The following is a 41480-nucleotide window of genomic DNA, read 5'->3' on the forward strand; positions in this document are numbered from 1 at the left end:
GCGTGCTGAAGAACGTCGTCAACAGCATCAACATGTTCGGGATCATCGCCGTCGTCGGCGCTCTCGCCGTCTCGCTGGGTGTATGGGCCTGGGGGCACCACACCGGTGGTCACCAGGCCGAAGCCAACGGTAAAAAGGGCGCGGTCGTGGCCGCGGGCGCTGCCCTCGGTCTGGGTGCCGCGAACGGAATCGTGGCCTTCTTCTCTGACCTCGGGTCGCAGGTCCACTGATGCGGAAACGACCCCACTCCTTTTTGCTGTCCTCATACGGCGCGGGCTGGTCAGCCAACCGGCGCGTCGCGATCGTCACCTGCGTCGTCGCCGTCCTGCTCGCCATCGCCGGGATCGTCGCCCTGCTGGCCGACAGCGGGAACAGCCACCAAGCCCCGGACACCACCGCGCCCGCCCCAGGTGATAGCCCGTCCTCCACCGAGGCCGCCCCGAAGCCGTCCTCCGGACCCGGGTCAGTGCCCAATCCCCCGCAGATCGCCGAGCCGGTCGCCTACGCCAGGGCAGCGGCGCAGATGCTGTGGTCCTACGACACCCGCGACACCAGCCGCGACCAGCAGCTCGCCGGCATGCGCGCCTGGATGACCCCGGAGACCAAGTACGCCGACTGGACCTCGGTCTCGAGCCAGGTTCCCGATCCGGTGCTGTGGTCGCGGATGGCCGACCAGGACCAGCACGCCACCGCCAGCGTCACGGAGGGCCACTACCCCTCCGCGTTCAAGCAGGCGCTGGCCGAGGACCCGTCCGCGATCACCGAGGCGTACATCTATGTCGTCACCGTCAACGGCAAGCAGCAGATCGCCTGGAAGAAGGGCGGGGGCGGAGCCGAGGAGCGCGCCGTGACCCTCGCAGTCCAGTGTCGCCCGAGCCGCGACTGCGCCTTGGCCGCCATCGCCCCGAGCGTCACGCAGTGACCCGCGCCTGGGACACGAAAGGAGGAGTAACTCCTCGTGGGTTTCTGTGATTACCCCCTGGCAGACAAGCTGTGCGCCGTCGGCGACGCGGTGGATTTCGCCTCGGACCCCGGCAAGGCCATCGGCGACTGGATGGCGAAGTCCGCCGGTGAACTGGCAGCCGCCGCAGCCGATTTGGCCGCCGAGGCGGTCGACACCACCACGAAGGTGGACCTCAACGCATCGTGGTTCGTCGACAACTACGAGACGCTGCTGCCACTGGGCCTGGTCCTGCTGGTCGCCACGTTCTGCGCGCAGCTGGTGCGGGCCGCCGTCCGGCGCGACGGACAAGCGCTGACCCAGGCGTTCACCGGCACCATGAGCGGCGTCCTGTTCGCCTTCTGCGCCATCTCTCTGACCACGGTCGCCGTCGAAGTGGTCGACGCCGTCAGCGCCGGCCTGTTCAAGACCGCCCACCTGAACATCGAGTCGGCCGTTCGACGCATCGTGAAGGTCAACCAGATCCCGGGGCTGTCCGGGCTGGGCTGGCTCGTCGCGGTCGTCGTCGGCCTCGGCGCCGCCATCGGGGCCTTCCTCTACTGGTGCGTGATGATGGTCCGCAAGGTCGGCATCCTCGTCATGGTCACGCTGGCCGTCTTCGCGTCCGCAGGCGGCGGCTGGGAGGCCGCACGGCGCTGGCGCCGGGGCTGGATCGAGGCCACCGCCACTCTTGTCGCCTCGAAGTTGCTGATGACCGTGATCTTCGTACTCGGCATCGCTGCCATGGGCGAGACCGAGGCCAAGGACGGCATCGCTGCCCTCGCCGACGTCATGTCCGGCACCGTGATCATGGTCCTGGTGCTGTTGTGCCCGTACGCCGTCTTCAAGTTCGTCCACTGGGCGGCCGACGGGACCGACGGCGAGTCCATCCACCGTGCCGGCGGTGCCGGAGCGCAGATCGCCAAGGCTCATGCCGAGAAGGCCGCCCGTAAGGCTGCGGCAGCTGTGGCCACCGTCGGAACCGGTGGCGCTGCCGCCGGAGCGGGTGCCGCACCGCAGGGCCCCGACACCGCTGGTGGTTTCCCCGGCGACATCGCCGCCAACCCGACCGGCGGAGGCGGAGAGGGGAAGGAAGGTTCGCAGGGCGGCGGAACGGTCGGTTCGCCCGGTGGCGATGCCATCAAGTCCGGTCTGGAGAAGGCCGTTCAGTCGGCGCCGACGAGCGTGTCCGACGACACCGGCGGCCAGGTGGGTGGCAGCCCAGGATCTGGCGGATCCGGGGCGAACGCTACGTCCGGCCTGGGCGGCGGATGGCGGTCCGCACCGCCGACCACGACCCCGCCGCCGCAGGGCGCGCCACCGTCCTCCGGCTCGCAGAACGCCACGTCCAACGGGGTGAGCGGACCGCCGCCTCCGACCGGCCTCTGATCACCTGCCCGTCTGCCGGGGGCGGGACGTGCACCGCGCCTCCCGCCCCCGGGTTCCACTCGCGCCTCCAGGACCCGCCCTATGACTGATCTATCCGTCGCCCCGGTCACGGTGAAGTTTCCGCACCGGTCCCGCCGCGGCATCCTCCTCGGCCTCTCCCTGCCCCAACTCGTCCTCGTTTCTTGCACGTTGGCGCTGCTGCTGATGACGGTGATCTCCACCGGACTGCTCGGGGCCGTCGTCCTGGCCCCGCTGTGGGCGGCATCCGGGGCGCTCGTCGCGATCCGCCGGCACGGCCGCTCCCTGATCGACTGGGCGCCGACCGTCGCTCGCTACGCACACCGCCGCCGTACCGGACAGACCCTCTGGCTCGCCCGCCCCGTCACCCGGCCCCGGCAGGACGGCGCCCTTCACCTGCCCGGCACCGCCGCCTCGCTCAAGGTCGTCACCCCCGGAGACTCCGTCAACGGCGCCGCGGCCGTCCACGACCCGCACCACCAGACGCTGACCGCCATCGCCCGCGTCAGCAGCCGCGCCTTCGCCCTTCTCGACCCCGCGGCCCAGAACCACAACGTGAGCAGCTGGGGACGCGCGCTGGCGGGCATCGCCCGCGCCGGGCACATCGCCACCGTCCAGGTGCTGGAGCGCACCGTCCCCGACAGCGGCGACACCCTCACCCGCCACTGGGCCCAGAACGGGCAGCCCCAGACCCCCGTCGCCGGACAGATCTATTCCGAACTGGTCGCCTCGGCCGGACCCACCGCCGCCCCGCACGAGACCTACCTCGCCGTCTCCCTCGACCTCAAGGCCGCTCGGCGCCTGATCCGCCAAGCCGGCGGAGGTTTGCCCGGGGCGTTCACCGTCATGGAGCAGACCACGGCCGGCATCGCGCAGGCCGCCCGCAACGCCGGACTCCAGGTCACCGGGTGGCTGACCGCGCGGGAGATCGCCGCCGTCATCCGCACCGCCTACGACCCGAAGGCCCTCGCCGCACTCCAGCAGTGGTCCGAGACCGGTCGCACGGAGGCCGACCCCGCAGCCGCCGGGCCCGTCGTCCAGTTCGAGGAGTACGACCGCCTCGCCACCGACAGCGCACGGCACGCGACGTACTGGGTGGAGAACTGGCCGCGCACCGAGATGGGGGCCGGGTTCCTGCACGGGATCATGTTCACGGCCGGCGTGCGGCGTAGCCTCTCCCTCATCTACGTACCGCAGGGGCTCGAGTCCGCGCTGCGAGACGTCCAGCGGAAGAAGGCGGCGATCATCGCCGACGCCAACGAACGCGCCCGCCGCGGACAAGTCGACTCCGAAGAGGACTCTGTCGAGTACGCCGACGTCAAGCAGCGTGAACGCCAGCTCATCGCCGGACATGCGGACGTGGCCCTGACCGGCCTGGTCACCGTCACCGCCGAGACCGACGCCCTCCTGGACGCCGCCTGTGCGCAGATCGAGACCCACGCCGTCACTTCGGGTGTCGATCTCCGGCGGCTCAACTACCAGCAGCCGGAAGCCTTCACTCTCACCGCCCTCCCGCTCGCCCGGACCGCCCTGTGAGTCAGTCCCGTCGACCGACGCCCTGGCCCGCTGCTCTTCGCTCGTCCGCGACGGACCACTCGTCGCCGCTCCTGCCTCCCGGCAAGAAGGACCACCGCTTTTGACCTCCCGCACACCTCCAGGCGACGCGCACCCCTACCTCCGCGCCGCGAGCGCCGGAGTCCGCCACCACACCCGGGCCCTTGCCTCATCCGACGCGACCGCGCCCCGGCGGGCGGACCGTCCGCACCTTGACGTGCTCCACGCCCACCTGACCGCCCTGCTCCAGCTCCTGGACCGCCTCGCCGAAACCACCCGTCCGCCGCACCCCGCCGCCGGCCGTCACCTGGCCGGCGCGCACACCCGTCTCTGGCAGGCCACCAGCGAGGTCCACTCCGCCTTCCATCTGCTGCCCGCCAGCACCGCGGCAGAAGGCGAGACGAACATCTGCCATCCAGAGCGGCTGCCCGAGGGGCCGCCCGTTCTGACGATCTGCCAGCGCCACCTCGCCGCCGGGCACGTCCTCCGCCGTAAGGCCACCCCCACCGACCTCCGTCCGCACGTCACGGCCTGTGTGCGATGAGCCCCGCCCGCAGAATCGAGGGCCCTCGATGACGAACCGGCCCGCCCGGCGCTCCCGCCGCGCCTCCGTCAGTCCGCTCTTCACGCCCGACGGCACCGACCGTGCCGGCCGCAAGGCCGCGCGTCGCCAGCTCGCCGAGGCCACCGCCAGGGCCCGCGCGGAAGCTGGCGCCCGCCAGACCGAGAGCACGTCTGCCGAGCACGAGATACCCGCCGCGCTCTACCCTCCGAGCGGCCGTCCTGGGACCGCCTCCGCGCGGGGGAACCGGTTGAAGCTGCCCGACCACCGCATGACGACGGCCGTGGCCGCCGGGGCATACCCGTTCCTGGCCGAAGGCGGCCTCGGCGCCGAGGGCATCTACATCGGGCGCGACGTCCACGCGGAAGCGTCGTTCGTCTTCGATCCGTTCGCGCTGTACGGCCGCGTAGAGGGATTCACCAATCCGAACCTCCTGCTCGCCGGGGTCATCGGCCAGGGCAAGAGTGCCTTGGCCAAGTCGTTCGCGCTGCGTTCGGTGGCCTTCGGATACCGCGTCTACGTGCCGTGCGATCCGAAAGGTGAATGGACGCCGGTGGCGGAAGCCCTCGGCGGCCGGTCCGTCGCTCTCGGCCCTGGTCTGCCCGGACGGCTGAACCCCTTGGACGCGGCCCCGCGCCCCGAGAGCGTGGCGGAGGCCGCCTGGGTCGGCGAGATCCGCAAACGGCGCCTGCTCCTGCTCGGTTCCCTCGCCCGGACGGTCCTGGGCCGGGACCTGACGCCCATGGAGCACACCGCCCTGGACGTCGCCCTCGACGCCGCCGTCACCCGCGCCGCCGCCACCGGCCGCACCCCGCTCCTCGGCGACGTCGCCGCCGCCCTCAACACCCCCAGTGCGCTCGACGAGGCCGCCGGGATGATGTCGGGTCGGCTCGGCGACGCCGCCCGCGACCTGGCCCACGCGATGCGGCGCCTCGTCCACGGTGACCTGGCCGGCATGTTCGACGCCCCCTCCACCGTCGCCTTCGACCCGAACGCACCGATGCTCACCATCGACCTGTCCCGGCTCGGCGGCTCCGGCGACGACACCGCCCTCGTCCTGGCCATGACCTGCGCGAGTGCCTGGATGGAGTCCGCCCTCTCCGATCCGTCCGGCGGTCGGCGCTGGATCGTGTACGACGAGGCGTGGAGGTTGATGCGGCACGTCGGGCTGCTGCAGCGCATGCAGGCCCAGTGGAAGCTCAGCCGCGGCCTCGGCATCGCCAACCTCATGGTGATCCACCGGCTGTCCGACCTGCTCACCGCTGGCGACGCCGGATCACAGGGCCGCGCTCTCGCCGAAGGACTCCTCGCCGACTGCAGCACCCGCATCATCTACCGCCAAGAGACCGACCAACTCCATGCCGCAGCCTCCCTGCTGGGCCTGACCTCGGTGGAGACCGACGCGATCTCTCACCTCAACCGGGGCCGCGGCTTGTGGAAAGTCGCGGGCAGGAGCTTCATCGTGCAGCACCTCCTACACCCCCATGAGCTGGTGCTCTTCGACACCGACGCTCGCATGCACTGAGAAGCCCCGAGTTCACGGAGCTCATCCCCGATAACCAGCCCAGCCAGCACCGGAGCGGCCGATGCTACGGCTACTCGGTCGCCGTCGGCAGGTCGTGCCATGCATGTCCACAGTCGCCCTTGCAGTACATCTCGCGGCGGCGAGTGTCAGCAACGGCGAACACGGAGACAAGGACACGGAACGCCTTGACGTGTTCAGCGGAGGGCAGGCCCGCGAACCCGTAGCGGGGCGGGTCCATGCAGATCATCACCGAGGGGTTGGCCGTGGGCTTCACACCGGACCGCGCCACCCCCGCACAGCCGTCCGCAGCAGTAATGTGCGCCTGCATCGCATAGCCGGCGACCTCCTGCAGAACCTCCTGCTGGCGTGTCGGGGCGAGGCCGGAGAACCAGCCCGCACCAGCATCCAACGTACGGAGCCCTTGGGAGATTTCGTTGACAACCCGCTCGGTCTCGCGCCGGAAGGTGCTGCCGTCGTCGCTGCTCGGTTCGGTCATCGCTTGATGATTTCACGATGCCAATTCCGGACGAAGGCCCGTATCCGCACCCGAGGCAGCGCGGGCAAAACCGGGAACCGTCCGCTGATGAGAGGAGCTACTTCTGTCCGACCTCGACCAGCAGATGCTGCTGATCACCCTGGCCGGCCAACTGAACGACGCCGCCGACAGGCTTCCGCTACCCGACATGATCCAGCCCACTCCGGCCCTCGCGAAGATCCTGGAAGACGAAATCCGCACCGTCGAGGGGCTGCTGAACAACCTCTCCAGCGAGTCCGCCTTCCGCTTCCGGGCCGGCAGCCGCGAACCTCTCCCGCCCGCCGCCCACATCAGACAGACCACCACCGCACTCGTGAAGGCTGCTGAACCAGTCGGCGCCGCGCTGCGCGATCTCGGCGCGGCCGTGTCCTGCCTGGGCCACGCCGACGACTGCCGACATCGGTCCGCAGGTCCCGAACGGGAACGGGCACTCGCCTTCGCCCGCGAGGGCCTGCTGTGGACCATCGCCCATGCGCACCGGCGCCTGGTCCACGCCGCGGCCCTGCTGCGCACCGCCGCCGAGCACCGCACCCCCTTCCCACCGCGGCGGGGAGCAACCCTGCACGGCCCGCGGCGGGCGAAGGGGCCCGCTCGCTGATCCCTGGTCCCCTTCCCGCGCCACCCACCTCGGCGAATGCGAATGCGCACTCCGCCCTTCAGGAACTCGATGTTCACCCACTCCGCTGAGATCACCCTCACCACCAGCCGAGCCCTCGGTCTCGTCGCCATCGCGTCCGGCGAGAACTACCAACAGGCCGAACGTGCTTTGGACGACGCCGGATTCAGCCGCCTGTCTAACGGAGCGTTCGTCTTCCCCCTCACCAACCCACAGGCCACCCGGTCCACCGCCAGCGCCCTGGTGCATCATGCCCACGCGCACTGCGCCACCATCACCCCCAGCAGCAGGCCCTACCTCGGCGACCTGGGTGCCGAGATCGCCGCCCGGCTCCCCGGTTCGTGGACAGCCGAGCTGCAGATCTTCAGCCACCCGCTGTGGCAGGAGGACCTCTGGCCCATGCTGTGGGAGGCCGACGAGATCTACCGTGCCCTCGAAGACCACCGCGTCCCCTTCGCCTCTGTGCTGAAAAACAGCGCCGACACCGAGTTGCTGCTGATCGAGCGCCCCGGCCACCGCAATGGGTACCTGCTGGGCGCTCTCACGGACCGGGAGCAAGAGGACCCCCGCACGGACCCCACCACACCGCACAGCATCGTGCTGTCGGCCGATCCCGACCTCGCCGCACACGCGATCGCCCACACCTTCCTGCCCTCCTACCGTCGCGCTCTGCACAACCAGAACCTGAACAACGTCCTGCGCGGCCTGGAGCGCATCCGGGAGGAACATGAGACGCTCCAGGTGATCAAGAAATCCGGCCGCTACAGCGACGGGGTACCTCTCAGTACCTCCCACCTGATCGCAGGACTGGCACGGGACTTCGCCGACCGCGCATGGCTGTCCTTCCGCGCCGTACTCGACCACGCCCCGGGCCTGCTCGCCCGCTGCCGACCCGCCGCCACCGCCTGGCCCGATGACGCCGCGGCGCTGGCCCGGCTGCACGAAGCCGTCGCCGACAGCCAGGACGCCTGGACCGAGTGGAACGACCTGCGACGCGACTTGTACTCGGTCCCCCAGACACTGTCCTCCCACGAGTGGAGCCAGGTCCGTGAGCGGCTCGGTCTCGCCGTCCTGCCGGCCATCGAGACATGGCTCGCCGACAGCGCAGCGTTCGAGCGTCAGGCCCGGGCCGCCGTGCCCGGTGGACCTGCCGCGCTGTCCGCGCCCAGTCCACGGCTACTCACCGCCACCGTGCCCGTCGTCGGTCACGCGCACACGGCCCGAACGGAGCGAAGCCGATGAGCGCCGAAGCGATCCGCATCACCCGCGGCCAGGGCGGCGAAGTCGAAGTCCACGGCCCGATCGACACCTTCGCCGCCAGTGTCCTGGCCCGCGCCGGATTCGATACCTGTCCCACGCTGCGTGGCCGGTGGATTCGCCTCCCGTTCGGCCTCGGTCCCACCTGGGAGAACGAGCACGCCACCTGGGCCGCGGAAATGCTCACCGCCGCCCGCTACGACGTCGAACTCGGCCCTGACCTGTGCGCCACGTCGCCCGCCCGGTCGGCACCGCCGGTGGCGGGCCGCACGAAGGTCGCGATGACCACGCAGCCCACCCCTGCCGGCAGTCCACGACGGCAACGACTCTGACCCGGCCGCCGGTTCCGCGTCCGCGATCACCATCCGGCTTCCCGAGTGCCCGCATCTCGGTTCTGTTAGGCCATCCCCCGGTTCCGCCAACACCAGAACCGTGTGCCTCGGGCCGCCACGGGGCCGAGGCACACAGTCCTCAACACCTCCATTCTTGAATCGCTTTGAGGAGATCCATCCATGGCAGTTGTTGGTACACCCGGCTATCAGAACGTGCGGAAAGGCGATTCAGGTAGCTGCGGGGCGGTGAGGCCCGCCCTGGAGCATGTCGGCAGTCATTGCCCATCGTTCGTGGTCCAGCCACGCACCGTTGATGTGCTGGAAGCTCCGGGCCCGCCTCGCCTTCGTCCAACACCCCACCGCTTTCCCGCCACCGCCGACAGGAGATCCGCCTTGCCCGAAGCACCAGCAGAGCCGTTCGTGACGATCCGGCACACCATCACCGGCGAGATCACCACCACCGGCTACAACGCCGCCGCCCGGCGGATCCTGCTCCAGGCCGGTTTCGAAGAGACGCCAGGCTGCGCCTGCCGAGCATCGGAACCCGGTACGGAGCGGACGCACGGGCCTGCTCGGCAGCCAGCGAGCTGCTCGTCGCCGGCCATCCCGTGCACCTGGACCGAGCCCTCGGTCGGCCGGTGAGCGCCGACGGTACGCCCCGGTTGGCCCGGTCGCCGATGTCGGCACAGTCCGTGATCCGCTCCGAGAGCGGCCAGCCTCTCCAGCACATCGCCAACCCCGCCCGCACCCGCATCTGTTGAAGGGCCCTCGTGTTGACCACACCCGGAACGCCTACCAGTCCAGCGCGCACCAAGGGCGGCGAACTACGGGCCAAGGTGGCCCGGCTGCTGGCCGACCGGTCGGCGGACACGCTCACCATCGGGGATATGGCCAGGCAGCTGGGCCACTCCCACGGCGCCGTCCGCAACGCCGCCCTCACCCTGGTGCGACGCGGCGAGGCCGACCAAGGCGGAACCGGACAACCGGAGTTCCGCGCGAACGGGAAAACCGCCGCAGCCGCGCAGACCGCTGTGATCAGCCCACCGGGCACCCACTCTCCCCGCGCCCAGGCGGCCACGGCCCGCACGACCATTCCCGCAGCAGCCACGCCCAGGCAGACCGGCCCGATCCGCCGCGCGGGGGGCCAGGTCTACCACCCCCGGGAGCTGGCCGATCTGCCCGACGTCGAGGCGTTGAATCGCTTGCGCGACGCCGACGTGCCGGTGCTGCTCTACGGCCCTCCGGGCACCGGCAAGACGAGTCTGGTCGAGGCGGCGTTCCCGGACCTGCTCACCGTCGCCGGTGACGGCGACACCACGGTCGGCGACTTGATCGGCGAGTACACGCAGGACGACGCGGGAGCCTACGTCTTCCAGTACGGTCCGCTGGTCACCGCGATGACCGAGGGCCGCGCCCTGCTGATCGACGATGCCACCTTGATCTCACCGAAGGTCCTGGCGGCGCTGTATCCCGCGATGGACGGGCGCAGGCAGATCCAGGTCAAGGCCCACAAGGGCGAGACCATCAAGGCCGAGCCGGGCTTCTACGTGGTGGCGGGCCACAATCCCGGCGTCCACGGGGCGGTTTTGACGGAGGCGCTCGCGAGCCGGTTCAGCGTGCAGATCCAGATCGGCACGGACTATGACCTCGCTCTGGCCTTGAGGATCGATGCACGGGTTGTCCGGGTCGCCCGACACCTCGCCCACCAGGTCGAACTCGGCGAGCTGGGCTGGGCCCCCCAACTGCGGGAACTGCTCAGCTACCAGAGGACCGAGGCCGTCCTCGGCACCAAGGCTGCGCTCGCGAACCTGGTCGGCATCGCTCCTGTGGAGGATCGCGACGCCGTCGCCGCTGCCGTCATCAAGGCTGTCGGCGTCAAGGAGGTCGCGCCCCTCACCCTCGGCAAGCAGCTCTCCGCCTCGGCCGTCCGGCAGCCCCCGGGCAGCACCGGCTCCGCGCGCCGGGGCCGCGCGCGATGAGCGCCCACCACCACGTCCAGTCCCCCGCCACCGCGCCGGACGACGACGCCGACCTCGCGCGCTGGGACGACGACGGCGCCCCGCCCGCGCAGCCCCGTTCCTCCTCGGACGCGTGGCTGCGCGTGGGAGCCGAACTCGGCGACCGGCTGGTCGACCTCTCCGGCCGCCAGGACCTCCTCGTCACCTGCCGCCCCGGCACGCGCAGCGGCGCACCGGCCGCGTTCTTCCCCACTCTGGGCGAGGTCGAGTTCGACGCCCGCCTGTTCGCCCCGCTCCAGCCCCACGAGATCCATCCGCGGATCGTGGGCGACGAGGACCGGTATCCCGCCGCCTGGGGAGTGTTCGTCCACGAGGCCGCGCACGCGGCCCACTCCGTCTGGACACAGCCTGCCGGAGCGGACCCCCGTGTCGTCGAGGCCGCGCTCCTGCTGGAGGAGAGCCGTGTCGAAGGCGCACACCTGATCACGCGGCCCGCGGACCGCACGTACCTGCGCACCAGTGCCCGAACTCTGGTCATGCCCGACATCGCCCACCCCACCCTCCAGGGCATCGAGCACGCCGCCGGCGTGGCGGCCCTGGTCCTCGGCCGCCGTGACGTCGGCATCCTGGATGCCGGCGAGACCCGGGCTGTCGCCGATCTGTGCGAAACGGTGCTGGGCGCAAACCTGCTGGCCACCCTCACCCGCATCTGGACCGCAGCCCATCAGTGCGCCGACCACGACGCCACGACCATGCTCGCGCACGCTCAAAAATGGTGCGACGCTCTGGATACCGCTGCCCCCGCCCTGCCCGTGCCGGAGAACCTCACCGATCTGCTGTGCGGCGCCGTGGGGGTCGTCATGGACAGCACGGCAGCCACCGACGCCGCCGACCTCGCGGCACAGGCCGCAGCGACCAACGCCGTGGCCGCGCAGTCCAAGGCGCAGGCACAGGACCGCGCCCAGCGGGCCGGGCAGCGACGCAAAGCCGCCGCCACCGCCAAGTCGGTCTTCAACGCCCGTGGCACCACCGTCACCCCCGACGGCACACCAGCGCCCCACGGCAGCAACCCGGTCACTGGCACCCGCAGGCCCACCGCCGCCGAGCAGAGTGCCGCCGCGCGCCTGAGCCGCGCCCTGCGTGCCGCCGCCTACCGCGAGCGGACCGAGGAGCGGACCACCAGCCCCACCCCGCCCGGCCGCCTCAACATGCGCGCGGCCCTCGCCCGCGACGCTCAGCGCGCGGCCGGGTCGGTCCCCACCGCGGAACCGTTCACCCACACCCGCCGCCGGAACTCCCCCACCCCACCGCTGCGTGTGGGTATCGCCGTCGACGTCTCCGGCTCCATGCGTGCCGCCTGCGCGCCCGTCGCGTCCGCTGCCTGGATCGTGGCACGCGCAGCAGCCCTGACCGACCCCGACTCCCTTACCGCCACCATCGCCTACGACATGCACCTGACCGCATTGACCCGACCCACCCACCGAGCACCAGAGCGCGTGACGACGTTCGATGCCAAAGGCGGCCACCACAACCTCGGCGACGCCATCGACGTACTCGACCACGGCCTCGAACTCCGCCGCCCCGGCGCCGGCCGCCTCCTCGTGATCGTCACTGACGCCCGGTACGGCAGCGACGAAACCGCTCAAGCCGTCACCCGCGTCAAGCAGCTCACTACCGCCGGCTGCGCCGTACTCCAGCTCACCCTCACCGCGAAGTCCCACCACTTGCCGGGGACCACCTTGCTGCACCTGCCCCAGCCCTCCAGCGCTCCCGTCGCCATCGCCACGGCGGCCACAGACGCCATCCGCCGGACACGCTGAGACGACGCAGAAGACAGAAAGCAGGAACAACCACGTGGCAATCCGTACGCAGTGGACCGTGGAGCACACGTGCTCCCACCAGGTGGTTCATGACCTGTCCGACCGTCCTGCCGACAAGCGGGCGGGTTTTGCCCGTTGGCTCGCGGCCAAGGACTGCACCGACTGCTGGAAGGCGGTGCGTGACGCCGACACCGAGTCCAAGAAGGAGTGGCTCGCGGCCAAGCGCGCCGCTGAGAAGGAGGCTGCCGTCGCCTGGGCGACGCAGTTCGACATGCCGCAGCTGGAAGGCCCGCAGAAGGCCCTGGACTGGGGCGAGCGCTCGCGCCACCAGCTGATGACGGCCGCGCACACCGCGCTGGTCGTGGAGGGAAGCTGGGGCGAGGCGGACTGGGCGGAGCTGGAGGAGAAGGCCCGCTCCGTAACCCGTGCCGGATGGTGGATCGACCAGCGCGACGCCGAGGGCACTGACCTGCTCGAACTCCTCGACGCAGCCACCGAGTCGGACCGCGGGACGGAGGACCCGTTCCGCTGACGGCGGGGAAACATAGCCGGGAACCTCCGGTTAGCCAAACCGGCGTTCCTCCGGACCATTGTTCCTCCCACCCCGCCACCGATCGCGTGGAAGGAACCGCATGTCCCAGCCCCCACCCACTTCGGCCTTCGCCCCGACGCCTGACCCGCTCACCCCCGACCGGGACATCACCCACGCCCACTTCCAGCCCGGTGACACCGTCGTCGTCTTGAAGGGGATATCCGGTGGGGAGCTATGGGGAGACGCGATGCGCGTTGTCGCCCCGTCCTGGCACACCCCGACCGACGAGGACGGTTGGCGGCTGCGTGATTCGACCGGCGGCACCCAGTCCTACGTCACCGGCCACCCCCGCTACCTCGTGCACCTCTCGCGCCGCTGCCCGGACTGCCTGATCTACCTGCGGGCCATGGAGGACGCCCTCCTGCTGCGCTACGCCGACCGCAACGAGCTCATTGACTGCGGCTGGTACACCATCACCGCCCTCAACCAGCTCCTGCACATCGCCGACATCCAGGGCAGCCGGTGATCCCCCGCCTGCACGAGCGGATCCACATGCCGTACGTCCCGCCCACGGACATCCTGCGGCGCCTTGCGGACGGGGCGCGCCGCGTCGAGCAGGGCCTCCGCCTGATCCCCGTCCGCACCGGCCCCACAGCGCGGCCCGCCAGCCCGGCGCTGCCGGAGCCGACACGGCGCATCACCTGGGGTTGATCACCAGCCGTCTCCACACCATCCATCAGGACCTGGGCATCACCGCAGCCCATCTGGTCCAGTCACAGGTCGCCGCCGTACCGTCCGCCATCCGGCACACCTCCCACCGATCACCGATCGCCGTAGGAGAAACGTCTCCTTGCCCCGTACCGACCGCTTCCTGGACATCCGCCGCGACCCGCACTCCGGCGAGCTCCTCGCCCGTGGCGGTGACTCCGAGACGCACAGCATTCTCCAGCGCACGGGTTTCGTCACCGTCGTCCGCGTCCACGAGACCTACCACCGCGCCCCCACCAGGCTCACCGAGGACGACGAGTTCCGTCTCGCCACCAACGCCGTCGCCTGTCTTCGCTCCGCCGGGTACCACGTTGACTGCGACACGGACTTCGACACCGACGCCCGCCCTACCAGTTACCTGCCGCTGGGTGCTCCGGTCGCCCACCTCGCCAAGCGCCTTCGCAAGGCCGCTACCGCCCATGGGGCGGCCGACGCAGTGACCGAGCTGACCGCCCCCACGACGGCATCCTCGCCGCGCTGGAGGAAGTCCTCGTCGCCTCCGCCGATTTCCACGATGGACTTGGCGGTCCGTCCGACCAGTACATCGCCCGGCGGCTCCGCCACCTCGCTGACGAGCATCTCCGCGTCATCCGCGGCGACCTCTCCTACCTCCGTAACAAGCTCGCCAACCGGCACGCCCCTCACCCTGGCCGCAGTGCCTGCGCCAAAGAGGTCCCCGCCGCCGAACGCGAGCGCTCCGCCGTGTGCGCCTGCCCGACCCCGCCGCGCACGCTCCCGGTCCCACCGCCCCCGCTGGGCTCCGGACGCGCCACTGACTCCTACCTCGCCCAAGGACACCATGCACGACCATGACATCTCCGAGCGCCTCGCCTCGTACGCCGACGTCCTCGCCAGTGAACTCCCCGGCACCTGGACCAGCTCCCACCTCCCGCCGGACGCCAAGGACGACCTCACCGAACTCGCCGACCGGATCTGGGACCTGGACCTGGTCGCCGCCTCCCTCGCCGAGCACCCTCTGAAGCAGGCAGCCGTCCTGAGCCGCCCGGACGGTGCCCAGCTCGTCGTCCTGGACCGGCACGACGAGCGTGACGGCTTCCTCATCGCCGCCGTCGCGCCCCGCGCTCTGCCCGACGAGGCGTACCGCGCTGTTCCCGAGCCCAACGGCATTGCCCTGGGGGACGACCCGTTCCTGAGCGCCGAGCAGATAGCCGGCGATCTGCTGACCCGCTACGACAGCACGCTCGCCCAGGTCCGGTACAACGCCCCGGGAGGCATCCAGTTCTCCCAGCCGGACCGGGTCGTCCTGGCTTGGCAGTCAGACGGCAGCGTTGCCACCTCCACCGTCGACGACCGGATCGGCACGATCCTCGTCGCCCACGGCTTCGTCCAGGACCCGCAGATCGGCGTCTACCGCCTCAACGGCGACGACACCCAGGTACAGGCCCGTGCCCTGCGCGAGATCGGCCCGCAGCTGGACATGCTCGGCATCGGCACCGCCCTCCGGCACCCCGCAGGCCGGACCGCGCCCACCTACGCCCCGGCCTCCCTGCCGCCGGTCCCGGTCGGCCCCCGTACGCCGACCACCCGGACTCGATGACCTTCAAGGAGCCCGATTTGTGGGTGCCGGAGTACGTCATCGCTTGCTTCTCCGTGCAGAACCCGGCACCGCCCCCTTGCCCTTCGGGCCCCGCGCCAGCCCGACACGCTCCGTAAAACGCCTGGGCGGCCCTGGCACCGTACCGGGGGCCCCGCCCCGCTCGATTCCCGGAGGAACCAGTAGCACCCCGTACACCCCCACCGATCAGCCACCGGCTCAAGCCCCGACTCGCAACGGCCCTGTTCCGCCGTTACCTGCGCGCTTGTATCCCGACCGGCCCCGGCCGTGCTTCCCCGCTGGCCGACGCCCGCCCGGAGGACGTCCTCGCCGAGACGCAGCGCGTCGGCCCCCGTCACCGCCACTGACCGTCCACCGTCCACCGTCCCGGAGGAGCAGCATGTCCCACCCCGCCCCCTACCCGGTGAGACTGGCCGACGAGATCACCCGCCGGCTCGGCCAGCTCGCCGACCACCTCTCCCAGCTTCCCCCGCCCCAGGCCGCGCAGGTCATCGCCCGCGTTCTCGACCCGGACACCGGAGTCCTCGGCGGCATCACCCACCTCGTCGCCACCGGCAGCGTGTTCGCCAAGGACCAGGCCGAACAAGGCGCCCTCCCCGCGGAGGTGTGGCTCGCCCTGGGCCGCGCCTCGAACGAACTGCACGACATCACCCTCGACCTGGACGAACACCAGGACACCCTGCAGCACGTCGGCACCCAGCCCGCCACCACCGCGGCGAAGCCCCCGACACCCGCACCACTCGTGGTCCGGCGGCACCGGTGAAGAAGAAGCAGTGGCAGGGCTGGGGGCCAGGCGAGCAGGCCGAGCAGCATTACCTCGTCCAGCCTCGCGCCCTCGCCGGTGGCGGCGACATCCGCCACGTCTCGGAGTTCCTGCGCGCCTCGGGATGGCAGGACAGGTCCAAGAAGGACGGCCCTCTGCTCATGGAGAGTCCGGACCGCACCGTCCGTATCGCCTACGACCCCTACGTCCTTCCCGGCGGGTGGACCATCCACGGCCAAGCGGACGGCCTGAACGACAAGTGGTCGGCGTACCTGGGCCGACAGACGCCGGTTGAGATCGTCGCCGGTCTGACCGACGCTCTCAACCGCCCACGCTCCGCCCACGCCCCCAACGTCTGGGCACCGTTGGAGGAGCAGAAGTGGCACACGCGTTTCGAGGGTCAGGACTACACGGCGACGAGTCCCGACGGCACCACGTGGATGCAGTACCAGCAGGGCCCTGACGGCGGCGTGATGTGGTGGACCGGAGCGAAGGACCGGCAGGGCAACGGCTGGACGGCCAACTTCACGCCGAACACGCCGATCCACCTGGTGCAAGCCTTCTCGGCCGAGCTCGCCAGCCCCGACCCCGTGATGCGTCCGCGCGGACGCGTGCCCCTGAGTGCACAGATCCGTACATGGTCGGTCTCCGTCAAGCCCTCCCAGCTCACTGCGTGGCAGCAGGCCCGGATCACGACCGCCCGCGCCGCCGTCTGGGCCCGCAACAGCGCTCGAAGCACCCAGCCACGCGCCACCGCCCGTCCCTGCGCTCCCGCCAACGGCACCCGGACCCGCCGCTGACCCGACGCCCCGTTCCAAGGAGCCCGATGCCGGCACTAACCCCGGACAGCATCCGCACACTGCCCGAAACCCTGTCTGACTTCACCGACTCCCTGCGCGAGAGCCCCGACCTGTACGGCAGCACCGCCACGAGCGAGCCGGGGTGCGGCCAGTGCCCCTGAGCGAGCGGCAGCTCGCCGCGTTCGCCGACAAGCACGCCTGGCAGATCCCGTTCGACACCAGCCCCCGTCACCTCGCCGGCCCAGGGGATGCCCGCCACGTCACCCACAGCCTGGCCGCCGCCGGATGGAGCGCCGTCTCCGACCCGTTGAGCGCCGAGATCGTCCTGCACAGCCCCGATCTTCGCCATCGCCTCCAGTTCGATCCGCAGTCCACCACCTCCGCGTGGTGGCGGCTGCGGGCCGAGCCCACCGACACCGAGCCCGGCTGGTACGCCGAGTTCGGCGAACTCGTGCCCGCCGAGGTCCTCGCCGGTTTCACCGACGCTCTCATCGCCTCGCCGCCACAACAGCAGGACCCGTGGCAGCCGGTGGCCTCGGCAGGCTGGCACCGCGCCCCAGACGGCACGGCGCACTCGCCGGACTCCATGTGCCGCATCGAACTGCGCCCGCTGAGCGAATTCAGCGACCGGCCGTCCTGGCACGTCGAGACCCGTGGGCCCGGCCACGGACAGTTCCTCGGTCCGCGCATCTGGCACGCCTACTTCGACGTGCGCACCCCCGCCCACCTCGTCGGATCGTTCCTCACCGCGCTGACCGACCGTAGCCCGCTCCAACGCGGCATGTACGACCGCACCGGCCACTACAGCGCCGCGCAGAAGCCCAGCCCGCTGCGCCCGCAGCAGGTGGTCGACGCGCACACCGCGCGTATCGAGTCGCTCCGCGCCCGGGCATGCTCCGCCCGCCGACAGCAGACGAAACCCGCACCGCCCCCGGCGAAGGCCCACACCGCCCAGCCAGCCGCCCGCCGCTGAACCGACAGGACTCCTCCCCCATTTCCGCCGATCACCGCGCACACCGCGACTTCCTCCGTCACCTCGACCGCTACGTGAGCGACAGCAAGAAGACCCTCGACGCCTGGGACGCCTATGCCGACGAACACACCGACCTCGACGGATGGCCCTACGACGACCACGCCTACGGCCTGCGCGCGAGCCGGCGCGACGCCGACACCGCCGAGGCGTTCGAATCGCTCCGGTACGGCGCCCGCCACCTGCTGGTCACAGCGGAAACGCAACTGGGGCACCTGCCAGAAGGCACTGTGCAGAGCCGCTGGGTCTACCAGTTGGGCGTCCTGCACGCCGCCCTCGACCGGCTCGAGCAACTGCACGAGCAGTGGCTGGAAACCCGAGACGCCCTCCCCGCCACCGCCAAGGCCGGCACCACTACCTTCGACGACGCCCTCGCCGAGTACCACGCCGAATCGTGGAGCTACCTCGACGACTGGGCCACCCACGGCAAGACGCTCCGCGAGATCAACACCGCGGCCCGCAAAGCCCCCTCACCTCTGGCACCTACACCGGCACCGGCTCCCCCAGCCGATCAGCGACCTCTGGTACGGAAGTGACCACGCCCCGGCTCCCGAGACTGTCGAGGTCGAGTTCAGCACACCGCGCCACCTGGCTGGATGCGGTGCTCCCGCCTGGAAGCACGTAGCCCTTGCCCCCTTCCTCCTCCAACAGCAACACCGACGGATACGACCTGGTCCTGCGCCTCCTCCTCGGCGTGCTCGCCGTCGTCGTCCCCCTGTCCCACCTCGCCTGGCTGTCCGGCAACGTCACCGCCTACCTCACCGGATCCGGCTGGGCCCCCTACCAGCCGACTACCGCCCTGCTCCACCCTGAGCAGGTCTGGCCCGACGCAGGAGAAACATCCCTGCTGATCGGTGCACGCATCGTTCCCGTTCTCTTCCTCCTTGCCCTCGGGACGGCCGCGGGCATTCTGTGGGCCCGGCACAAGAACCGCAGCGGCGGCCGCAAGAAGATCACCGGCATGGCCAAGGCCCAGGACATCGAACCGCTGATGGCCAAGGCGATCACCGACAAGGCCCGCTCCCTGCGCCCGAGCCTGAAGGACGCCAAGCGCATCGAGGCCCGCGACACCGGCGTCCTGCTCGGCAATCTGCAGGGCACCAAGCACGAGGTGCGCATGGGCTACGAGGACGTGGCCGTCGCCATCATGGCGCCCCGCTCGGGCAAGACCACCTCGCTCGCCATCCCTTCCATCCTCTCCGCACCGGGCCCGGTCCTGCTGACCTCGAACAAAGCCGCCAGCGACGCCTTCACCACCACCTACGACGCCCGCGCCCGCGTCGGACAGGTGTGGTCGATGGACCCGCAGCAGATCGCGCACGCCGCACGCGAGATGTGGTGGAACCCCTTGGCGGACGCCAAAACCCTGGACGGCGCCGGGCGGTTGGCTGGCCACTTCCTCGCCGCGAGCGTGGATGCCTCTCAGCAGGGCGACTTCTGGTCCAAGGCCGGATCCAACATCCTCGCCCAACTCTTCCTCGCCGCGGCCCTCGATGACCGGCCGATCACCGACGTCATGCAGTGGCTGGCCTTCCCCACAGACCGCACCCCTCTCGACATCCTCCGCGATCACCAATTCGCCGCCGTCGCCGCCCAGCTCAAGGGCACCGTGGAGGGACCGCCGGAAACCCGGGACGGCATCTACGAGACCGCCCGCCAGTACGCCGCCGCGCTGCTGAACAGCGAGATCGCTGCCTGGGTCACCCCGCAGAAGGACACCGCCGAGTTCAAGCCGTCCGGGTTCGTGACCTCCACCGACACGCTGTTCCTGCTCAGCAAGGACGGCGGTGGCGGAGCCTCGGCGCTGATCGCCGCGTGCGCGGACTCGGTGATGCGTGCCGCGACCGCGCAGGCCGAACGCGCAGGCGGACGCCTCGACCCGCCCATGCTCGCGATCCTCGACGAGGCCGCCAACGTCTGCAAGATCTCGGATCTGCCGGACCTGTACTCGCACCTCGGGTCTCGCGGCATCATCCCGATCACCATCCTGCAGTCCTATCGCCAGGGCCAGAAGGTGTGGTCGGACGCCGGAATGGACGCCATGTGGTCCGCCTCGACCGTCAAGGTCATCGGCTCCGGGATCGACGACCCGGACTTCGCGGACAAGCTCAGCCGTCTGATCGGCGACCACGACGTCGAGACGACCTCCGTCTCGCACTCGGAGTCCGGCAAGTCGACCTCGGTCAGCATGCGACAGGAACGGATCCTGCCCGCCGACGCCATCCGCGCGCTCCCCAAGGGCACTGCGCTCTGCTTCGCCACCGGCATGCGAGCCGCCATGCTCGACCTGCGCCCGTGGTACCTGGAGCCCGGCGCCGACGAACTCTCCGCCGCCTCCGCTCTCGCGTCGAAGGCCATCACCGCCCGGGCCATCGCCAAGCACGCACTCCAGCACCACGACCCCGACACCACCGCCTAGCTCTCCCCTCACCTTCGCCATCGCCCCCCGGCAGCACGCTCATCACGCCGCACGAGGGCGTACCCGTTGACCCTCATCGCATCGGAGCCCCGTCATCGCCCTGCGTCAGATCAACCTGCTCGTTCAGGTCGACCATCTCCGTCGGCTCGGCACCGATTTCGGTGCCCTTCAGACCGCTGTCGCCGCACTCGATGCCCGTCCGGGCAGCGAACTGCTGCAGCAGCTCGGTCCGAAGATCCTCTCCATCCACGAGCTGGTCGGCCGCACGCTGGTCCGGCTGTCCGTTCTCGACGGCAGTCAGTACACGGCCATACCCGGCAGCCGCGCCTCCCTGGAAACGCTCAGCGAGGTCGTCGCCTCCGCCTCCGTCGCCGCTTCACAGCTGGCTCGGGCCGTGGCCGACAACCCCCTCGAAGCCGCCGCCTTCGGCGACGGGCCGACGCTCGATGACGCGGCCATGCGCCAGGCCCGTCACGCCGAAGCCGCGCCCCTCCTGGCCGACAGCCTGACCACCGCAGCCCACCACCTCGAACTCTGCACGACCTGCTGCCACTACACCGCCTCCGGCATCGTCCGTGACTTGAAGGATCACCCAGAACACCGCCCGCCGCTGCCGCAATTGACCGACGCTCAGTACGCGGCCCTCGGCAAGATCGCCCAGGGCGGCGCCCGCTCCTACACGCGTCGTGGGGGAGCCGACAGCGTCCGGGCCGGAGACGGCAAGGCCATCCACGCCAAGCCCTTCGGCGTGCTGGAGAAGTACCTCCTGATCCGCATCGACAACGGCACCTCTGCTTTCGCAGGCAAGGACATCCGGATCACGGCTGCCGGGAAGCTGGTGCTGGACCTCCAAAAGCCTGCCCGTTCCCAGGCCACGCCGCCGGGCAAGGTGCCCGCGCCCGGCAATACGGGCGGCAGGCGCCGGTGAACGGCGTCGACCCGGGCGACCCGTTTCAGCACCCGGCGTCCAACCGGAGCGCCGTCATCCATGCAAGCACCCCAATTCCACCGGTAGGAGGGCGTCTTTGACCTCCTGCGACAGCACCTCCACGAAAGACGCCCCCCAGGCCACGAGTCTTCCGCTCCGTACTCTCTTCGCCCAACCCGGTTGCAGGCTTGGCGTGTTCGTCCCGGCTGGTCTGAACGCGGCAGCCGCGGAACGTCGTCATCTCGATGGCCTGGCGCAGGCGGGGGCAGCCCTCTTCGAGGTCGGCCTCGCACACCACACGCCGTTCCTCGACGGACCTGTCATCCAGAACGCGTACCACCGCATCCTGCAGGGCGGGAGGGTGCTAGATCGCACCGTCAGCGCGGTCGAGCACGCCGCCGGCCTGCGGCCGACCGTCGTCATGACGTACTGGGAGCCGGTGAGCCGTCACAGCCCCGAGCGTTTGGCTCACCTGTTGGCCGACGCCGGCGCCGCCGGGGTGATGGTCGTCGACCTGCCCGACGGCCAAGCCGCCCGCTGGCACGACACCGCACGAAATGCGGGCCTTCACACCCCACACCTCATCCCGCGCACCATCCCCGACGCCAGCCTCCCGAACGCCGTCACCGGCGCGTCCGGATGGCTCTACGCACCCGCCAGCACGGCCACCACCGGCTATCAGGGCCCGCTCGACATCCAGCCTCTTGCCGCCTTGATTCAGCGTCTTCGGGCAGCGAGCCCGCTCCCCGTGGTTTCGGGAGTGGGGATCTCTACCCCGGCCCTCGCCGCACGCGTTGCACCGCTCGTGGACGCCGTCGTCATCGGCACCCCCATCGTCCGGGCTCTGGCCAGCGACCCCGGTCGAGCTCCCGCCCTGGCCGCCTCGTTCGCCCAGGCCCTGCGCGCGGCCCCCCTCACGAAGACCAGCGCCTGAGTTCCCCACGTCGGCCGAAATCCTCTCCCGCCTGGCCATCGACGCGACTCGTACCGCACCGGGCCAGGTCATCCTCATTGCCGCAGATTGTCGAGTCGCCCGCCGACCTCCTCGACCGCATCCCCGTCCTCGGCCACGCACTGCATCGCGTCCGCCTGGTGCCGCCCGGGCCCGCGCATATCAGCCGCATGGAGGGCGCGCCCTCTTTTTCCCTCACCCGCAGGACAGACCATTTCAGAACAGCCTCGATTCCGTATCCTTTCTCTAGGTGCGGGAGTTCAGTCCAGCACACTCCTCTCCCTGTCGGCCGAAGGAACTCTCCCGAAGGTTGACTACGCCATTTTCGCCGATACCGGGTGGGAGCCCGAAGCCGTTTACTCCCACCTGGATCGACTGGAAAGCGAGATAGCCAAGCCCGTCGGCATACCGGTGCTCCGTGTCTCATCCGGAAATATTCGCAGCGACGCCCTTAATCCGGATCACCGGTTCGCCTCCATGCCTCTCCACATCCTGAACACGGACGGCCGCCCCGGGATGACCCGCAGGCAGTGCACCGGCGAATACAAGATCAAACCGATCAAGCAGAAGGTCCGCCAGATCCTCGGACACCCCTATCCTTCACACGTCCCCAAGGGCGTATTCGTCGAGCAGTGGGTCGGCATCTCCACCGATGAATTCCATCGGGCCAAGGACGCCGACGTCAAATACATGCGCAACCGGCACCCCTTGCTGGATCTGGACTGGAGCCGGGCAGACTGCATCCGCTACCTGGCCTCGCGCGGGCTGGCCGATACTCCGAAATCAAGTTGTCTGGGGTGCCCGTTCCACGGAAATGCGCAGTGGAGGCATATCAGAGACACGTCGCCGTCCGAGTGGGCGGATGTGGTCGAATTCGATGCGGCAATCCGGCAGGGCAACGCCCGCGCCAACGCATCGGGGAAAAGGCTGCTCGGCGAGGCGTTCTTGCACCGCTCCCGGGTCCCCTTGGGCGAGGCTCCGATCGATCATGTGACCGCCGCTGAACGGGCCGAGCTCCAGATCGGGACGGGGGCTGCGGAGGTCCTGGAAAACGGGGTCGTGGACGGCTGCTCACCCTGGGCGTGCCGGGGGGACGCGGACGCGCCGGCACAGGACGATTTCGGGCTGGCCACTTGATCCTTGATCTCTTCGCGGGTCCGGGTGGCTGGAGCAAGGCCCTGGACGTGCTCGGTGAGCGGGATGTCGGCCTGGAGTGGGATGAGTGGGCCTGTAGAACCCGTGCCGCTGCCGGGCAGTTGACGGTGCGGACCGATGTCGCCGTGTATCCGACGTGGCCCTGGGTCGGCCGGACCCGCGGGCTGATCGCGTCTCCTCCGTGTCAGGCATGGTCGAAGGCCGGCAAGCGTCTCGGGCTGGTGGACCAGCCGCTCGTACACCAGGCGGTCGCGGACCTCGCCGCCGGACGCGACACCCGCGAACGCCTGCTCGCCTCCTGCCGCGACCAACGCAGCCTGCTCGCGGCGGAGCCGATGCGCTACCTGTACGCCCTGAACGCGGTCGGCGAGCCCGAGTGGGTCGCCATGGAGGAAGTGCCGGACGTGCTGCCCTTGTGGCGGCAGTACGCGGCCGTGCTGCGCCGTTGGGGGTTCTCCGTGTGGGTCGGGATCCTCAACGCTGCGGACTACGGCGTCCCCCAGACCCGGAGGCGGGCGATCCTCCTCGCCTCCCGCGTCCGGACCGCTGCTCCACCCGTGCCTACTCATTCCCAAGTCGCCGAGCCCGACTCGTTGTTCGGGCCGGGCCGCGACCGGTGGGTGAGCATGGCCGAGGCCCTCGGCTGGGGTGCCACCGACCGGCCCGTTCCCACCATCTGCGCCGGCGGCGGACCGGGCGGCGGGCCCGAGCCCTTCCCCTCCGGCTCACGCCAGGCCCTCGCCACCGCCCGGGAGCAGGGCCTGTGGCACCCCCAAGCGGCTTCCGCGGACGTCGTGCTCGAACCACAGACCCGTGGAGCGGGCTGGACAGCCCGGCACGGCAGCCGATCGGCCACTCCCGCGGGCAGTCCGGCGCCCACCTTCACCAGCAAGGCCACCCACTGGAAGTGGGCCTTGCGCAGCAACAACCAGGCCAACGCCACCGTGCGGCGGCTGGACGAGCCTGCGGGGACGCTGTTCTTCGGGCATCGCGCGAATGAGTGCACCTGGGTCGCGGAGCCCGTCGGCGCCCCGCCCACGGACGAGCGCCAGCCGCCACCGGAGCCGATCCGGATCACCGCCAGAGAGGCCGGCGTTCTGCAGACCTTCCCCGCCGACCATCCCTGGCAGGGCAACAAGGGCCAGCAGTTCTCCCAGATCGGCAACGCCGTGCCGCCCTTGTTCGCGGCTCACCTTCTCGCCCCGCACCTGCGTACTGCCCTCAACCCCGGCGACTTCGCCCTGACCGCCTGATGCCCCGCACCCCCGAAACCGGTGAGGACGACCTCGCCGGCATTCCGCCTCCTGACCCGGTGTTCCACGTCGAGCAGGCACTCCTTGGAGCTTTCCTCCTCGAACCGCACCGCCTCGGCGATGTCACCGGGATCACCGGTGCCTCGTTCGGCCACTACGCGCACACGGCCCTGTTCGCCGCTATCCGCTCTCTGCCCGTCCCGGACCCGGCCGAGCACGCGAAGAACACTCAATGGCTCGACGCCGTGCTCACCACAGCCCGCCAACAGGCTCGCGGACTGACGCCCTCCTACCTGCACGACCTCATCCAGCTCTGCCCCCAGCCACGGCACGCGCCCGCATACGCGCGGATAGTCGAGGCCGAGCACTCCCGGCGCCTCCTGCGCGCCGCTGCCCAGCACCTCACGCAGACCACTCGGGACACCTCGCTCCCGCACCCCGTGCCCACCGCGTTCGCCGAGGCGGACGCCCTCGCCGCCGTCGTGGACGATGTCGCCACCCGCTTCCCACCGCGCTCCAGCTCACTGCCACGCACCGTCACGCCGCCGGCCGCCATACACGGCGGCGAAGAAGCAGCCGGCGAGGAACGTCTGCTCCTCGCCGCGGCAACCGCGCGCCCCGCTGACGTCGGGAGGATGCGGTGGCTTACAGCCGACGACTTCACCCGCCCGTTCCACGCCGGGCTGTGGAGGTGCCTGAACACCCTGATCCGCCGCGGCACGCCCGTCGACCCCGTAACCGTCCTGTGGGAAGCCCAGCATCGCGGCCTCCTGGGCACAGAGGTCGAACCGGAGCACCTGCTCGGCCTGCTCACCGAACCGGCCGGCTCCCCGGAACACTGGGGCGAACTCGTCCTCCAGCGCTCCGTCCTCACCACCGCCCACCACATCGGCCAGCGCATCGAGGCATTCATCGACGACCCGGCCACCACGCCCTGTCAACTCGTCGTCGGCAGCCGCCGAGCACTCGCCGACCTGTCGGCCATCCGGACCCGGTGGCAGCAGGCCACCTCCTCCTCACCCGCGCCGGCCAACCGGCCCACGCGCCCCACGGCCGCCAGGACGACGAGCGCTCCCCGAGCCGGCCCGCCGCGAACCGCGGCGCCGGTCGCACACACCTCCCGCTGCCCCCCGCCCGCGGTTCGCTAGGCCCTGCGTCCCGGCAAACGGAAGAAGAGACCCCCCCTTCGTGACGAACCCCTTCATCGACGCGCACGTCCGCTTTGGCCTCCACCCCGCCCACTCCAGTGCCGTGACCGCCCGGGTGACCGGCCCCCAGGCCCTCGTCGCGCACGTGGCTCTGGAGTCCGACGGCTGGACCCCGGTAACCGGGAACACGCTGGTTCTGGCCCGCATCGACAGCGCGGAGCCCTACTGGGCGCAGAAGGCCGTCGATGCCCTCAAGGCCATGCGCATCACCACAGAGGTCACCCCTGGGCTGCGCGAGGCCATCGACAAAGAACAGTTCTGGGCTGATCACCCGATGTCCTGGCTCACCCGCAGTGAGATCCGTGACCTCTGCAACGCGGCTCAGAAGATCCATGACGACATCCGCCACGGCCGCCTCCTGATCCACGCCCACGCGCAGGACGGCCATACCACCGTCGCGGTCGGCACCTACCTCAGCGGCGGCAAGAGCGTCTGTCTCCGTGGCGAGAACCACCTGCGCCAGGTCGACAACACCTTCGACTCCCCCGTCCAGGCCCTGGTCGCCTTCGAGAAAGTCCACGGCACCACCATGCGTCCCGGACCGGCACCGATGACCGATGTCGAGCGCGCCGCCGCCATGGCGCGAGCCTCGCTCGACACACCTGCGGCCGAACCCACGTCACCGCGCCCGGAACCTGAGACGGTCCCCGCCTACGCGGCCGACCCCGGCGACCACGACGCCCTGCTGGACGCGTTCCTCGACGCCCACGCCGACTGGGAGAAATGGCGGACCTGGTCCAACGAGACCACCCACGCGATCACGAGGACCAGACCCTGCGCATCGCAGCGTATCCACGGGCCCCTCGTCAACGAAACCGTCTGGACCGTGGCGGCATACGAGTCTCCCGTCTCCGAGCGGATGTGGGTCCTCACCGCAACCGGCACCACCCCCGCACCCGTCCTGGAGCAACTGCTGGCCCACCTCGGCGACGGCAACAGCTGGGACACCGCCCTCGGCTCCCCCATCGAGGGGAAGACCGTCGCCACCGCCACACAGCCGCTCACCGAAGCCGGATGGCACCACACAGTGGACGGACGCTGGATCCGCTGGACCTCCCCGGCCGCCGACGCGGGCATGCAGTTCGACGCCTTCGCCGCCCAGCACCCGAACCAGAACCTCGCCACCTGGACCATCTGGGCCGGCCCCAGCCAGGACCACCCCACCTGGTCCTTCACCGCGTCCCCCTACACCCCCAGCGCGCTCCTGGCCGACCTGACCGACACCCTCGCCAACGCAACAGGCACCCGCCAACACCCCGCCGGCAGAAGACCGCACCAGCCGCCGCACACCGACACGGCTCCCGCAACCACCCCAGCACCGCCTCAGAACCCGTCGGCCCCACGTCGCTGATCCAATACCCCGCTTGCAAAACGCACGTGCCTACACCCCCACGCCGGTGGGGAGGACATCTGCGCGATCAGGTCGGATCTGACGCCCTTCGGAACACCCCCACGCAGGTGGGGAGGACGGTGGCCCGGTTGGCAGGGTGATGATGACGGCCGGAACACCCTCACGCCGGTGGAGAGGACCCGGATCCGGGTCGCACAGGGCCCGGCCAGCTCAGAACACCCCCACGCCGGTAGGGAGGACTGCTCGCGCGCGGTGCCGGTGGTCAGGGTGTGCGGAACACCCCCACGCCGGTGGGGAGGACGGGAGCAGCGAGGACTTCGCCGCGCTCGACGCCGGAACACCCCCACGCCGGTGGGGAAGACCGGGTGAGGATGTGGACCAGGACGAACTCCCTCGGAACACCCCCACGCCGATGGGGAAGACTTGCGCGGGTCTCCGCTGATACGGCGACCGGTCGGAACACCCCCACGCCGGTGAGGAAGACAGCGGGATCTGCTGAGTCGTCAGCGTTCCCGTCGGAACACCCCCACGCCGGTGGGGAAGACAGCAAGCTCACCAACCCGCGCGACGCCCTCGCCGGAACACCCCCACGCCGGTGGGGAAGACCTCGGCCGGACCCGGGCCCGTAGCCGGTTCGACGGAACACCCCCACGCCGGTGGGGAAGACTTCGCGCCAGCCTTGACCGCGCTCACGCCCATCGGAACACCCCCACGCCGGTGGGGAAGACGCCGAGCCGTTCGGCGGTCTGCTCGATGCCGACGGAACACCCCCACGCCGGTGGGGAAGATTCGTCATCGCGGCGCGGACCGGGGATGTCGTGCGGAACACCCCCACGCCGGTGGGGAAGACGGGGTCTCGTTGCCCGCGTACCGCCAGGCCTGCGGAACACCCCCACGCCGGTGGGGAAGACCCGAACGAGCTGCTCCAGGACAGCATCGTCTCCGGAACACCCCCACGCCGGTGGGGAAGACACGAACGGACGCGCCGCCACCACCTGCTGCTGCGGAACACCCCCACGCCGGTGGGGAAGACCTCATCTACGGCCGCCCGTACGACGTGCCCACCGGAACACCCCCACGCCGGTGGGGAAGACGCCTCGTCCAACACCTCAGGCCACGCCCGGTCCGGAACACCCCCACGCCGGTGGGGAAGACGTGCCCGCCGCGCCAGGCGCGCCCGTGTGCAGCGGAACACCCCCACGCCGGTGGGGAAGACAGCTGGGTGCCGTCGCGCGGCGCGGTCAGGGTCGGAACACCCCCACACCGGTGGGGAAGACCAGGTCCGACGCCGCTTGGGTGCGGTCTTGGGCGGAACACCCCCACGCCGGTGGGGAAGACTACTTCTGGTGCGGGATGTGCGGCAGGTTGTCCGGAACACCCCCACGCCGGTGGGGAAGACGCCGGGCCACCGGGGCGGCTCTCCGCCGGCGCCGGAACACCCCCACGCCGGTGGGGAAGACTCGGAGAACTCTTTCTCGTTCGACCACTCGATCGGAACACCCCCACGCTGGTGGGGAAGACGTCAGGCCGATGCGCGGGGCCAGGTGCTCGTACGGAACACCCCCACGCCGGTGGGGAAGACGCAAGGCTCTTGGACCACTGCTGGTACTGCTCCGGAACACCCCCACGCCGGTGGGGAAGACTCCTTAGAGAACCCGGCCGCAGACATCTGCTTCGGAACACCCCCACGCCGGTGGGGAAGACCTCGCCAGTGCGCTGCTGGCTCTGTTCCTCGGCGGAACACCCCCACGCCGGTGGGGAAGACAGGTACATCTGCTGGGTGACCCAGCCGGCCGACGGAACACCCCCACGCCGGTGGGGAAGACGACCGGTGGGCGCTGCAACTCCGGGACGCCTACGGAACACCCCCACGCCGGTGGGGAAGACTCCTGACTGCACCAGGAGTCGGCATGACCGATCGGAACACCCCCACGCCGGTGGGGAAGACCTACGCAGGCTGGGTGTACATCTGGACTCTGGCGGAACACCCCCACGCCGGTGGGGAAGACACCCCGCAGTGGAACAACATCGGGGTGGCCACCGGAACACCCCCACGCCGGTGGGGAAGACGTGGCCGGGCAGTTGAAGGGCCCGGGGGGTGTCGGAACACCCCCACGCCGGTGGGGAAGACACCATGAAGCTCAAGAGGCTCAGCGCCGGCGACGGAACACCCCCACGCCGGTGGGGAAGACTCCGCCGGCTCGACGACCCGCAACAGCTTCGTCGGAACACCCCCACGCCGGTGGGGAAGACCGAGACCGGAGGGGATGCGCGATCCACGCCCACGGAACACCCCCACGCCGGTGGGGAAGACAACAGCAAGCGGTCCGGCAAGGACCGAATCGCCGGAACACCCCCACGCCGGTGGGGAAGACATCGACGCCTACCTGTGGGCCGTCCTCATCGGCGGAACACCCCCACGCCGGTGGGGAAGACTAGGAGGAGTTGAGGGACTTGCCGACCAGGTCCGGAACACCCCCACGCCGGTGGGGAAGACGGCGTCGAGGGTGGTGTATGTCGGCTCTGTGTCGGAACACCCCCACGCCGGTGGGGAAGACCCGGAGGCGGCGCCGACGATGCCGCCGTTGGCCGGAACACCCCCACGCCGGTGGGGAAGACCGGCCCTTCGTCCAGATCCTCACCAGATCCGGCGGAACACCCCCACGCCGGTGGGGAAGACTCCTGGCCGCCGAATCCGGCCCACGTCGCGGACGGAACACCCCCACGCCGGTGGGGAAGACTCCTTCGGGTCGGTGTCGGTGGCCGGGGACAGCGGAACACCCCCACGCCGGTGGGGAAGACTCCTGCATTCCGAAACCGGCCCACGTCGCCGACGGAACACCCCCACGCCGGTGGGGAAGACAACCTGCTCGCCGCCGTCTGCCTGGTCGGCGACGGAACACCCCCACGTCGGTGGGGAAGACTCCAGCCAGTGCAGGACGAACACGCCGTCCGGCGGAACACCCCCACGCCGGTGGGGAAGACTCGTAGGCCTTGAGGCTGAACCCCTTGGGCGCCGGAACACCCCCACGCCGGTGGGGAAGACTTGTAAGACCGACCGAATTCCTTCTCTCTCTTCGGAACACCCCCACGCCGGTGGGGAAGACTGCACCGGCCACACCACATACCCCGACGGTTTCGGAACACCCCCACGCCGGTGGGGAAGACTCCGCCCGCCGCCTGCCCTCCGAGGAAGACGGCGGAACACCCCCACGCCGGTGGGGAAGACGCCGGCACCGCGTTCGTGGAGCGGCTGATCGATGGAACACCCCCACGCCGGTGGGGAAGACTTCACCCCCAGCAAGGAGCAATCGTGACCGGCCGGAACACCCCCACGCCGGTGGGGAAGACCCTTCGCGACCTGGGGTTCAGGAGGGGCTTTGCCCAGACTTTGCCTCATGAGGGGCTGTCATGCGGATGAGGGTAAGTCCGTCGAAGTCGATGGGGACACGGCGTCGGGTGCCTGCGGTGCGGATGGCGTAGCCCTGTTCCGTGGGGGCTGGGTGAACCAGGACGGCCGCTCCATCGCTGACGGTTTCGGTGATGGCTTGCCAGAGTTGGTCGCGCACGCGGGCTGAGACGGCACCCACGAAGATTCCGGGGACGACTTCGCTGGTCCACCTGCTCAGGGCGCCGCGCAGGTGGTTGGGGACGGCTGTTGTGGCGATGACGACCATGGATGGCATCAGGGGCCGCCTGTTGCGTAGTTGACTCCGGCCGGCAGGACGCCTGCTTTGGGGTCCCACAGGTGGACCATTTCGACGTCACGGCGTTCGGGAAGATCTCCTGGGTCAGCTGCGGTCCCGGAAGCCTCTGCGCTGCCTGGGGTCAGGAGCAGTTGAACGTCCTGGACGATACGGGGCAGGAGGCGCAGCAGTCGTAGGTCCTCGCGGAAGCGGCGTCGGGCTTCTTGTTCGGGGTTGGTGGACTGGTGGAGGGCGAAGGCCAAGGGAAGCGTGGTACGGGCCTTGTACAGGTCGGCAATGTCGTAGACGAACGCGTGCTGGGTGCCGGCGTGGACGAAGCCGAGGGCGGGTGACAGGCCAAGGGCGAGCAGGGCTGCGTGGACGATGCCGTACAGGCAGGTGTTCGCGGCGGACAGGGCGAGGTTGACCGGGTCCTGGGCGTGCCACTGGTCAGGGTGATAATTGCGACGGAAGCGACCGATCCCGTGCTGTTGCGCCAGAATTTTGTACAGGGCTTTCATGCGCTGGCCTTCCATGCCGCGCAGCTTTTCGAGGGTGACGGTGTCGGGCACCTCGGCGTCCTGGAATCGCATCCCGTACATGCGGACGGCGACGTCGAGGCGCCGGTCGGGGTCGCTCCAGACCGCGACTTGCTGCTCGAGCCAGTGAGTGGTGAGGGAGTCGGGCAGGATCCCGGCGTAGGCTCGTACGCCTCCTGCTCCCACGCACACCACGCTGGTGCCGTGGCGGGCAAGGGTAGTCAGGGCCGGTGTGGTGATGGATACGCCCGGACCGAGGAGCAGGCAGGACAGCGCGGCGGTGGGGATGTAGACGAGGTCGGTGCGGTTTTCCCCGACCTGGATCTGTGCGCAGACGCCGGTGTCGTCCTGTACGACGCGGACCATGTCGAGGTAGAGGAACGACAGGGAGTCGGCGACACGGGGCAGCATGGCGAGGGTGGGGGCGGCGAGACGTCTGCGCGCGTCGCCGCCCCTGCCTGGTGCGCTCATGCCGCGGTGGCCGGGGCGAGGGAGAGTAGACCCGCGCCGTAGGGTTTCGCTCGGCCGATGCCGGTCAGGACAGCTTCGGTGAGGGCGGTGGGATCGGTGACGGTGGCGGTGCCGTCGTAGCGCAGCAGGCTGTGCCGGATGGAGGGCGTCTGCGTGCCGCGAGGGCGCGCGGGCTCGAGGTTGGTGGGGGTCAGGACGTGGAGTTGGAGGCCGGCGTCGGCGGCACGGCGCAGCCACCACTGGTCCGCGTCCGCACCCGAGAGGGCAATGATCTTGCCGTGTTTGTTCTTCGTCTCCAGCGGGAGGCGTTCTCGTTTGGCGGGGTTGACGACGATGCGGTAGCGCACGGCGAGCCCTTTACGCAGTGCGGAGAACATGGGGGCGAGGCTTTTGACTTCGGCGGCGCCATAGCCGACAGGCAGCCGCGCCGGGTCGAGGCGGGCGGCCTGGACGAGGAGCGTGGTGGAGGTGTCGCTCTCCTCCAGCCGGTACAGCAGTCCGGCCTGTCGGCGCGGTGAGTCTCCCAGCCCGTCGGGCACGGTACGCATCACAGTGCGGTGCATCTGGGTGGCATCACGCAGGTCGCGTTGGACGTCGCGGCTGTGCGGGTTGAGGTGGATCCGTGCGATCACCGGGTGGTCGTTCATGCGCATTCCTCGGTCTGGGCGTAGTCGATCAATCGCCGCAGCAGCTGGGATTGGGGTCCGGTCAGGGTTGCGGGCAGCCATTCGACGCTCCGGTACAGACGGCGCACGCCGTAGCTTCGTCCGTGCGGGGCGAAGCTGACCGGTAGGTCGCTGACGTCGAAGGTGTCGGCGGACAGCGAGGCCGCATCGGCAGGCAGGCGCTCATGAAGGAACTCCACGGGCACGGTGTCATCCGTGCCGCCGTCCCGGTGTGCCGGGGCAGGGCGGCTGAGGGGGACAGCGGTGAGAAGTTCGTTCTCGGGGTCGTCGATGTGGCTGCGCAGGACGAACGGTTCGTCCGGCACGCAGGATCGTCGGCCCAGGTAGGGCGCCCAGTGCGGCCGGTGCAGTGCGTCGGCGAGGCGGGAGATGGTGTCGTCTTCTCCACTGACGGCGACGACGAAGACCGCATCGGAGAGATAGTGGCGGCGAGTGATCACGGCGGCGCCCTTGTTGCTGCCGCCGCTGGTCGCGGCGGTGCGGGCCTTGGGCTGGCCACCGCCGACGGTGTGATAGTCGATGAGCCGAACGCCCGGCCGGTCGACACGCACGGTGATACGCAGCCCGTCGTACCGGTCGATTCCGCCGTCCCTTCCGCTGTCGCTTCTGCCGATGCCTTCGGCTGCTGCGAACAGGCCGACGAGCGCAGAGCGCGTCGGGAACGGTGCAGTGTCGCGCACGGGTGTGAACGCCGAGCGTTCGCCCCACGACTGGAGGGGGCCGGCCAGACGCAGGAGAAGTCCGCTCACTGCTGGTCACCGGACTGCGGCAGGGCAGCGTCCACTGCGGCTTCGATCAGCTGGTCGTAGGAGTCGATTTCGGTGCCCAGCCCGTCCAGGAGCTCCTCGGGGGCGATGGTGGCGTGGCCGTGGAAACGCCTGCTGCGGCCTCCGGTGAGCCGGTTGATGCCCTGCGCATACATGGCGAGCGCGGTACGGGAGTTCTTGGAGAAGCCGCCCTGGGCGTCGGCGGCGACCGGGGTCTCGAAGGCGGCGGCCAGGGACAGCGGGCGGTGCTCACGCACGGCGGCGTAGGCCAGGTCGGGCAGGGTGTGCGGGGCGGTGCTGTTCCGCTTGGCCTGGGGCAGCGACAGCAGGAAGTGCTCGGCGAAGGAACTCAGCACCGTGCGGGCCGCCTTCATGTCGCCTTCCAGGTTCTTGACCAGGTCGGTGACGTTGACGGTGGCGTAGCGGTAGAAGACACCCGCGCTGAACTCGGCCGTGTCCAGGTGGCCGCTTCCGGTCTCGGCTTCGCCCAGCCAGTCGTCCACAGCCGTGAAGTAGTCGCGCTGCGGCTCGGCCGCGTGCGTGGTGAAGACGTGTGCCACCTGGGCGGCGCCGTCGACGTTGGCGTCGGGCAGTTCGGCCAGCATGCGCCCCAGCAGGCTGATGGAGGCCGTGCGCCTCTTGAGGATCTCCTCGATCCGGGCGGGTGGCAGCAACTGCCCGGGACTCTTCTTGTTCTGGCCGCCCTCCAGTGCCTCACGGTGCTCGGCGCACACGGCGGCCAGTTCGTCGATGGCCGCTTCGGGCAGGAACAGCAGGACGGAGGTGTGTCCCGCCTTCTCCGTACCGATGCCCTTCTTCCCGGCGCTGGCGGCGACCTGCGCCCCGGCGAACGCCGCCAGCTCGGCCGGCCATCCGGCCCGCTCGAGGGCCTGCTTGAGCCTGACGGGCACCATGCGGGTACGGGCGGCCTTCTCCCCGAGGTCCTGCTCCACGCCGTGCCGGATGACCCGCTTCCAGGACTGGCTGGAGACACGGATACGCGACGCGTTGCCGTAGCGCACCTGCTTGGGAGAACCGAGATCGTCCCGGTTGAGGTTCGCGGCCGGCACCGACTGCAGGGCGCTGAGGTCCAGGTAGAGGCTCATGAGTCGTTCTCCTCGGTCACGTCAGTCGATTGGGGGCTGGTGTCGTCAACGGGTGCCTGCTCGACGCTCGTGATACGGAAGTAGGCCTCGAGCCAGCGGGTGGCGATCCGGTCACGGTCTCGGTTCCACCAGGCCAGGTCCTCCAGGAGAACGGCCCAGTCGATGGCGATACCGCCGTTCAGGAGCTGCCGGGTCAGGGCGGGCAGAGCTGGGTGGATGGTCCCGGTGCTCTGCCGGCACATCAGATGCAGAGCGCTCTCCGCGGTCGTCGGCTTGAGGACCTTCTTGTTGACGGCCTGGCCGAGTGCCGCACCGAGGTTGGGGCGTGCGTACCAGTCGGCGGCCGCATTCTCATTCTCGGCGCTCACCGGTGTGGCATTACGGGCTGCACGGGGGCGGGCGGCGATGAGCGCGGCCACCGCGTAGTGGGCTCGCTTGGCGTCGGGGTGCAACCGTTCGGGCAGTCGCGGCACGAGATAACGGTGCAGATAGTTGCACCGCTCAACCGGCAGACCGAGCCCTCTGCGCAGCGCGGCCCGAGCCCCGTTCGACTCGCACAGCTCGTTCACATACGCCACGAACCGGTCGGAGGGGCGGGCGGGTTTCTTCGACGCCACGGGCGCCGAAGCAGGAAGAGTCATGGCACATCCCTGGATAGGGCGAAGGGTGAAAACGAAGAGACAGAACCGATCACGAGACAGCGGGCACTGGCCGGCCCGGATCAGGCGGTCTGAGAGCTGGGCAGAAGACTGGCAAGAATCGCCCGGGCGCGGCTGCGGGCCCTCGCCACCCGGATGTCGGTGCGGTTGACCGGGCCGATCGCCTCGTCCAGCGCCGCCAGAGCCGCCTCGACAAACGGCCGTTCGACTGCCGAAGCAGCCTGTCCGGGGGTGGCAAGCCGCCAGAACTCCCGCTCGGCGGACGGCCAGTAGCGCGCCAAGGCCACCGCGGCCCACGGTCCGGGCTTGCGCTGATCGATCCGGATCTTGGCCTTGGCAGACAAGTCCGCGTTCACGTCCGTCGCGATTCGCCAGGCGACTTTCGCAGCAAAATCAAGCCGGGATCCGGCATCCTCGGCAATGCGGTGACAGCGGTTCACGTGATGCGCCATCTGCGGATCGCTCTGCTCCTGCCACTGCAGAACAGGAGGAGTCGTCGCCTGGAACCAGACACTGTCTTTCTGCTGACCGTCCTGCTCGAACCCGTATGCCCGTACCCGCAGCACGGGCAGCAACCGCTTCGGCAAGTCCTCCAGACAGGGCGGACGCTGTACGTCCTGCTTGCTGTCCTTCAGCAACAGCGAATCGATGTCCCGCCACAGCGCCCGCGACCCGTCCGCCTCCCTCGGCTGGAACGCCCCGTCCTTGCGCCGGTCGAGAATCTGAAACGGATCACGGACCGCAGGCGCGGCCTCATGCGTCGACCACGTGATGTAGGCGTCGGTCACCGACCGCCGGTCGGCAGAGGGCACCAGCAGGACCGCGTGCCGGAACCGTCCGGTCAGCAGACGGCCCGGCCATGTCATGGCAGGAAGCGGATCCAGCGGAGCGTTCAACTCCTCCTCCCACGGGCAGGCGTCCTCGGCCTCCCAGTCCGCTTCGGCCTGCGGGCCGGGAACTGCCAGCACCAGGCTCGTGAACAGATCCGGCGCCCAGGCGAAGTACGACAGAGATTTCCGCAGCGGTGCCGCGTCCCCGCTGCCCGCCCGCTGTGAGGTGATCCGCCGCGGTGTGCACTGGCCCGACGGCCCGAAGTACAACTGCGCCAGCAGATGCCACACCGCCTCCGCGGCCGGCACCGCGACCGGCGCCGTATCGGTGAAATGCCCGAACAGCACTGCCCCGTTGACGCCCGTCGGCCGCCCCATGACCAGCTTGTTCACCCCGGACGGATTCGGTGCACCCTTCGAATCCGTGCACTCCACGGCCAGCCTCGGATCCTGCAGAAACGGCCGCTGGACATCGAACAGGTCGAAACGGCCTTCTGGGACTTCCTTGTCCAGGTAGGCGTCCACCGCGTCCGGATCGAACCGGTGCTGCTGCAGCACCCGCCGCCGCAGCGCGTGCCAGTCATCGATGTCCTCCGCGATGCCGCGGTTGTCGAGACGGGCTCTCCCGGCCTGAGCGATCCTCGCGGTGATCGCGGCCAGGACACGCAGCAGACCTGCCGCCGCCGGCGGCACCACCAGCTCCAGATCCGCGATCTCATGCGCTTGTTTGAACAGCCCCCGTAAACCCAGCCGCACCGACTCGCCCGTCAGCAACCGCACCGGAATCCACGGCTCGTCCCGCAGGTCGAACCCTCCACTCACCAGCAGTCCCCCTTACCGACACACGGCTCAACACACCAGCCAGCGCAGCCCACAGCCCTTGGCCGACCCGCTCCTGGCGTCGTGGCCGACATTGAAGCACCGCCCACTGACAACGGCCCCGCCCAATGCCGGAGCGGGACCAGCACAGCAGGGCAAGAAGCCGGCCGCAGGGATTTGATGAAGGTGAAAGGGCAGGGTGAGTCGGTGGTGTATATGAGGAAAGAAGTGAAAGGGCTTGTGTGAGCGGGAGAGTCCAGCCAACTCTGTTCCGTTCACTGCGGCGTTGACGAAAGATCGCTGATCCCCACCTTCGTGGGGGTGTTTCAGTGAACGGGCACGGCCCACTCTGCCCGGAAGATCCTTCCCCGCCGACGTGGGGGTGCCGGCAGAGCCCGCCTGCGTCAACGCCGTACGAGGCCCAGGTCTGCGTCCAGGTACAACATCCTGCCGCCCATCGCCACTGGGCCAGCCGCTCCCCCTTGTACCGGCTGACACACGACGCGAACATCGCTCAGCATCGGATGCTCCGCCCACGACTCCGGCGGGCTGAACAGCTCTCTTTCCTCAGCTGGAAGCCAGCTCCCGTTGACCGGGATCGTGCGTCGCATCACCGCCCGCACGGCAGTGGCCGTAACCCGCTCCCCCGCTGACGGGTCGGGGATCGGTTCGTCACCCTCCAGATCGAGAGTCCTGCGCCCGTCCTCTTGGATGTAAGCACATAGCAGCCGTACCGAATTCGCCCCCAGCCGAGTAGCGACCTCCCACTCGTCCTCCTCTCCCGGCAGGCTGTGCAGGTTGTGCAGTCCCCTCACGCTCCTGGCCCGGGGCACCGCAATCAGGCCGGCCTGGCCGCGCTCCGCAAGTTCCTTCCCCTGGTGGGCGTTCCACGCCGCCTGCTGTCGGCCACCTGGGTTGTCCCAGTCGAATGAGCCCTCGACAGCACTTTGCACCGACTCGACCAGGTCCTGAACGTCGTCCGGAATGGCGATCGCACCGTCGGTGAGCTTGGCCAGCTTCTCCGACGTCACGGAGAGCAGGAACTCGGAGTAGACCTCACCCCATTGCTTCGGCACTGTCCCACGGTCTGCGAGTGGGTCGAGGACGACCAAACGTGGCGCGTCCGCCCACCCCGGGCGGCCACGACCGTCCGGATAGCCGTGACGTGTCCACCAGTTCTCGTGCCGCCAGCACCGGCCGGCCCGCTGCAACAGCAGCGCCAGCGGAGCCAGATCGCTGATCACCAGGTCAGCGTCCAGGTCGAGTGACTGCTCGACGACCTGCGTCGCCACCACGATCCGGCGCACCGGCCGCGGCCCTGAACGCCCCAGTCCCTCTGCTACCCCCCGCGTTCGGACCTCCCGCACATCACCGGGGAAACGGGCATGCAGCAGCTGCACGATCCCGCCCTGCTCGTGCGAACGGTCGTCGAACCGTTCACGCAGCCGCAGGTACGTCTCCTGCGCGTCACCGACCGTGTTGCACACGACCAGCGCACTGCCGCCCTCCCCCACAGCCACCGGCTCCACCAGCCGCTCGACGACCGCAAGACGATCACGCGCCCCGCCCCGGCCGTGGACGACCGGCTCCACACGCACGTCCAAGCGCATGCTCCGCTCGCTGGCCTGCTCCTGCCGCCTCACCGCCGACATCTCCGTACCCCGGCCGCTGGCACCGTCCACATACAGCCAGCCCGGATACGGCGCCGGGAACGACCGCTTCCCCAGCCCGGACCGATCATGCCCCGCACCCTGCAGATACTCCTTGATCAGCCGGTCACTGACCGACGCCGGCAACGTCGCCGACAGCAGCACGACCGGCACCCCGAACGCGCCCAGCCAGTTCAGCAACCGCCCCAACAACACCTGCATGTACGGGTCATAGGCGTGCGCCTCATCCACAATGAACGTCTTGCCCGTCAACGCCAGCAACCGCAGCATGTTGTGCCGCACCGGCAACACCGACATCAGCGCCTGGTCCACCGTGCCCACCGCGAACTGCGCCAGCAGTGGGCGCTTGGGCCCTCGCAGCCACTGCCGCGGCCGCATATCCGCCTCCGCGCGCTGCCGCTCCGCCTGCCCTTCGTCCCCGTCGCAGGTCACCACACCCTGCCCCGCGCCCAAAGACTCTTCCGAGTACGCGCTGTTCAGCCAGGCCATGCTGTGAACGAGAGTCAGCCCCGCATCACGACCGGACTGCCGCACCAGCGCCCCGGCGACCCGCCCGTACATTTGATCACTTGTCGCCATCGTCGGCAGAAGAAACGCAAACCCCCGCGTGCCGAACACGGCTGACAGTACCCGCTCAGCTTCCAGAGCGGTCTCGCTCTTCCCATCTCCCGGGGCAGCCGTCACCAGGAGAATCCCACCCCGGTTCCCACCCCTCACCGCCGTCCGCAACTCCTCCATCACCGACCGCTGCAGCGGATTTGGTTCCCCCTTGATCCCGTACGCCTCAGCGAAACCCGGACGCTGCAGCTGCACAGGCACCAGACCCGCATCAGCCAGCAGACCCGCCACGTCCACCTGCGACTGGGTGAAATGCGCTTCCAGCGACGGATCCAGTGCCTTCTGCCGACGCCGAAGGTAGCTCTCCTGGCTGACCAGCCAGTCCGCAAGGACAACGACCCCCGTCACCAAAACAGCCGACGCTGCCTTGAACGACTCCGGCGCCACAGGAGATCCCAACAGGTCAAACACCGCCGACGCATGCGCAGCACGCTGCCGCGCCCACGCCGGCCCTCCCAGGAACGCCGATCCGCTCCCGCCCTCGTTACGGTAGAAGCGGCCATGGTGACCACCGATGATCTCCGCAACCCGCTCCGCAGCAGCAGTCTCCCCATCGGCGTCAAACCCCAGCACCGCCAGCACGTCCGCAGCCGCCTGCATACCAGCCACGTCGTGTCCCAGCCGCTCACCGCCCATCCGCGCGCGGTCCTCACTCAGTGGCGCCCGAAGATTTTCGGCCCCGTGCCGAGAGCAGAACTGAAACCCTGAAAGCTTGCCGATGTCGTGCAGCCCCGCGCACAAGCCGACCACCGCGCGCGCCTCGCCCGGCTCGCCTGCGAACCCCATCCCTTTGGCAATGCTCCACCGCTGATTGTCCGACAGATACACGTCCCACAGATGCAGCGCCATGGCAGCCGTATCAAGGAGGTGTCTGACCAGCGGATACGGAGGCAGCCCCGGATCCAGTCCCCGCGACTTTCCCCAAACCGACTCGTCCGGCCCCTCGCTGATCACTCCCGACACGGCCACCCCTCTCCATAGGCCTGCCTGTGGCGCAGATCCAAACACAGACCACTGACACCGGGCGTGGCTGCCGACGCTGGGTAAAGTGACGACATGAGACGTACGCGTCGACATCTCCGGACCACAATGCCAGTAAAGGGACGGCAAAGTCATTCCTAACGCGCTGGTCAGGAAGTGTCCTCCCCACCGGCGTGGGGGTGTTCCGGAGTCGGGGGCCAGGTAGACGACCCCGTAGCCGTCCTCCCCACCGGCGTGGGGGTGTTCCGCACCGCACGGGTACGAGGAGGACGGCGTCACCGTCCTCCCCACCGGCGTGGGGGTGTTCCGAGGCCGCCGACCCCAGCATCTACCGCGTCCGAGTCCTCCCCACCGGCGTGGGGGTGTTCCGTCGCGGCGCGAGAACTCGTAGCCCTCGGCGTCGTCCTCCCCACCGGCGTGGGGGTGTTCCGCTGACGTAGAAGGCGGAGGCGCAGACCAGGAGGTCCTCCCCACCGGCGTGGGGGTGTTCCGTCGGCGCTCGCCCGCGAGCACTTCCGGAGCTGGTCCTCCCCACCGGCGTGGGGGTGTTCCGCCAGGCCAGGCCCGTCTCGTTCCGCGTCGTCTGTCCTCCCCACCGGCGTGGGGGTGTTCCGTTGAGAACGCCAAGGAGCCCGACGAGGGCGACGTCCTCCCCACCGGCGTGGGGGTGTTCCGTCCACCAGCCGCTCGACGAACGCGGTGCCGGCGTCCTCCCCACCGGCGTGGGGGTGTTCCGTCAAGCCCCGACCACGCACATGACGCGGTCGCGTCCTCCCCACCGGCGTGGGGGTGTTCCGGAACCCCCGTGTCTGACCCCGCCCAGCAGCCCGTCCTCCCCACCGGCGTGGGGGTGTTCCGATCATGTGGGGCAAGGCGGGCGCCGTTGTTGCGTCCTCCCCACCGGCGTGGGGGTGTTCCGTCGTCCTTCCTCATCGCTGAGCGCGTGCATGGGTCCTCCCCACCGGCGTGGGGGTGTTCCGGTCAGGGCGAGCAGGCCGCCGAAGACGCCGCGGTCCTCCCCACCGGCGTGGGGGTGTTCCGCAGGGCTTATGGACAGATGGGTGTGCTATAAGGTCCTCCCCACCGGCGTGGGGGTGTTCCGCAGACCGCTCAGGCACACGCCGACCGCATCCAGTCCTCCCCACCGGCGTGGGGGTGTTCCGCGGGGTCGGCTTCGGCTTCGGGCTCGCCGGGGGTCCTCCCCACCGGCGTGGGGGTGTTCCGCGGGGTCGGCTTCGGCTTCGGGCTCGCCGGGGGTCCTCCCCACCGGCGTGGGGGTGTTCCGAGGACGCCCAGGGCCAACCCGGCGTTGAGCTGGTCCTCCCCACCGGCGTGGGGGTGTTCCGAAAACCAATTTCGCGCGGAAATCCGACCAGATGTCCTCCCCACCGGCGTGGGGGTGTTCCG

General features: G+C 69.9%; 38 protein-coding genes and 2 CRISPR repeat arrays (1 of these 40 only partly in view). Of the genes, 27 read left to right on the forward strand and 11 right to left on the reverse strand.

Annotation, left to right across the window (positions count from 1 at the left end):
• From CW362_RS14565 to CW362_RS14590, 6 genes are all read left to right on the forward strand, one after another.
• Nucleotides 1-230, forward strand: the 3' portion of a protein-coding gene (locus CW362_RS14565) for a DUF6112 family protein (RefSeq protein WP_103549861.1). 85 nt of this gene lie to the left of the window's left edge; the window shows 230 of its 315 coding nt (coding positions 86-315); its start codon lies beyond the left edge, outside the window; its stop codon occupies nt 228-230.
• Nucleotides 230-922: a hypothetical protein gene (locus CW362_RS14570; protein ID WP_103549862.1), complete on the forward strand. Its 693-nt coding sequence runs from the start codon at nt 230-232 to the stop codon at nt 920-922. Before CW362_RS14565 ends, CW362_RS14570 begins: the two co-directional genes overlap by 1 nt.
• A 36-nt stretch (nt 923-958) precedes the next feature.
• Nucleotides 959-2329: an SCO6881 family protein gene (locus tag CW362_RS14575; RefSeq protein WP_103549863.1), complete on the forward strand. Its 1371-nt coding sequence runs from the start codon at nt 959-961 to the stop codon at nt 2327-2329.
• A gap of 81 nt (nt 2330-2410) precedes the next feature.
• A complete protein-coding gene (locus tag CW362_RS14580; RefSeq protein WP_103549864.1) occupies nt 2411-3883 on the forward strand; it encodes an SCO6880 family protein in 1473 nt (490 codons plus the stop codon).
• Nucleotides 3884-3983: 100 nt separating this feature from the next.
• Nucleotides 3984-4445 carry a DUF6238 family protein gene (locus CW362_RS14585; protein WP_103549865.1) on the forward strand — a complete coding sequence of 154 codons (462 nt, stop codon included), beginning with the start codon at nt 3984-3986 and terminating at the stop codon, nt 4443-4445.
• 28 nt (nt 4446-4473) lie between these two features.
• Nucleotides 4474-5988: a VirB4 family type IV secretion system protein gene (locus CW362_RS14590; protein ID WP_103549866.1), complete on the forward strand. Its 1515-nt coding sequence runs from the start codon at nt 4474-4476 to the stop codon at nt 5986-5988.
• A 70-nt stretch (nt 5989-6058) separates the two neighbouring features.
• Here CW362_RS14590 and CW362_RS14595 read toward each other — a convergent pair whose 3' ends face one another.
• Complete coding sequence (locus tag CW362_RS14595) at nt 6059-6484, reverse strand: DUF5958 family protein (protein ID WP_103549867.1); 426 nt, start codon at nt 6482-6484, stop codon at nt 6059-6061.
• 124 nt (nt 6485-6608) lie between these two features.
• Here CW362_RS14595 and CW362_RS14600 point away from each other — a divergent pair, with 124 nt between their 5' ends.
• The 8 genes from CW362_RS14600 to CW362_RS14635 all read left to right on the forward strand — a co-directional run bounded on the left by CW362_RS14600 (nt 6609) and on the right by CW362_RS14635 (nt 13564).
• On the forward strand, nt 6609-7121 hold the full coding sequence (locus tag CW362_RS14600) for a hypothetical protein (protein ID WP_103549868.1): 513 nt from the start codon (nt 6609-6611) through the stop codon (nt 7119-7121).
• A gap of 69 nt (nt 7122-7190) precedes the next feature.
• Entirely contained in the window at nt 7191-8381 is a 1191-nt protein-coding gene (locus tag CW362_RS14605) for a hypothetical protein (RefSeq protein ID WP_103549869.1), read from the forward strand.
• A complete protein-coding gene (locus CW362_RS14610) occupies nt 8378-8728 on the forward strand; it encodes a hypothetical protein (protein ID WP_103549870.1) in 351 nt (116 codons plus the stop codon). Before CW362_RS14605 ends, CW362_RS14610 begins: the two co-directional genes overlap by 4 nt.
• Nucleotides 8729-9148: 420 nt before the next feature.
• Entirely contained in the window at nt 9149-9370 is a 222-nt protein-coding gene (locus tag CW362_RS14615) for a hypothetical protein (RefSeq protein WP_103549871.1), read from the forward strand.
• 194 nt (nt 9371-9564) lie between these two features.
• Nucleotides 9565-10707, forward strand: coding sequence for an AAA family ATPase (locus CW362_RS14620; RefSeq protein ID WP_162684081.1), 1143 nt, complete (start codon nt 9565-9567; stop codon nt 10705-10707).
• Nucleotides 10704-12506 (forward strand): hypothetical protein, encoded by a 1803-nt coding sequence (locus CW362_RS14625; protein WP_103549872.1) that lies wholly within the window; start codon nt 10704-10706, stop codon nt 12504-12506. The genes CW362_RS14620 and CW362_RS14625 overlap by 4 nt, the downstream gene beginning before the upstream one ends.
• A 34-nt stretch (nt 12507-12540) precedes the next feature.
• Nucleotides 12541-13038 carry a hypothetical protein gene (locus CW362_RS14630; protein ID WP_206300958.1) on the forward strand — a complete coding sequence of 166 codons (498 nt, stop codon included), beginning with the start codon at nt 12541-12543 and terminating at the stop codon, nt 13036-13038.
• 100 nt (nt 13039-13138) lie between these two features.
• Nucleotides 13139-13564 (forward strand): hypothetical protein, encoded by a 426-nt coding sequence (locus CW362_RS14635; RefSeq protein WP_103549874.1) that lies wholly within the window; start codon nt 13139-13141, stop codon nt 13562-13564.
• Nucleotides 13565-13774: 210 nt separating this feature from the next.
• Here the strand turns inward: CW362_RS14635 and CW362_RS44040 are convergent, their stop codons facing one another.
• Nucleotides 13775-14227, reverse strand: a complete 453-nt coding sequence (locus tag CW362_RS44040; protein WP_206300959.1) for a hypothetical protein — start codon at nt 14225-14227, stop codon at nt 13775-13777.
• A gap of 378 nt (nt 14228-14605) precedes the next feature.
• On the opposite strand from CW362_RS44040, the gene CW362_RS14650 reads away from it, so the two are divergent.
• The 7 genes from CW362_RS14650 to CW362_RS14675 all read left to right on the forward strand — a co-directional run bounded on the left by CW362_RS14650 (nt 14606) and on the right by CW362_RS14675 (nt 20394).
• Nucleotides 14606-15364 carry a hypothetical protein gene (locus CW362_RS14650; RefSeq protein WP_103549875.1) on the forward strand — a complete coding sequence of 253 codons (759 nt, stop codon included), beginning with the start codon at nt 14606-14608 and terminating at the stop codon, nt 15362-15364.
• 397 nt (nt 15365-15761) lie between these two features.
• The gene (locus CW362_RS14655) at nt 15762-16145 is read left to right on the forward strand and encodes a hypothetical protein (protein WP_103549876.1); all 384 of its coding nucleotides are present in this window, start codon (nt 15762-15764) and stop codon (nt 16143-16145) included.
• Nucleotides 16142-16945, forward strand: coding sequence for an SPDY domain-containing protein (locus tag CW362_RS14660; RefSeq protein WP_103549877.1), 804 nt, complete (start codon nt 16142-16144; stop codon nt 16943-16945). Before CW362_RS14655 ends, CW362_RS14660 begins: the two co-directional genes overlap by 4 nt.
• A 26-nt stretch (nt 16946-16971) precedes the next feature.
• Nucleotides 16972-17106 carry a hypothetical protein gene (locus CW362_RS45255; protein WP_276313667.1) on the forward strand — a complete coding sequence of 45 codons (135 nt, stop codon included), beginning with the start codon at nt 16972-16974 and terminating at the stop codon, nt 17104-17106.
• On the forward strand, nt 17097-17918 hold the full coding sequence (locus tag CW362_RS14665; protein WP_103549878.1) for an SPDY domain-containing protein: 822 nt from the start codon (nt 17097-17099) through the stop codon (nt 17916-17918). Before CW362_RS45255 ends, CW362_RS14665 begins: the two co-directional genes overlap by 10 nt.
• Nucleotides 17919-17992: 74 nt before the next feature.
• On the forward strand, nt 17993-18511 hold the full coding sequence (locus tag CW362_RS14670) for a hypothetical protein (RefSeq protein WP_206300960.1): 519 nt from the start codon (nt 17993-17995) through the stop codon (nt 18509-18511).
• Between the two features lie 92 nt (nt 18512-18603).
• The gene (locus CW362_RS14675) at nt 18604-20394 is read left to right on the forward strand and encodes a type IV secretory system conjugative DNA transfer family protein (protein ID WP_103549879.1); all 1791 of its coding nucleotides are present in this window, start codon (nt 18604-18606) and stop codon (nt 20392-20394) included.
• Nucleotides 20395-20467: 73 nt separating this feature from the next.
• Here the strand turns inward: CW362_RS14675 and CW362_RS43280 are convergent, their stop codons facing one another.
• Entirely contained in the window at nt 20468-20644 is a 177-nt protein-coding gene (locus CW362_RS43280) for a hypothetical protein (RefSeq protein WP_162684077.1), read from the reverse strand.
• Between the two features lie 144 nt (nt 20645-20788).
• Here CW362_RS43280 and CW362_RS43285 point away from each other — a divergent pair, with 144 nt between their 5' ends.
• The 6 genes from CW362_RS43285 to CW362_RS14700 all read left to right on the forward strand — a co-directional run bounded on the left by CW362_RS43285 (nt 20789) and on the right by CW362_RS14700 (nt 27241).
• Entirely contained in the window at nt 20789-21322 is a 534-nt protein-coding gene (locus CW362_RS43285) for a hypothetical protein (protein ID WP_162684078.1), read from the forward strand.
• A gap of 193 nt (nt 21323-21515) precedes the next feature.
• Nucleotides 21516-22256: a tryptophan synthase subunit alpha gene (locus CW362_RS14680; RefSeq protein WP_162684079.1), complete on the forward strand. Its 741-nt coding sequence runs from the start codon at nt 21516-21518 to the stop codon at nt 22254-22256.
• 255 nt (nt 22257-22511) lie between these two features.
• Nucleotides 22512-23411: an adenine nucleotide alpha hydrolase family protein gene (locus CW362_RS14685; RefSeq protein WP_240657795.1), complete on the forward strand. Its 900-nt coding sequence runs from the start codon at nt 22512-22514 to the stop codon at nt 23409-23411.
• On the forward strand, nt 23408-24682 hold the full coding sequence (locus CW362_RS14690) for a DNA cytosine methyltransferase (protein ID WP_103549881.1): 1275 nt from the start codon (nt 23408-23410) through the stop codon (nt 24680-24682). Before CW362_RS14685 ends, CW362_RS14690 begins: the two co-directional genes overlap by 4 nt.
• Nucleotides 24682-25830, forward strand: a complete 1149-nt coding sequence (locus CW362_RS14695; RefSeq protein ID WP_103549882.1) for a DnaB-like helicase N-terminal domain-containing protein — start codon at nt 24682-24684, stop codon at nt 25828-25830. Before CW362_RS14690 ends, CW362_RS14695 begins: the two co-directional genes overlap by 1 nt.
• 40 nt (nt 25831-25870) lie before the next feature.
• Nucleotides 25871-27241 (forward strand): SPDY domain-containing protein, encoded by a 1371-nt coding sequence (locus CW362_RS14700; RefSeq protein ID WP_103549883.1) that lies wholly within the window; start codon nt 25871-25873, stop codon nt 27239-27241.
• 28 nt (nt 27242-27269) lie between these two features.
• Nucleotides 27270-30592: direct repeats of the CRISPR family, unit length 29 nt; unit sequence CGGAACACCCCCACGCCGGTGGGGAAGAC.
• A gap of 17 nt (nt 30593-30609) precedes the next feature.
• Here the strand turns inward: CW362_RS14700 and cas2e are convergent.
• From cas2e to cas3, 8 genes are all read right to left on the reverse strand, one after another.
• Nucleotides 30610-30927: a type I-E CRISPR-associated endoribonuclease Cas2e gene (cas2e, locus tag CW362_RS14705; RefSeq protein ID WP_103549884.1), complete on the reverse strand. Its 318-nt coding sequence runs from the start codon at nt 30925-30927 to the stop codon at nt 30610-30612.
• A complete protein-coding gene (cas1e, locus tag CW362_RS14710) occupies nt 30927-31877 on the reverse strand; it encodes a type I-E CRISPR-associated endonuclease Cas1e (RefSeq protein WP_103549885.1) in 951 nt (316 codons plus the stop codon). Before cas1e ends, cas2e begins: the two co-directional genes overlap by 1 nt.
• Nucleotides 31878-31933: 56 nt before the next feature.
• Nucleotides 31934-32584, reverse strand: coding sequence for a type I-E CRISPR-associated protein Cas6/Cse3/CasE (gene cas6e / locus CW362_RS14715; RefSeq protein WP_103549886.1), 651 nt, complete (start codon nt 32582-32584; stop codon nt 31934-31936).
• Nucleotides 32581-33372: a type I-E CRISPR-associated protein Cas5/CasD gene (gene cas5e / locus CW362_RS14720; RefSeq protein WP_103549887.1), complete on the reverse strand. Its 792-nt coding sequence runs from the start codon at nt 33370-33372 to the stop codon at nt 32581-32583. Before cas5e ends, cas6e begins: the two co-directional genes overlap by 4 nt.
• Nucleotides 33369-34496: a type I-E CRISPR-associated protein Cas7/Cse4/CasC gene (cas7e, locus tag CW362_RS14725; RefSeq protein WP_103549888.1), complete on the reverse strand. Its 1128-nt coding sequence runs from the start codon at nt 34494-34496 to the stop codon at nt 33369-33371. The genes cas5e and cas7e overlap by 4 nt, the downstream gene beginning before the upstream one ends.
• Entirely contained in the window at nt 34493-35137 is a 645-nt protein-coding gene (casB, locus tag CW362_RS14730; protein ID WP_240657792.1) for a type I-E CRISPR-associated protein Cse2/CasB, read from the reverse strand. The genes cas7e and casB overlap by 4 nt, the downstream gene beginning before the upstream one ends.
• Nucleotides 35138-35217: 80 nt before the next feature.
• Nucleotides 35218-36807: a type I-E CRISPR-associated protein Cse1/CasA gene (gene casA / locus CW362_RS14735; RefSeq protein ID WP_240657793.1), complete on the reverse strand. Its 1590-nt coding sequence runs from the start codon at nt 36805-36807 to the stop codon at nt 35218-35220.
• Between the two features lie 401 nt (nt 36808-37208).
• The gene (gene cas3, locus CW362_RS14740) at nt 37209-40061 is read right to left on the reverse strand and encodes a CRISPR-associated helicase Cas3' (RefSeq protein WP_338069057.1); all 2853 of its coding nucleotides are present in this window, start codon (nt 40059-40061) and stop codon (nt 37209-37211) included.
• A gap of 170 nt (nt 40062-40231) precedes the next feature.
• Nucleotides 40232-41480: direct repeats of the CRISPR family, unit length 29 nt; unit sequence GTCCTCCCCACCGGCGTGGGGGTGTTCCG.

Origin of the sequence: Streptomyces populi (assembly GCF_002911015.1) — a bacterium.
Classification (GTDB): domain Bacteria; phylum Actinomycetota; class Actinomycetes; order Streptomycetales; family Streptomycetaceae; genus Streptomyces; species Streptomyces populi.

Bases quoted from the DNA above. Each gene is read 5' to 3' on its own strand.
- CW362_RS14570 (WP_103549862.1), top strand. From the start codon at position 230: ATGCGGAAACGACCCCACTCCTTTTTGCTGTCCTCATACGGCGCGGGC.
- CW362_RS14580 (WP_103549864.1), top strand. From the start codon at position 2,411: ATGACTGATCTATCCGTCGCCCCGGTCACGGTGAAGTTTCCGCACCGG.
- CW362_RS14590 (WP_103549866.1), top strand. From the start codon at position 4,474: ATGACGAACCGGCCCGCCCGGCGCTCCCGCCGCGCCTCCGTCAGTCCG.
- CW362_RS14595 (WP_103549867.1), bottom strand. From the start codon at position 6,484: ATGACCGAACCGAGCAGCGACGACGGCAGCACCTTCCGGCGCGAGACC.
- CW362_RS14600 (WP_103549868.1), top strand. From the start codon at position 6,609: ATGCTGCTGATCACCCTGGCCGGCCAACTGAACGACGCCGCCGACAGG.
- CW362_RS14605 (WP_103549869.1), top strand. From the start codon at position 7,191: ATGTTCACCCACTCCGCTGAGATCACCCTCACCACCAGCCGAGCCCTC.
- CW362_RS14610 (WP_103549870.1), top strand. From the start codon at position 8,378: ATGAGCGCCGAAGCGATCCGCATCACCCGCGGCCAGGGCGGCGAAGTC.
- CW362_RS14625 (WP_103549872.1), top strand. From the start codon at position 10,704: ATGAGCGCCCACCACCACGTCCAGTCCCCCGCCACCGCGCCGGACGAC.
- CW362_RS14635 (WP_103549874.1), top strand. From the start codon at position 13,139: ATGTCCCAGCCCCCACCCACTTCGGCCTTCGCCCCGACGCCTGACCCG.
- CW362_RS44040 (WP_206300959.1), bottom strand. From the start codon at position 14,227: ATGGGCGGTAGCGGCCTTGCGAAGGCGCTTGGCGAGGTGGGCGACCGG.
- CW362_RS14650 (WP_103549875.1), top strand. From the start codon at position 14,606: ATGCACGACCATGACATCTCCGAGCGCCTCGCCTCGTACGCCGACGTC.
- CW362_RS14655 (WP_103549876.1), top strand. From the start codon at position 15,762: ATGTCCCACCCCGCCCCCTACCCGGTGAGACTGGCCGACGAGATCACC.
- CW362_RS45255 (WP_276313667.1), top strand. From the start codon at position 16,972: ATGCCGGCACTAACCCCGGACAGCATCCGCACACTGCCCGAAACCCTG.
- CW362_RS14695 (WP_103549882.1), top strand. From the start codon at position 24,682: ATGCCCCGCACCCCCGAAACCGGTGAGGACGACCTCGCCGGCATTCCG.
- cas2e (WP_103549884.1), bottom strand. From the start codon at position 30,927: ATGCCATCCATGGTCGTCATCGCCACAACAGCCGTCCCCAACCACCTG.
- cas1e (WP_103549885.1), bottom strand. From the start codon at position 31,877: ATGCTGCCCCGTGTCGCCGACTCCCTGTCGTTCCTCTACCTCGACATG.
- cas6e (WP_103549886.1), bottom strand. From the start codon at position 32,584: ATGAACGACCACCCGGTGATCGCACGGATCCACCTCAACCCGCACAGC.
- cas7e (WP_103549888.1), bottom strand. From the start codon at position 34,496: ATGAGCCTCTACCTGGACCTCAGCGCCCTGCAGTCGGTGCCGGCCGCG.
- casB (WP_240657792.1), bottom strand. From the start codon at position 35,137: ATGACTCTTCCTGCTTCGGCGCCCGTGGCGTCGAAGAAACCCGCCCGC.